The organism is Spiroplasma endosymbiont of Villa modesta (genome assembly GCF_964030925.1).
GTDB lineage: Bacteria > Bacillota_I > Bacilli_A > Mycoplasmatales > VBWQ01 > Spiroplasma_E.
Window position 1 is genome coordinate 1,557,128 of sequence record NZ_OZ034992.1, and the last position, 57,671, is coordinate 1,614,798.

General features: G+C 23.5%; 65 protein-coding genes and 1 pseudogene (2 of these 66 running past the window's edge). 12 read left to right on the top strand and 54 right to left on the bottom strand.

Annotation, left to right across the window (positions count from 1 at the left end; all coding sequences use genetic code 4):
- The 5 genes from AAHM89_RS09960 to AAHM89_RS09980 form a co-directional block, all read right to left on the bottom strand.
- Window positions 1–795 carry the 5' portion of a hypothetical protein gene (locus tag AAHM89_RS09960; RefSeq protein ID WP_342266244.1) on the bottom strand. Its footprint begins 66 nt before the window's first position, so 795 of the gene's 861 nt are visible here — the first part of the coding sequence; it begins with the start codon at window positions 793–795; its stop codon lies off the left edge, out of view.
- A 103-nt stretch (window positions 796–898) separates the two neighbouring features.
- Window positions 899–1,024, bottom strand: a complete 126-nt coding sequence (locus tag AAHM89_RS09965; RefSeq protein WP_342266245.1) for a hypothetical protein — start codon at window positions 1,022–1,024, stop codon at window positions 899–901.
- On the bottom strand, window positions 1,014–1,217 hold the full coding sequence (locus AAHM89_RS09970; protein ID WP_339049248.1) for a hypothetical protein: 204 nt from the start codon (window positions 1,215–1,217) through the stop codon (window positions 1,014–1,016). The genes AAHM89_RS09965 and AAHM89_RS09970 overlap by 11 nt, the downstream gene beginning before the upstream one ends.
- A gap of 55 nt (window positions 1,218–1,272) precedes the next feature.
- On the bottom strand, window positions 1,273–1,428 hold the full coding sequence (locus AAHM89_RS09975; protein WP_342266246.1) for a hypothetical protein: 156 nt from the start codon (window positions 1,426–1,428) through the stop codon (window positions 1,273–1,275).
- 328 nt (window positions 1,429–1,756) lie between these two features.
- Window positions 1,757–2,182: a hypothetical protein gene (locus AAHM89_RS09980; RefSeq protein WP_342266247.1), complete on the bottom strand. Its 426-nt coding sequence runs from the start codon at window positions 2,180–2,182 to the stop codon at window positions 1,757–1,759.
- A 309-nt stretch (window positions 2,183–2,491) separates the two neighbouring features.
- Between AAHM89_RS09980 and AAHM89_RS09985 the strand changes: the two genes are divergently transcribed.
- Window positions 2,492–3,469: an IS3 family transposase gene (locus AAHM89_RS09985; protein WP_342265776.1), complete on the top strand. Its 978-nt coding sequence runs from the start codon at window positions 2,492–2,494 to the stop codon at window positions 3,467–3,469.
- A 27-nt stretch (window positions 3,470–3,496) separates the two neighbouring features.
- Here AAHM89_RS09985 and AAHM89_RS09990 read toward each other — a convergent pair whose 3' ends face one another.
- Window positions 3,497–3,796, bottom strand: coding sequence for a hypothetical protein (locus AAHM89_RS09990; RefSeq protein WP_342266248.1), 300 nt, complete (start codon window positions 3,794–3,796; stop codon window positions 3,497–3,499).
- Window positions 3,797–4,164: 368 nt separating this feature from the next.
- On the opposite strand from AAHM89_RS09990, the gene AAHM89_RS09995 reads away from it, so the two are divergent.
- Window positions 4,165–4,740: a hypothetical protein gene (locus AAHM89_RS09995; RefSeq protein WP_342266249.1), complete on the top strand. Its 576-nt coding sequence runs from the start codon at window positions 4,165–4,167 to the stop codon at window positions 4,738–4,740.
- Here the strand turns inward: AAHM89_RS09995 and AAHM89_RS10000 are convergent.
- The 8 genes from AAHM89_RS10000 to AAHM89_RS10035 all read right to left on the bottom strand — a co-directional run bounded on the left by AAHM89_RS10000 (window position 4,733) and on the right by AAHM89_RS10035 (window position 9,746).
- Window positions 4,733–5,350, bottom strand: a complete 618-nt coding sequence (locus AAHM89_RS10000; protein ID WP_342266250.1) for a ribonuclease HII — start codon at window positions 5,348–5,350, stop codon at window positions 4,733–4,735. The genes AAHM89_RS09995 and AAHM89_RS10000 overlap by 8 nt on opposite strands.
- A complete protein-coding gene (gene ylqF, locus AAHM89_RS10005) occupies window positions 5,340–6,242 on the bottom strand; it encodes a ribosome biogenesis GTPase YlqF (protein WP_342266251.1) in 903 nt (300 codons plus the stop codon). Before ylqF ends, AAHM89_RS10000 begins: the two co-directional genes overlap by 11 nt.
- Window positions 6,243–6,327: 85 nt before the next feature.
- The gene (gene rplS / locus AAHM89_RS10010; RefSeq protein ID WP_252319419.1) at window positions 6,328–6,693 is read right to left on the bottom strand and encodes a 50S ribosomal protein L19; all 366 of its coding nucleotides are present in this window, start codon (window positions 6,691–6,693) and stop codon (window positions 6,328–6,330) included.
- A gap of 3 nt (window positions 6,694–6,696) precedes the next feature.
- Entirely contained in the window at window positions 6,697–7,458 is a 762-nt protein-coding gene (gene trmD, locus AAHM89_RS10015) for a tRNA (guanosine(37)-N1)-methyltransferase TrmD (protein WP_342266252.1), read from the bottom strand.
- Complete coding sequence (rimM, locus tag AAHM89_RS10020) at window positions 7,451–7,966, bottom strand: ribosome maturation factor RimM (RefSeq protein ID WP_342266253.1); 516 nt, start codon at window positions 7,964–7,966, stop codon at window positions 7,451–7,453. The genes trmD and rimM overlap by 8 nt, the downstream gene beginning before the upstream one ends.
- Before the next feature lies 1 nt (window position 7,967).
- On the bottom strand, window positions 7,968–8,207 hold the full coding sequence (locus AAHM89_RS10025) for a KH domain-containing protein (protein ID WP_342266254.1): 240 nt from the start codon (window positions 8,205–8,207) through the stop codon (window positions 7,968–7,970).
- A 31-nt stretch (window positions 8,208–8,238) separates the two neighbouring features.
- Window positions 8,239–8,613, bottom strand: coding sequence for a 30S ribosomal protein S16 (gene rpsP / locus AAHM89_RS10030; protein ID WP_308699597.1), 375 nt, complete (start codon window positions 8,611–8,613; stop codon window positions 8,239–8,241).
- 260 nt (window positions 8,614–8,873) lie between these two features.
- Window positions 8,874–9,746: a hypothetical protein gene (locus tag AAHM89_RS10035; RefSeq protein ID WP_342266255.1), complete on the bottom strand. Its 873-nt coding sequence runs from the start codon at window positions 9,744–9,746 to the stop codon at window positions 8,874–8,876.
- A gap of 774 nt (window positions 9,747–10,520) precedes the next feature.
- Here AAHM89_RS10035 and AAHM89_RS10040 point away from each other — a divergent pair.
- Window positions 10,521–11,498, top strand: coding sequence for a hypothetical protein (locus AAHM89_RS10040; RefSeq protein WP_252320580.1), 978 nt, complete (start codon window positions 10,521–10,523; stop codon window positions 11,496–11,498).
- 230 nt (window positions 11,499–11,728) lie between these two features.
- On the opposite strand, the gene AAHM89_RS10045 is transcribed toward AAHM89_RS10040, so the two are convergent.
- From AAHM89_RS10045 to AAHM89_RS10055, 3 genes are read right to left on the bottom strand one after another with little or no spacing between them, the layout of a single operon-like run.
- Window positions 11,729–12,136: a transposase family protein gene (locus tag AAHM89_RS10045; protein ID WP_342265941.1), complete on the bottom strand. Its 408-nt coding sequence runs from the start codon at window positions 12,134–12,136 to the stop codon at window positions 11,729–11,731.
- Window positions 12,137–12,159: 23 nt separating this feature from the next.
- The gene (locus tag AAHM89_RS10050; protein ID WP_342266256.1) at window positions 12,160–12,375 is read right to left on the bottom strand and encodes a hypothetical protein; all 216 of its coding nucleotides are present in this window, start codon (window positions 12,373–12,375) and stop codon (window positions 12,160–12,162) included.
- A complete protein-coding gene (locus AAHM89_RS10055; protein ID WP_342266257.1) occupies window positions 12,365–12,601 on the bottom strand; it encodes a hypothetical protein in 237 nt (78 codons plus the stop codon). Before AAHM89_RS10055 ends, AAHM89_RS10050 begins: the two co-directional genes overlap by 11 nt.
- A gap of 257 nt (window positions 12,602–12,858) precedes the next feature.
- On the opposite strand from AAHM89_RS10055, the gene AAHM89_RS10060 reads away from it, so the two are divergent.
- Window positions 12,859–13,203: a hypothetical protein gene (locus AAHM89_RS10060; RefSeq protein WP_252320582.1), complete on the top strand. Its 345-nt coding sequence runs from the start codon at window positions 12,859–12,861 to the stop codon at window positions 13,201–13,203.
- Window positions 13,204–13,269: 66 nt separating this feature from the next.
- On the opposite strand, the gene lpdA is transcribed toward AAHM89_RS10060, so the two are convergent.
- The 4 genes from lpdA to AAHM89_RS10080 are packed head-to-tail and all read right to left on the bottom strand — an operon-like array spanning window position 13,270 to window position 18,321.
- The gene (gene lpdA, locus AAHM89_RS10065; RefSeq protein WP_342266258.1) at window positions 13,270–14,766 is read right to left on the bottom strand and encodes a dihydrolipoyl dehydrogenase; all 1,497 of its coding nucleotides are present in this window, start codon (window positions 14,764–14,766) and stop codon (window positions 13,270–13,272) included.
- A gap of 16 nt (window positions 14,767–14,782) precedes the next feature.
- Complete coding sequence (locus tag AAHM89_RS10070; RefSeq protein WP_342266259.1) at window positions 14,783–16,090, bottom strand: dihydrolipoamide acetyltransferase family protein; 1,308 nt, start codon at window positions 16,088–16,090, stop codon at window positions 14,783–14,785.
- Between the two features lie 30 nt (window positions 16,091–16,120).
- Window positions 16,121–17,161 carry an alpha-ketoacid dehydrogenase subunit beta gene (locus tag AAHM89_RS10075; RefSeq protein WP_286642632.1) on the bottom strand — a complete coding sequence of 347 codons (1,041 nt, stop codon included), beginning with the start codon at window positions 17,159–17,161 and terminating at the stop codon, window positions 16,121–16,123.
- A gap of 2 nt (window positions 17,162–17,163) precedes the next feature.
- Entirely contained in the window at window positions 17,164–18,321 is a 1,158-nt protein-coding gene (locus tag AAHM89_RS10080; protein WP_252320590.1) for a thiamine pyrophosphate-dependent enzyme, read from the bottom strand.
- A 590-nt stretch (window positions 18,322–18,911) separates the two neighbouring features.
- Here AAHM89_RS10080 and AAHM89_RS10085 point away from each other — a divergent pair.
- Window positions 18,912–19,136 (top strand): hypothetical protein, encoded by a 225-nt coding sequence (locus tag AAHM89_RS10085; protein WP_342266260.1) that lies wholly within the window; start codon window positions 18,912–18,914, stop codon window positions 19,134–19,136.
- Here the strand turns inward: AAHM89_RS10085 and AAHM89_RS10090 are convergent.
- A complete protein-coding gene (locus tag AAHM89_RS10090) occupies window positions 19,133–20,110 on the bottom strand; it encodes an IS3 family transposase (RefSeq protein WP_342265776.1) in 978 nt (325 codons plus the stop codon). The two genes, AAHM89_RS10085 and AAHM89_RS10090, sit on opposite strands and share 4 nt — an antisense overlap.
- 111 nt (window positions 20,111–20,221) lie before the next feature.
- Here AAHM89_RS10090 and AAHM89_RS10095 point away from each other — a divergent pair, with 111 nt between their 5' ends.
- The gene (locus AAHM89_RS10095; RefSeq protein WP_342266261.1) at window positions 20,222–20,962 is read left to right on the top strand and encodes a hypothetical protein; all 741 of its coding nucleotides are present in this window, start codon (window positions 20,222–20,224) and stop codon (window positions 20,960–20,962) included.
- Here the strand turns inward: AAHM89_RS10095 and AAHM89_RS10100 are convergent, their stop codons facing one another.
- Window positions 20,963–21,145 (bottom strand): hypothetical protein, encoded by a 183-nt coding sequence (locus tag AAHM89_RS10100; RefSeq protein WP_342266262.1) that lies wholly within the window; start codon window positions 21,143–21,145, stop codon window positions 20,963–20,965.
- Between the two features lie 171 nt (window positions 21,146–21,316).
- Window positions 21,317–22,216, bottom strand: coding sequence for an NUDIX hydrolase (locus tag AAHM89_RS10105; RefSeq protein WP_342266263.1), 900 nt, complete (start codon window positions 22,214–22,216; stop codon window positions 21,317–21,319).
- Window positions 22,217–22,503: 287 nt separating this feature from the next.
- Here AAHM89_RS10105 and AAHM89_RS10110 point away from each other — a divergent pair, with 287 nt between their 5' ends.
- Both AAHM89_RS10110 and AAHM89_RS12820 read left to right on the top strand, forming a co-directional pair.
- Entirely contained in the window at window positions 22,504–23,634 is a 1,131-nt protein-coding gene (locus AAHM89_RS10110; RefSeq protein ID WP_342266264.1) for an Mbov_0401 family ICE element transposase-like protein, read from the top strand.
- A 251-nt stretch (window positions 23,635–23,885) separates the two neighbouring features.
- Window positions 23,886–24,575 (top strand): annotated as a pseudogene (locus AAHM89_RS12820) (ISNCY family transposase); the annotation flags it as partial.
- Window positions 24,576–24,700: 125 nt separating this feature from the next.
- Here the strand turns inward: AAHM89_RS12820 and AAHM89_RS10120 are convergent.
- The 5 genes from AAHM89_RS10120 to AAHM89_RS10140 form a co-directional block, all read right to left on the bottom strand.
- A complete protein-coding gene (locus tag AAHM89_RS10120) occupies window positions 24,701–26,188 on the bottom strand; it encodes a hypothetical protein (RefSeq protein WP_342266266.1) in 1,488 nt (495 codons plus the stop codon).
- Window positions 26,189–26,383: 195 nt separating this feature from the next.
- Window positions 26,384–26,644, bottom strand: coding sequence for a hypothetical protein (locus AAHM89_RS10125; RefSeq protein ID WP_342266267.1), 261 nt, complete (start codon window positions 26,642–26,644; stop codon window positions 26,384–26,386).
- A complete protein-coding gene (locus AAHM89_RS10130) occupies window positions 26,637–26,759 on the bottom strand; it encodes a hypothetical protein (RefSeq protein ID WP_342266268.1) in 123 nt (40 codons plus the stop codon). Before AAHM89_RS10130 ends, AAHM89_RS10125 begins: the two co-directional genes overlap by 8 nt.
- Before the next feature lie 18 nt (window positions 26,760–26,777).
- Window positions 26,778–26,951: a hypothetical protein gene (locus AAHM89_RS10135; RefSeq protein WP_342266269.1), complete on the bottom strand. Its 174-nt coding sequence runs from the start codon at window positions 26,949–26,951 to the stop codon at window positions 26,778–26,780.
- A 14-nt stretch (window positions 26,952–26,965) separates the two neighbouring features.
- Entirely contained in the window at window positions 26,966–27,175 is a 210-nt protein-coding gene (locus tag AAHM89_RS10140) for a hypothetical protein (protein ID WP_342266270.1), read from the bottom strand.
- A gap of 370 nt (window positions 27,176–27,545) precedes the next feature.
- On the opposite strand from AAHM89_RS10140, the gene AAHM89_RS10145 reads away from it, so the two are divergent.
- Window positions 27,546–28,451: an Mbov_0401 family ICE element transposase-like protein gene (locus tag AAHM89_RS10145; RefSeq protein WP_342266271.1), complete on the top strand. Its 906-nt coding sequence runs from the start codon at window positions 27,546–27,548 to the stop codon at window positions 28,449–28,451.
- Window positions 28,452–28,643: 192 nt separating this feature from the next.
- Here AAHM89_RS10145 and AAHM89_RS10150 read toward each other — a convergent pair whose 3' ends face one another.
- The 10 genes from AAHM89_RS10150 to rpsB all read right to left on the bottom strand — a co-directional run bounded on the left by AAHM89_RS10150 (window position 28,644) and on the right by rpsB (window position 38,306).
- The gene (locus AAHM89_RS10150; RefSeq protein WP_342266272.1) at window positions 28,644–29,636 is read right to left on the bottom strand and encodes a lipoate--protein ligase; all 993 of its coding nucleotides are present in this window, start codon (window positions 29,634–29,636) and stop codon (window positions 28,644–28,646) included.
- A gap of 7 nt (window positions 29,637–29,643) precedes the next feature.
- Window positions 29,644–30,780: an alpha/beta hydrolase gene (locus AAHM89_RS10155; RefSeq protein WP_342266273.1), complete on the bottom strand. Its 1,137-nt coding sequence runs from the start codon at window positions 30,778–30,780 to the stop codon at window positions 29,644–29,646.
- A 39-nt stretch (window positions 30,781–30,819) separates the two neighbouring features.
- Complete coding sequence (locus AAHM89_RS10160) at window positions 30,820–32,322, bottom strand: FAD-dependent oxidoreductase (RefSeq protein ID WP_342266274.1); 1,503 nt, start codon at window positions 32,320–32,322, stop codon at window positions 30,820–30,822.
- Window positions 32,323–32,459: 137 nt separating this feature from the next.
- Complete coding sequence (locus tag AAHM89_RS10165; protein WP_174481599.1) at window positions 32,460–32,675, bottom strand: hypothetical protein; 216 nt, start codon at window positions 32,673–32,675, stop codon at window positions 32,460–32,462.
- Window positions 32,676–32,953: 278 nt separating this feature from the next.
- Window positions 32,954–34,207: an acetate kinase gene (locus tag AAHM89_RS10170; protein ID WP_252319743.1), complete on the bottom strand. Its 1,254-nt coding sequence runs from the start codon at window positions 34,205–34,207 to the stop codon at window positions 32,954–32,956.
- An 18-nt stretch (window positions 34,208–34,225) separates the two neighbouring features.
- Complete coding sequence (gene pta, locus AAHM89_RS10175) at window positions 34,226–35,218, bottom strand: phosphate acetyltransferase (protein ID WP_342266275.1); 993 nt, start codon at window positions 35,216–35,218, stop codon at window positions 34,226–34,228.
- A 23-nt stretch (window positions 35,219–35,241) separates the two neighbouring features.
- Window positions 35,242–35,970 carry a UMP kinase gene (gene pyrH, locus AAHM89_RS10180; protein WP_174481596.1) on the bottom strand — a complete coding sequence of 243 codons (729 nt, stop codon included), beginning with the start codon at window positions 35,968–35,970 and terminating at the stop codon, window positions 35,242–35,244.
- A 63-nt stretch (window positions 35,971–36,033) separates the two neighbouring features.
- Window positions 36,034–36,615, bottom strand: a complete 582-nt coding sequence (locus tag AAHM89_RS10185) for a hypothetical protein (RefSeq protein ID WP_252319747.1) — start codon at window positions 36,613–36,615, stop codon at window positions 36,034–36,036.
- A 20-nt stretch (window positions 36,616–36,635) separates the two neighbouring features.
- Complete coding sequence (gene tsf, locus AAHM89_RS10190) at window positions 36,636–37,514, bottom strand: translation elongation factor Ts (RefSeq protein ID WP_252319749.1); 879 nt, start codon at window positions 37,512–37,514, stop codon at window positions 36,636–36,638.
- A 15-nt stretch (window positions 37,515–37,529) separates the two neighbouring features.
- Window positions 37,530–38,306, bottom strand: a complete 777-nt coding sequence (rpsB, locus tag AAHM89_RS10195) for a 30S ribosomal protein S2 (protein ID WP_338987051.1) — start codon at window positions 38,304–38,306, stop codon at window positions 37,530–37,532.
- A 404-nt stretch (window positions 38,307–38,710) separates the two neighbouring features.
- Between rpsB and AAHM89_RS10200 the strand changes: the two genes are divergently transcribed.
- Entirely contained in the window at window positions 38,711–39,199 is a 489-nt protein-coding gene (locus AAHM89_RS10200; protein WP_342266276.1) for a hypothetical protein, read from the top strand.
- A 71-nt stretch (window positions 39,200–39,270) separates the two neighbouring features.
- On the opposite strand, the gene AAHM89_RS10205 is transcribed toward AAHM89_RS10200, so the two are convergent.
- Window positions 39,271–40,134 (bottom strand): hypothetical protein, encoded by an 864-nt coding sequence (locus AAHM89_RS10205; RefSeq protein WP_342266277.1) that lies wholly within the window; start codon window positions 40,132–40,134, stop codon window positions 39,271–39,273.
- A 600-nt stretch (window positions 40,135–40,734) separates the two neighbouring features.
- Complete coding sequence (locus AAHM89_RS10210) at window positions 40,735–41,277, bottom strand: hypothetical protein (protein ID WP_342266278.1); 543 nt, start codon at window positions 41,275–41,277, stop codon at window positions 40,735–40,737.
- 102 nt (window positions 41,278–41,379) lie between these two features.
- Between AAHM89_RS10210 and AAHM89_RS10215 the strand changes: the two genes are divergently transcribed.
- On the top strand, window positions 41,380–41,841 hold the full coding sequence (locus tag AAHM89_RS10215; RefSeq protein WP_342266279.1) for a hypothetical protein: 462 nt from the start codon (window positions 41,380–41,382) through the stop codon (window positions 41,839–41,841).
- Window positions 41,842–41,848: 7 nt separating this feature from the next.
- On the opposite strand, the gene AAHM89_RS10220 is transcribed toward AAHM89_RS10215, so the two are convergent.
- From AAHM89_RS10220 to AAHM89_RS10245, 6 genes are all read right to left on the bottom strand, one after another.
- The gene (locus AAHM89_RS10220) at window positions 41,849–44,476 is read right to left on the bottom strand and encodes a valine--tRNA ligase (protein ID WP_342266280.1); all 2,628 of its coding nucleotides are present in this window, start codon (window positions 44,474–44,476) and stop codon (window positions 41,849–41,851) included.
- A 275-nt stretch (window positions 44,477–44,751) separates the two neighbouring features.
- Window positions 44,752–45,615 carry a GNAT family N-acetyltransferase gene (locus AAHM89_RS10225; protein WP_342266281.1) on the bottom strand — a complete coding sequence of 288 codons (864 nt, stop codon included), beginning with the start codon at window positions 45,613–45,615 and terminating at the stop codon, window positions 44,752–44,754.
- Window positions 45,616–45,936: 321 nt separating this feature from the next.
- Window positions 45,937–46,089, bottom strand: a complete 153-nt coding sequence (locus tag AAHM89_RS10230; RefSeq protein WP_342266282.1) for a hypothetical protein — start codon at window positions 46,087–46,089, stop codon at window positions 45,937–45,939.
- A 68-nt stretch (window positions 46,090–46,157) separates the two neighbouring features.
- Window positions 46,158–46,706: an ABC transporter permease gene (locus tag AAHM89_RS10235; protein WP_342266283.1), complete on the bottom strand. Its 549-nt coding sequence runs from the start codon at window positions 46,704–46,706 to the stop codon at window positions 46,158–46,160.
- Window positions 46,707–46,833: 127 nt separating this feature from the next.
- A complete protein-coding gene (locus AAHM89_RS10240; protein ID WP_342266284.1) occupies window positions 46,834–47,436 on the bottom strand; it encodes an ABC transporter ATP-binding protein in 603 nt (200 codons plus the stop codon).
- A 138-nt stretch (window positions 47,437–47,574) separates the two neighbouring features.
- Window positions 47,575–48,705 carry a hypothetical protein gene (locus AAHM89_RS10245; protein WP_342266285.1) on the bottom strand — a complete coding sequence of 377 codons (1,131 nt, stop codon included), beginning with the start codon at window positions 48,703–48,705 and terminating at the stop codon, window positions 47,575–47,577.
- A 135-nt stretch (window positions 48,706–48,840) separates the two neighbouring features.
- Here AAHM89_RS10245 and AAHM89_RS10250 point away from each other — a divergent pair, with 135 nt between their 5' ends.
- Window positions 48,841–49,818 (top strand): IS3 family transposase, encoded by a 978-nt coding sequence (locus tag AAHM89_RS10250; protein ID WP_342265776.1) that lies wholly within the window; start codon window positions 48,841–48,843, stop codon window positions 49,816–49,818.
- Here AAHM89_RS10250 and AAHM89_RS10255 read toward each other — a convergent pair.
- From AAHM89_RS10255 to AAHM89_RS10285, 7 genes are all read right to left on the bottom strand, one after another.
- Window positions 49,815–50,159: a hypothetical protein gene (locus AAHM89_RS10255; RefSeq protein WP_342266286.1), complete on the bottom strand. Its 345-nt coding sequence runs from the start codon at window positions 50,157–50,159 to the stop codon at window positions 49,815–49,817. The two genes, AAHM89_RS10250 and AAHM89_RS10255, sit on opposite strands and share 4 nt — an antisense overlap.
- Window positions 50,160–50,413: 254 nt before the next feature.
- Window positions 50,414–50,956, bottom strand: a complete 543-nt coding sequence (locus AAHM89_RS10260) for a hypothetical protein (protein WP_342266287.1) — start codon at window positions 50,954–50,956, stop codon at window positions 50,414–50,416.
- Window positions 50,957–50,968: 12 nt separating this feature from the next.
- Entirely contained in the window at window positions 50,969–51,484 is a 516-nt protein-coding gene (locus tag AAHM89_RS10265; RefSeq protein WP_338959046.1) for a hypothetical protein, read from the bottom strand.
- A 458-nt stretch (window positions 51,485–51,942) separates the two neighbouring features.
- Complete coding sequence (locus tag AAHM89_RS10270; protein ID WP_342266288.1) at window positions 51,943–53,364, bottom strand: MATE family efflux transporter; 1,422 nt, start codon at window positions 53,362–53,364, stop codon at window positions 51,943–51,945.
- 76 nt (window positions 53,365–53,440) lie between these two features.
- A complete protein-coding gene (gene pheT, locus AAHM89_RS10275) occupies window positions 53,441–55,846 on the bottom strand; it encodes a phenylalanine--tRNA ligase subunit beta (RefSeq protein WP_342266289.1) in 2,406 nt (801 codons plus the stop codon).
- A 24-nt stretch (window positions 55,847–55,870) separates the two neighbouring features.
- Complete coding sequence (gene pheS / locus AAHM89_RS10280) at window positions 55,871–56,935, bottom strand: phenylalanine--tRNA ligase subunit alpha (protein ID WP_252320310.1); 1,065 nt, start codon at window positions 56,933–56,935, stop codon at window positions 55,871–55,873.
- A gap of 64 nt (window positions 56,936–56,999) precedes the next feature.
- Window positions 57,000–57,671, bottom strand: partial view of an RNA methyltransferase gene (locus AAHM89_RS10285; protein ID WP_338959038.1) — the 3' portion only. It continues 108 nt past the right edge of the window; the window shows 672 of its 780 coding nt (coding positions 109–780); its start codon lies off the right edge, out of view; it ends in the stop codon at window positions 57,000–57,002.

Consider the following 57,671-nt stretch of genomic DNA (forward strand, 5'->3'; position numbering starts at 1 on the left):
AATCTCAGACATACTATCATCATTTAAATCAACATCAACCATATCATCATCTATACTTTGATAATCATTAACACTACCATTAATTAATCTTGCTCTTTCATCAGTAAATACTTCTTGTAACTCTGTATTATTATGTGTATTTCCTAATGGCAACAATAAAGTATTTATAATCTCACTTGCTCCGGCAATAATCGTAGGAATAGCAAAATAATTATTAAAATTATTATTAATTCCCATAGCAACACCACTACTAATCAAACAACCACCAGTACCCATATTTGCTATTTTACGTATAGTTTCAAATCTATTAGGTATTAACTCAGTTAAACCACTAATAACATTCGCTATACCAAAACTATTTAAAGATATATAAGTATCTCAATCTACAAAAGGATTATCAACTACTGGCTTAGGTGTTGGTATTGTAGTAGGAATTGGTGGCTCAGTAGGACATGGTGGTCAAAAACAAGGTTCATCTCTTAATAAAGAAACTGATTTATCTACATACTGAACAAACTTAGCATAATTTATTAAACCAATTGTTCCTAAACCTAAAAATATCTTTTTATAACTATTAATAACTTTATTTCTAGTAGTAAGTCTTTGATTAATATTCCACATATCAATTCCTAACTTTTTACTAAATAATAATGAATTAATAGAACCTAATATTGGGTCTTTTAAATATTGACCATAATAAGCACTAACTCCTACCATAGCACTTAATGGACTTAATCCAGTTCTTAAAATTTTAGTTAAAGTATAATTACTAGTTTGTTCTAAATCATTAGGCATAAATAAAACTCCTTACTTTATATACTAATAAGGAGCTTATTTATGAAATATAATCTAATCCATTGGGGCTTAATGAAAAATATATAATCCATATATAAGCCCCTTATTTAATTTTTACTTTTTTTCTTTTATTCTCTTTTCTTATTCGTTCCATTTCATTAGCAACTCTGTAACACATTTCACAACCAAATACTCTTTCATAAGTTCAATCACTACACTTATGTCTCATAATTTAACTTACTTTCTTGTTGTCTCATTGATTTATTTAAAGCAATATCTAATATACAATTTGGACAATAATATTTTCTAGTATATAAGTTTTGTAAAACTCTTTTAGGACAAATAACTTGGTCACAAAGTTTACACATATAAATCGCTAAATGAAATGCTTGTTCACATGAACAATTATCATTTTTAGCCATAATTTAATTAACTCCTAACATAAATAATTATTTAAATTACCCTTTTAATAAATAACTATTTTCAATTAGAAAGTTTTTTAATATTACCGCTTAAATCAAGTTCAAGAGAATAAAAATTACCAACTTTTAAATCAACAGTAGATAAACAATTATTAAAATCACTAGCAAATTCCGGATTATATCATTTATCACGTGTTTGACCAGTTGGCAAGCTTGTTTGTTTATTTCTACAAACTTCAAAACATCAAACTTTAATGTTTGACCTTTATTATTTTTATCGGGAATAACACGCCCTTTTTCAATATTAACTAACTGTACTTTAAACATAAAAAAATACTTAACCTCCTGAATTCATTAAATTAAAAATTTAATAAGTTAAGCATAGTAGGGTAACCTATACTTACAAATTAAGTATAACACAAAAAATAAAAATCAAATAAAAAAAAGCACTAATAAGAATTCAGGTAATTATTAGTGCCATTAACCATTATATATACATATATACATACATACAAGTAAAATTATAGAAAAATAATAAATTATTGTTTAAGTACATTAGTAACTAAAAAATCTGCTTGATTAAAACCTATTTCAATTTTTATACCTCTAATAGATTGTTTATTTACCATATAAATTTTTGAAAAATTATTATAAATAACAGTTGATAATTTTTCATAATCCGCTTCTTTAAATAACAAATCTTTTTCTTTATAAAAAGTTTTAAATAAATTATTAAATTGTTTAATTGCTTTCAAAGGTAAATTTTGTAAATAAATATCTTCAATCTTTAAAAAAGTATTATGATTAATATAATCATAAAATTTAATATCATATATTTTATCACCAATATAATCTTTGCCGTCAATATTTATAGTATTTACTTTAGAATTATTTAATTGAAATAAATTTACTCCCGAGACAGTTACCATTGTTGTAGTTGTTAAAATGGTTAGTAATGGTTTCATATTTATATTTATCTCCTTAATAAATTTTAATTCTCATTAACCCTAATAAAATTATAATATACAACACAAAATAAATAAAATAATATTTTAATGTAAAACTCTTTTCTTAAAATCTATTTTTTCAACTTTATTACCAAAAACTCTATCAGCCCAAGTCAAAACATCTTTATCTCTTTGAATTAAATGCCACTTACCACTTAGCCACTTAGCCCTTTTTACTAGACCATTAATTTAAAAAACCTGAATGTATTCTAAAAACAATTGTGTTATATAATTAACACTAATTTTAACCTGAAAGGATTTTTATTAATGGATAAAATTAAACAAATAGCATTAGTAATTAACAAATTAAATATCAAAGAAAAAATTAAAATTATTGATGATTGTAAAAATCAATATTCAATTAGAAACCTATGTCAATATCTTCAATTAAACAGATCAACATATTACTTTTTAAAAAATAAACAAAAACCTATTAAAAAAGAAGAAAATCATATTATTAAATGCAATCATAAATATCAAAAAATATGCCAACTTTTAATCGAATTTCATTCTACAAGAAAAGGCAGAATTTATGGATATTTAAGAATTTTTTCAGCTTTTAAAGAGTGATTAAAACAAGAAAAAAATATCATTTTAAATATAGAATTATCAATAAAACAAATGCGAAAAATTATGAAAGAACACAATATTCAAGGATTAAAACAAACTAAAAATAACTATCCTAAAAACAAAAAAAATCCAAATAAGTGAATACCTACAATGGATAAAGTAAACAAAGATTATAAAAGTACAACCTCTTCAAATCAAATTTGATCAATGGACACTAAACAAATAAATACTAAAGAAGGATGATTATATCTTTTTGTAATTATTGATTTTTATTCAAATAATGTTGTTAGTTATAATATTGCTCCTAATAAATCATATCAGGATTTAATTCTTCCTGCTCTTGAAAAAATCAACAAACAATTTTCTTGAAATCAAGTAAAAAATGTTATTTTACATTCAGATAACGCCAACGAATTTTATTGTCAGGATATCACAAAATGAGCAGAGGATAAACAAATAATTTTAAGCAAAAAACAACCTTATGATATTGGTGGTAATGTATTATCTGAAAACTGATTTTCTCATTTATCTCAAGAATGACTACCTAAAGGATCAAATCAATATTTATCCATCAATGAAGCTATAAATGATGTAAATCAATATGTTATGTTTTATAATTATGAAAGAATACATTCTAAATTTCTAAAACCACCAATTTTACAAATTAAAATTTAGAATTTTATATCAAAAATGGTCCAGTAATTAAGGGCCAACCACCATAAAAAATAAACCAATATCTTTTTTTGCTTTTTTAACATCTTGCATATTATCTTTATAAGTTAAAGTAACAAAACTTAACATTTTACTATTATAAAAATTATGTAATGTTTTTTGAATTAAATTAGTTTTAGTACGAACAGTACTATTTCTTAATTTTTGTTTATTACCAACATAACATTTACCTTTTTTATTTCCAATATTAGTCAAAAATGAAATAGGTAATACTATATTTTTAACATAACAAGCATAAAAAACTTTTTTAATATAAAAATCTTGTTGCATATATAAAATTCCTGAATTCTAGGTTTAAAAACCAATTTTATACATTTTAATAACAAACAAATCTTAACATAAAAAATTATAAAAACAAACAATAAAAGAAAAACGTTACTTAATTTAATATACTTTAATTATAACAGAACTAGAAAATTTAATAAACATATAAGTTTATTTCAAAAAAATTAAATTAAAAATCTCAATAAGATTTGTTCATAATTATTAAGAAAAGCAATAATAAAAAATAAATAGTATTATTTCATATTTTTAGATATAATTATTCTAATTTAATAAATGTATATACCTAATATAGCTATTTTTCTATATTAGGATTTTTATTAAATTAAATATCCAAATAAAAAAGGAAAAATAAAATGTTAAAAAAAATATATAAAGAAATATTTTCAACTATGTTAGTAATTGATAATAAAGATAATAAGTTTTGTTTTAAAATAAATATAATTAAAACTTCTAATAAAATTAGACAAAAATACAATATTAAAAAAGAAATAATCAATGATTTATTATTACCATATAAAAATGTTACTAGTTATTCTACTGAATTATTTCCACTACACTATTTATTAGAAAATATTAGCAAAGACATTATTAACAATAATGCCTTTCAAAAAATATTAAATAAAAATATAATAAATAAAATAGAAAAAATCTATAAAAAATATCAAGATTTTGACCATGATTTTCAAAAAAGATTCTTTTATTTAGAAGTTGCCTATAATATTAAAACACCTACAAGCCAATTAGAAAAGAATTTACAAAAACTTGGACTTCAATCATTTAAAAATATTTTAATAAATCAAGGAACTAAACCAATTAAAGAAATTTTTAATATTCAAAATAATAAATTATTAGCAACAGATATAAATAAATTAGATAATAACTTATTACCAGTAAATAATTGTAATAATAAAAGTTTCTCTATTATATAATTCCGCTATATTTTTTAACGGGCGCACAACTAATACGATGAATATCACAAATACCATAATTTTGTAATGCTATCTGATGATTTTTTGTATAATACCCTTTATGATTTTTAAACCCATAATTAGGATATTGAGTATCATAATCAATCATAATTTTATCTCTTACTACTTTAGCAATAATCGAAGCGCTAGCAATATTAAGTGATTTTTGATCACCTTTAACTATTGCTTCAACTTTTCCTAGAAAATTAGGAAATTGCGGTTTTTCAAAATCAACTAAACACACATCAGGTACTATTTTTAATTTATTAAATGCTTCTATCATTGCTAAAATACTAGTCTGCTTAGGATTATGAATATTAACAAATTGATGACTTTTAATACTAACAGTTGCTGTTAGTGCATTATCAATTATAATTTGATACATTGCTATTCGTTGTTTTGCTGATAATTGTTTTGAATCTTTAATTAAAGGATGATTAAAGTTTGGTTTAAGAATAACGCTTGCAACAACAATTGGTCCTGCAATAGCTCCCCTTCCCACTTCATCAAAACCAGCAATTAATGTTCCTGATGAATAATTATCAATTTCGTATCGTAAACTACTTTTCATGTTTTAAAATCTTAGGTGGTATTTCAAATGAAATTAATCCTAGTTTCCCTACTTGTAAATCATTAATAAATAAATTCATGGCACGATGAGTATTATCTTCATCATTAGCCAATTTTAAATGATATTTTTGTGCTAATTTCTTAAAATAAAGAAATAATGTTTCATCATTAATATTTTTAATTTCAAAATTAATATTATAATATTTTACTAATCTTTCATAATAATTCTCAAGTAAAAATGTTAAAGCAAAATTAGCCATTTCTTCTAAAAATAAATGTTTAACAGGAATTGCTTTAATTAAAGCTAAAATCATTACTACTTTTTGATCATTCATTTTTGGTGGTAAAATACCAGGACTATCTAACAAATCAATCGTTGGATTTAATTTAATTCATTGTTGACCTCTAGTAACACCAGGTATATTAGCAGTTTGTGTTACTTTACGTTGCAATAAATTATTGATAAATGTTGATTTACCCGTATTTGGTAATCCCATAATTAATACCTTAATTTTTGGATTAACAATACCTTTTGCCAATTCTTTTTCCATTTGTTGTTCCATTAATTTAGTAATTAAATTTAACAACTGCGGTTTCATTTTTGTAGTTAATGATTTTGCCAATAAAACAGAAAAACCTTGATTTTCAAAAAAAGTAACTCATTCTTTAGTAAAATTATCATCTGCTAAATCAACTTTGTTAAGAACAATAATTCTTATTTTTTTCTCTAATAAACGATCTAATAAAGTACTTTTTGTTGCTAATGGTGCTCGTGCATCTAAAACTTCAATTGCAACATCAATAATTGGTAACTTAGTTTCAATTGCTTTAATGGCTTTCATCATATGACCAGGGAATCAATGAATTTGATTATGGGTACTTTCATTAGGCATTTTTTTAACTCCTTTAATACATTTTATTATTATTTTATATCAATTTAGAAAACCACCATTGATTTTAATAACGGTGGTTTAATTATTATTTAACGGGTTTTACTGTTTTAATTTCTTTAATTCTAGCAGCTTTACCGCTTAATTTACGTAAGTAGAAAATACGTGCTCTTCTTACTTTACCCTTACGAATAACATTAATTTTATCAATTAATGGTGAATGTAAAGCAAATGTTTTTTCGACACCTTTACCACCAACAGTTTTACGAACAATAACATTTTGCGTAATTCCTGAACCTTTGCGAGCAATAACTACTCCTTCAAACATTTGAATACGTTCTTTTTTTTCTTCTTTAATTTTAGAAAAAACTTGGATTGTATCTCCAGATTTAAAATTAGGAAGATTATGATTTAGTTGACTTTCGCTAACTAATTTAATAATTGCATTTTGCATGTTTTATTTCTCCTTTCGTTTATTTTTTTTAAGTGAAGATTTATATTCTTCAATTATTATTTTATCTTTTGCAGATAATTGATATTTTTTAAATAAATCAATTCTTTTTTTATAAGTATTAATTAATGCTTGTTGATGACGATATTCTGCTATCTTTTCATGGTGACCACCAATTAGAACTTCTGGAACTTTCATACCTAGTACTTCTTCTGGTCTTGTATATGTTGGATAATCCAATAATGAGTTATTAAAAGAATCATTAAGATGAGATTGATGTTGAATAACATTAGGAATTAACCTAGTAATACAATCAATAATAACCATTGCTGGTAATTCACCACCAGTTAATACATAATCACCAATTGAAATCTCTTCATCAATATAAGACATAATGCGTTCATCAATACCTTCGTAATGACCACAAACTAAAATATAATTAATATTTTTTTGACTATATTTATAAGCTAATTGTTGATTTCATTGTTGACCTTGTGGACTAAGTAAAATTGTTTTAGCCTCAGGATATTTAAGTTTTACGCTATTAATAGCATTAATTACTGGCATTGCTTGTAAAACCATACCATTGCCACCACCATAAGGAGCATCATCAACTTGTTGGTGTTTATTATTAGCAAAACTTCTAATATCAATAATATCAATGCTAATTTGTTTTTTAGTAATAGCTCGTTTGATGATTGATGTTTGCATAAAATCATTAAAAGCATTGGGAAATAAAGTTATAATTGTGAATTGGTTTTTAGTCATTATTAATTAATCCTTCAATAATATTAAAATAAACTTTTTGTTCTTCTTTATTAATTTTATTAATAAATACTTTATTATTAGGAATAAAAAAGGTTTTTTTATTAGTCATTTTTATTTCTCATAAACCTTGATGATTATTATCTAAGAAAGCAATAACTTTTCCTAAAAAAGCATTATTATTAGCATCAAATGCTTCATAATTTAGAATATCTTCATAAAATCAAGGTAAGTTGTCATTAATTATTTCTTCAGTATTAATAACTAAATTTTTATTTTTCATACCTTCTACTAACTCAATAGTATTATAATTTTCAAATGTTAATAATAAAAACTGCTTATGATTTCTTACTCTTGAAATAATTAAAGATGTTAGTTGTTTAGTTTCTTCTAAATAAACTGTTGTTTTTTCTTTTCATGAAAATTTATTACCATAATAATTACATAAAACCTTAACTTCACCAATAAGACCATGAGTATTAACAATAGTACCTAATTCTAAATATTTCATCTTAAAACTCATTAATTACTAATTTAATAGTATTGTTTTCTAAATATGCTTTGCTTTCAATAATTGTTGATAATGCACGAATAGTACTTCCTTTTTTACCAATCAATACTGATATTAATGATTTTGGTACCATTAATATTAAATCATAGTGATTTTTTTCTACTAATTCGCGAATCTCAACTTTACAAATTTTATCAAGTAAAATTGGTTCAATTAAACGTTCTAACAATGTTACATACATATTAATTAATCACTTGTAGCATATTTTAATATTAAGTAGCGGGTGCTTCTTCTTTTTTAATAGAATCAGTAGTAGCAGTTTTTTTATTTTTTACAGTAACTTTTTTTGTTATTTTTTTAGGTTTGCTACTTTTTCTCTCTTGTCTTAAATTATGAAATTTAGTCATAATTCCTTCTGCTGATAATAAACTACGAACAGTTTCTGTTGGTTGAGCACCATTTGATAAAAATTTTAATGCTTTTACTTCATCGATAGTTACTTGTTTTTCTTTGCTTGTTGGATTATAAGTACCTAATTTATCAATATATCTACCATTAAGTTTTGTTCTTGCATCAATCGCAACAATTCTGTAACTAGGTTGCACTGATTTACTTTTTCCTGTTGGTATTAAGCGTAATTTAACCATAAATTACCTCCTTCTATTAATTTGTGGCAAATAAACCTTTTTAATAATATCTTATTCACATAATGATGTCAAGTTAAAATACTTAACAGATAAAAAGATTTTAAAATAATAATTTCTTTATTTTTACTAAGTTACATATTTTTTCTAAATAAATAAGTTTTTCTATTAAAAACACTTACTGATGTAAGTATTTAAATAATTTATTTATTAATATTTAATTATTAAAATTAACAATTATTTTAATAACTATATTTATCTATTTACATTTTTGGCAAAATTGGTTTACTAAAAATACTGGTTGATTGACAACTTACATCATCATCATTAATAAATGGATTTAATTTTTCTGGATAAGAAGATTCTTCACTATCGCTACTTGCATTTGAATCAAAACCACTATCTTGTGAACAAAATGAACTTCTTTTTTTACTTAGTACTTCAATTGCTTCCTCTGCAATTTCACATTCAGGTTCATTATTAGTTTTTTCACTGAGCATTTTTTTAAATTCTTCTTCTAAAATGTCAACTTCTGCAAGAACACTAGTTATTTCAAACATATTTTTCTTTAGTTTTTCAATCAAAATAGTAGTTTTTTCTTGTTTTAGTTTTTCATTTTCTAATTTTTTCACTTTTATCAATTCTTCATTATTAATTTTATAATTTTCTAATTCTTCTTGTTGAACTGTTATTTTTTTATTTCAATCTCAAAAACCAAAAGTAATAATTTTTAAAAAATTATTTTTTCATTTAGTAATTTTTTTATTATTTAAACTTGCAATAATAATACTATATTTATTATTGACTACTAAATAATTATCAATAGTCTGTTGATTTTGATCTAAAATTTTGGCAATTTGTTCTATTTCATATTTATAATTTTCCTGATATTTTTTCTTAGTTTTTATTATTTCTTCTTTTAAAAAAATAAAAAAATTGTTATATTTTTGTTCTTCTTCTATAGTTATATTAAATAATGAAAAAATATTGTCTAATTTTTCAATTAATTCATTATATATTTCTATATTTTCTCTTATTTCATGATAATAATATTGTTGCATCAAATCTATACTATTAATATTATTTGTATTTAAACTTTTTATAAACTTATTTATATTAACTAAATCATTTGCCATTCTTCTTTACCTCTTATTTTTTTTATTAATAAACCCATTTACTTAAAAAAAGCAATGGGTTAAAAACTTATATTAAACTTAATAATTATATTGTACATATTATTTTTTGTTTTACAAAATTTATTTATTTTTCATAAAATTAGTTTTTTTACTCTTATTAAAGTCAAAATACTATAATTTTAATAATCTATTTTATAATTAATTTATAGTAAAAAATGCTTTTAATTAATAATTATCGCTAATACTAAAGTTTTTTATTACAATTAATAATAATTTCCAAAAAGAAGAAGTTTCAAATATTATGTGTTAGAATAAGAATACAAGATTCACACTATCACATCTTGTCCCATAAGTGTTTAACTAAGTTTTTGATTATAAAATTAATATTTAAAAAATTAGAAAAAATATAAAAGTTTATAAAAAACTTGCATAACAAATTATACTTATTTAAAAATTATTAGACTCCCTTGTATAAAGAATTTGAGATAAAATATGAGCATTACTTCAATTTTAAAGTATATGTTGATGTTATATAAATATAATAATAGTAACCTACTTTAAAATCATTAAATAATTTTAAAAATAACATTTTAGAATTTAAAGTTAATAATATTTTTTAACTTGTTTAAAAAATTATTAAAATTGGTAATTTTTACTAAAATTTAAAAAAGTCATTTATAATGATATGATAGAATATTAAAGAAGATAGTTGACCTTAAAACACTTTTTAATTAAATTATTAAAACTACAAAAAAGAAAGTTAGGTGCCAAATAATGTTAATTAACAAAACAGCTGATGAGTGTATCATTGAAACTGGTGGTGCTTTATTCCAATGTTTCGTTGATACAAATTTAACTGTTGATCAAAAAAAAATGTGTATAAATTGAATTGTTTTATTTTTAAACTATCAAGATGCAGTTATTCTTTGTGATGAAGAAAAAATTAATAGTTTACAAAAAGAACTTTCAGAAACATTCACAACAGATTATTATAAAAATGCTTTAAAAGAATTTAATAATGCAAATCTTATATATAAAAAAACTATACTTACCAATTTTAAAAACGTATGTTTGGAAAATACTTCACAAGATATTATTAATATTATCACTCAATTCCATCAGTCATTTATTAAAACAATAGATGAACATAAAAAATCACTTACCTTTTTGAATTTAAATAAAATATATGAAAATCTTTTATTATTATTTTTTATAATTCACTACCATTTAGGCTATCAATTTAAACAAGAATTAATTCCAATCATTAGAAGTTTCACTAATATGATTAAAATTCCTATTTATATTGAACAAAATGATAGTCATGTTAAAATGTTATTAATGAAAAAAATTTTGCAAGATAATGAACAATTATTTGAAGATCTCGAATTAATTCAATTGAGAAATTTTATTCATAGTTTAGATGATATATTTGCTAATGGTCTTAATATTAGTAGTGCTATTGAAAAATTAATATTAACTAGACCACATAAAATAAAACATTCAATGAATATGTTATTTAAAAAACACGGTATTAAACTACAAGAAATACTTTGAAAAAATAATAAAGAAAGTAATCCTACCATTGGTAATATGATTATGCACTTATTTGCTTATGAAACATATTATGTGCAAAGAAATCACAACTATGAAACATATGAACAACTAGTATTAAATAATGTTTTAACAGATCCTCTTTTTCAAAAAATATTTATTGAATATAAAACAAAAAATCAAATCAATAAGGTTATTTAAAAATAGTGATTACTTTAATTTTTTACTTAGGACATATTCCGTAATTAAATTTAATTAATTGTCAATAAAATTGTTTTAAAACTATTTAGTGTTATTGAATATAGAAATAAATATTTTTTGAAAAAATAGTTTAAAAAATGAGTTTACATTTTAAACAAAAAATTGTTAATAATATTTTTATATTAACTCGATAAAAATTTAAATTTTAAAAAAATATTTTTAATATTTTTTTATTTTAATGATTTTATTTTATTAAAAATTTCACAAAGTAAGTTAAATCTTAAGTACATAAGTCTAAATTTAGATTTTCTACATTTATTTACTAAAATTTTGAATCTTTTCAATCAAGCAAAGACATGTTCAACTTTAATTCTAATTTTAGATACAATCTTATTGTATTTTCTTTCTTGTTTAGTTAATTTTTTATTTTTAGTTCTTTTAATTGGTATTATTGTATTTTTATAAATATTTTGTATACCTTGATATCCTAAATCACCAATAATTATTGTTTTTTCTGAAAATTCAAGATTTGAATTTTTTAATATTTGAAAATCATGCACTTTACCATTATCAGCAAAAATATCAACAATTTTTTTATTAAAAAAATCATATACAATTTGAAATTTTATAGAATACATTCAACTTTTACCAGAAAAATATTCTAACTGTAGTTTTTTTTAGTTGGTCTTCCAATTTCAATCTCAGTTGAATCAATTAAATAAAATTGAAATTCATTTGAATTTTCTTGTTTTTTATCAATTTTTAATTTATATCTTTCTTTTAAAAATTGGTAATCTTTGTGGTTACTAAGTTTATTTTCTACTCAAGTAATATTTCGAAAACAACTTGATGGGCTCATTTTAGATTTAATACTCATTTGAAAAAAAAGTATAATATTCTTTTCAGTATAATAAAGTCATCATTAATCTTTCTTCTACTGAAAGTTTATTTTTTCGACCTTTATTTTTTTCTAATTTTTCTATTTCAATTAATTTTTCTATTTCAATTAATTTTTCTAACATTTCATTAAAATGAAAACGTTTTATACCAAAATATCTGTAAAATTCTTCATTTTTTAATTTTTTTAAATTTTCAAAAATCATTTTTATCAACACTTTTCTAAATTTATTGTTAATAACAAAATTATAAAATAAATTTTAAAATTATTACTTGATTTTTCAAAAAAATAATTACGGAATATGTCTTTAGAAAATTAAAGTAATTTTTTTACACTTTTTTTATTTATAGATCATATATAAATATTTTTAAATATCATTATAAAATTAACTTGTCACTACTATTGGTTTTTTATCCAAAGTGACATAATTAACATTTTTATCTCGAAAGGAACAATAATAAAATGTCAACAAATAAATATGATTTTGATATTGAAAAAGATAAAAATTGAGAACAAGCAGTGAAATGTAAAGAAAATATTTTTATTAAATGCCGAACAGAAAAAAATACTATTATATGCAAATTATTAGAAGATAAAGATAAAACAGAAATGCAACAAAATGAAGTAAAAACATTTCAAACACTATTTAAAAAAAGAACGTCAGAAAATAATAATTTATGTAATGAAAATTTAGAAAATATACAATTTGAACAAATAACTACATGAAATAAATATTTACAAAAAGAAATTAACAGTAATACCACTAATTATTTTTTTGATAAAAAAAGAAGAAGCAATACTTTTTAATCAATATTATATTAATTTTACAATAAAAATGTACCTTTAAATTTTTAGGTACATTTTTATTATTTTCTATTTTTTATTAACTTTGTATCATTCTAATTCTAAATCTTGTGCAACATCCATAACTACTTCTGACATTGTTGGATGTGGATGACAAGAAGAGGCTAATTCAACAATAGTACCTTCCGTTTGCATAATATTAACAATTTCAGCAATTATATCAGTAGCCGTTGAACATAAAATATGAGCACCTAGGATTTCTCCATATTTTTTATCAATAATTATTTTAACAAAACCATCAGTCTCACCATCAGCCAATGCCTTACCATTAATAGTAAATGGTATTTTCTTCATCAAATATTCTTTACCTAAAGATTTACATTCAGTTTCAGTTAAACCAACACTTGCCACTTCAGGGAATGAATAAATACAACTAGGCATTTTATTATAATCTACTTCTTGCTCTTTCAATGGCTGATTATCAGCATCCGTTCTACCTTCTTTAACTAAAATATTATTAAGTGCTGCTAATCCTTGTGTTGACGCAACGTGAGCAAGCATTCTTTGACCATTAGCATCTCCAATTACATATATATTATCAATAACATTATTATTAGCATCTAAAGCTTCCAATTTATTATTTACGGCAAATGCTTGATTAGGTTTAATTTGAATTCCCAAATTAGTAAAACCTTCAGTAATTGGCGTTCTTCCAGTACTTAATAAACAATAGTCGCTAGTTACTGTTAATGGTTTTTTATGTTCTTTATCGGTTGCAGCATAATAAGTTAAAGTTTTATCCTTTAATTCATTAACACTATGACCAGTAATAATATTAACACCATTTTTTTCAAGAATTTTAGTTAAAGTTGTACTAATATCTTCATCTAGTAATGCTAAAATACGATCTAAATATTCAATAATAGTAACTTTAGTACCAAGTGTACTAAATAAACAAGCAAACTCAATTCCAATAACACCACCACCAATAATAGTTAGTGTTTTTGGAACTTCTTTTAAAGAAAGAATTTCAGTCGAAGTTAATAATGTTTGGTTTGTTTTTAAATCTTTTTCACTTAAACCTTGTGGACCATTAGGATTATCAAACATTTTTACTTTTGAACCAGTAGCAATTATCATATATTTAGTAGTATATTTCTTTTCTTTACCGTCTTTAGCTTTCACTAAAATCGTATTTTTATCAATAGCACTTCCAATCCCTAATAATTGTTCAACTTTATTAGATTTCATTAAAAAGCCAACACCACCAGTTAAACCTTTAACAACACCAGCTTTACGATCTTGCATTACTTTTCAATTAATTTCAATATTTTTTTTATCTTTAATAGCAACACCATATTTATCAGCATTTTCAATATAATGAAAAACTTTTGCGCCCTTTAGTAACGTCTTAGTAGGAATACATCCAACATTTAAACAGACTCCACCTCAGTTATCTTTTTCAACAATTGCAGTTTTTAAACCCATCTTTGCTGCTCGAGCCGCTGTTACATAACCACCAGGACCTGCCCCGATAATTATTAAATCAAAATCATAGTTAGACATCTTTTAAATTTTCTCCTTAAGCTAAAATTAATGTTGGATTTTCTAATAACTCTTTAAGTCGAGAAAGGAAATAACCAGCAGGTGCACCATCAATAACACGATGATCAATTGAAAGTGATAATGGAAAGAACTTATGTTCAACAATTTTACCATCAGCAATAATTAGTTTTTTTTGCATCATTCCTAGACCCAAAATTGCTACTTCTGGATAATTAATAACTGGTGTTCCCATTTCAATTCCTGCTGAACCAAAATTAGTAATAGTAAATGATCCACCTTGCATTTCATCACCTTTTAATAGCCCCTTACGAGCTTTATCACCCAATGAATTAACTTGTCTTGCTATTTCAAATAATGAAAGTTGATCAGCATTTTTAATAACAGGAACTACTAAACCCTTTTCAGTATCAGCTGCCATACCAATGTTATAATATTTTTTAACAAGAATTTCATTATTAGCCATGTTCAAAGTTGAATTAAGTAATTTAAATCGTTCTTCTTTTAACGCTTTAGCAACAGCCTTTACAAAGAATGGCATAAATGTTAATTTAGCACTACCATCTGGATCTTTTTCCGCTGGTTCTTTTAAAGTTGCACGTAATTGTACTAAGTTTTCAGCATCAACATTAATCATTAAACTAACATGTGGTGCTGTATAAACTGATAATGACATTTGATTAGCAACAGCCTTACGAATTCCTGATAATGGTAAATGTTCAACATTACCAAAACTTTCGATTTTAGTAGCATTAATACCTTGTGAACTAATAGTTGTAGCAGAAACTGAAGATATTGAATTAATAGGTGTTGTTGATGCAGTAGCACTAGTTGTTGTACCACCATTCTTGGCATTTAATAAATCATCTTTTAAAATTCTACCACGAGGACCAGTTCCTTTAATTGTTCCCATATCAACACCTAAGTCACGAGCCATTCTACGTGCTAATGGTGTTGCTAATACTTTACCCGTTTGTTGAATAGGTTGCACATTTTGTTTTGGTAATTCAACTGGTGATACTGTAGATGTACTAGCACTAGCAACTGATTCAGATTTTGGTGAAGAATTTGTTGATGAAGGACTTTTATTATCACTAATTGTCCCACCAAACTCAACAATAACAGCACCTGACTTAATACTATCTCCTTCTTTAACAAGAATCTTAGAAACTTTACCATCTGCTTCGGCTTTAATACTATCTGAAGCTTTATCTGCTTCGATATCAACAACATTATCACCTTTTTTTACATTATCTCCAACTTTAACATGAATTTGAGTTACAGTAACTTCATCGATTCCATCCATATCTTTAAACTTCAATTCCATCTTTTCACTTTCCTTTCTTTAAACAACTAACTAAACTGGATAATTCATCATTAGTTTAACTTTTTCCATAATTTTATCTGGACTAATTATAAATCATTTTTCACCTTTAGACAGTGGAACAGTAATATCATAACCCGTTAATCTTGTTGGAGGACATTCTAAATATTCAAAACACTTTTCATTAACAACGGTAATAATTTCTGAGGCAACTGAAAATGAACGAACCGCTTCTGAAACAACTAATAATCTTCCTGTTTTTTTAACAGAATTAACAACTGTTTCTTCATCTCATGGTTGTAATGTTTGTAAATCAATTAATTCAATTTTAAAATTTTCTTTTTCTTCTAAAATTTTAACAGCAGCTTCACAATCATAAACTTTTGAACCATAAGTTACAATCGTTAAATCAGGTTTTTCTTCAGCCTTATATTCTTTAAGAACTTTAGCTTTACCAAGAACAGCCACTTCATAAGCATCACTAACTTCTTCTCTAACATCATATGTATAATTATTGCTAGTATAACTATTGAAATAAGTTCCTAAACATTCTAAAACAATAACAGGATCTGGACTTTCAATTGCTGCCAATAATAATTTTTTAGTATCATTAGGTTTTGAAGTCATAACTACTTTTAAACCTGGAATATGACAAAATAAAGCTTCAATTGCTTCTGAATGATGCTCCAAAGCACCATTATTACCATTATTTCAATCATATGAAGGCATACGTACTACCATTGGACAAGTGAATCTACCACGAGAACGATTTCTCATTCGTGCAGCATGACATAACAATTGTTGAAAAGCAGGGAAAGCAAATCCTGAAAATTGCATTTCAATAATTGGATTTAAACCATTAATTGCCATTCCAACGGCACTACCAGCAATAACTGCTTCAGCAATTGGTGCATCAAAACAACGATTAACGCCAAATTTTGCTTGTAAACCTTTAGTTGCTCGAAAAACACCACCAACATTACCGGCATCTTCACCATAAACAACAACATTAGGATTTTTTTTCATTGCTAATTCTAAGGCTAAAGTAATAGCTTGCACATTATTTCTTTTCATAATTATTTTTTCTCTCCTTCATTGAAGAAAGCTTTTGCTTCTGCTTTTTGTTCTATTAATTGTGGTGTTAATTTTTCATATGTATAATCAAATATTTCATCAATTGAAACACTTTCATTTTTTAATGCTCAAGTAATTGCATCATTAACCTTTTTAGTAATTTGTTTATCTAATTCTGCTTGTTTGTTGTCATCTCAAAGTTTAATTGATTTTAAATATTCTCTAATACGATCGATTGGATCTTTTTTTAATCATTCTTGTTCAATTTTATAATCTTCAGCAGAAAAATAATCTTTTTTAATATCAAAAGCAGAATGCGCATTTTGACGATAAGTAACAGCTTCAATTAATGAAGGACCATTACCTTTTTTTGCTCTTTCAATTGCTTCTTGTGTAGCATAATAAACAGCAAAAAAATCATTACCATCAACACGAATATTAGGTACACCAAATGCTGTTCCTTTTTGTGCAAAAGTTGGACTCATTGTTGCTTTAGCAGTTGGTGTATCTAATGATCACTGATTATTTTCAACAAAGAAAACAACAGCTAATTTATGGATAGCAGCAAAATTAATTGCTTCAGAAAACTCACCTTCAGAAGTACCACCATCACCAATCGTAGTAATAACAATTCCTTTATCTTTTTTATATTTTTCAGCAAAAGCAATACCTGTTGCATGTGAATATTGAGTAGCAATTGGAATATTAACTGGTAAAATATTAACACCTTTCGGCATTTGACTTCCCATTTCATTTCCTAATCAATATTGAATTACTTTTTCAACTGGATATCCAGCAGTAATTCATGCTGCATTATTACGATAAGCTGGTACTAATCAATCAATACCTGGTCGTAAGCAACTAGCATAAGCAACTTCAACACCTTCTTGACCTTTTGAAGATAAAAAGTTAATAACTTTTCCGATTACTTTTGGAATTCCATTTACTAATTTAACTTGTCCTTTTTCATCTTTTTCATAGTTTAATTCCATTTGCATTTGTTCTTGTATTCGTGAAAAACACATGTTTTCATATGCTTTTAATAAAACCTTACTATCAAATTTTTTTAAATAATCAACAAAATTAGGATTAATTACTCCTTTTTCATTTAATATTTGAAAAATTTCTTTTTGGGGATTATCAAATTTCTCAACTCACATTTAAATTTTCCTCCTAAATATTTTAGTTAATTGCAGTTACACTTTTAATTATACTAATTTTTAAAATAATGAATGAACATACCTTTTCATTATACTACTAATAATTGTTGGTTCAAGATAATTTGTACTAAAATATTAATTTATCTCCGGTTTTATTAATATACTATTTTTTTTATTTCCTATTATCATGTAAAAATGAAAAATATATTCTAACAATAAACAAAACAGAAAAAATAATTTAAATCATAGGACATATTCCGTAATTAAATTTAATTAATTGTCAATAAAATTGTTTTAAAACTATTTAGTGTTATTGAATATAGAAATAAATATTTTTTGAAAAAATAGTTTAAAAAATGAGTTTACATTTTAAACAAAAAATTGTTAATAATATTTTTATATTAACTCGATAAAAATTTAAATTTTAAAAAAATATTTTTAATATTTTTTTTATTTTAATGGTTTTATTTTATTAAAAATTTCACAAAAGACATATTCCGTAATTAAATTTTTTAAAAGTCAATTAATAATTTTAAAATTTATTTTATAATTTTGTTATTAACAATAAATTTAGAAAAGTGTTGATAAAAATGATTTTTGAAAATTTAAAAAAATTAAAAAATGAAGAATTTTACAGATATTTTGGTATAAAACGTTTTCATTTTAATGAAATGTTAGAAAAATTAATTGAAATAGAAAAATTAGAAAAAAATAAAGGTCGAAAAAATAAACTTTCAGTAGAAGAAAGATTAATGATGACTTTATTATGGTGGTTGGCCCTTAATTACTGGACCATTTTTGATATAAAATTCTAAATTTTAATTTGTAAAATTGGTGGTTTTAGAAATTTAGAATGTATTCTTTCATAATTATAAAACATAACATATTGATTTACATCATTTATAGCTTCATTGATGGATAAATATTGATTTGATCCTTTAGGTAGTCATTCTTGAGATAAATGAGAAAATCAGTTTTCAGATAATACATTACCACCAATATCATAAGGTTGTTTTTTGCTTAAAATTATTTGTTTATCCTCTGCTCATTTTGTGATATCCTGACAATAAAATTCGTTGGCGTTATCTGAATGTAAAATAACATTTTTTACTTGATTTCAAGAAAATTGTTTGTTGATTTTTTCAAGAGCAGGAAGAATTAAATCCTGATATGATTTATTAGGAGCAATATTATAACTAACAACATTATTTGAATAAAAATCAATAATTACAAAAAGATATAATCATCCTTCTTTAGTATTTATTTGTTTAGTGTCCATTGATCAAATTTGATTTGAAGAGGTTGTACTTTTATAATCTTTGTTTACTTTATCCATTGTAGGTATTCACTTATTTGGATTTTTTTTGTTTTTAGGATAGTTATTTTTAGTTTGTTTTAATCCTTGAATATTGTGTTCTTTCATAATTTTTCGCATTTGTTTTATTGATAATTCTATATTTAAAATGATATTTTTTTCTTGTTTTAATCACTCTTTAAAAGCTGAAAAAATTCTTAAATATCCATAAATTCTGCCTTTTCTTGTAGAATGAAATTCGATTAAAAGTTGGCATATTTTTTGATATTTATGATTGCATTTAATAATATGATTTTCTTCTTTTTTAATAGGTTTTTGTTTATTTTTTAAAAAGTAATATGTTGATCTGTTTAATTGAAGATATTGACATAGGTTTCTAATTGAATATTGATTTTTACAATCATCAATAATTTTAATTTTTTCTTTGATATTTAATTTGTTAATTACTAATGCTATTTGTTTAATTTTATCCATTAATAAAAATCCTTTCAGGTTAAAATTAGTGTTAATTATATAACACAATTGTTTTTAGAATACATTCAGGTTTTTTAAATTAATGGTCTAGTAAAAAGGGCTAAGTGGCAAGTGGCAAGTGGCCAATGAGAATTAGATTATCCAAATTATATTGATTTATTACAAGTTAAAATATTTAAACAATTATTTATTATGTTGTCAAAATATATTTATTCATCTTTATCAATAAATAAAGGATTAAATGATGATAATAAGATTTTATTACCTTACTATTTTGAATTAAAATCAAGTCCAATAAAACCTAATAAAAATGATATTTGGCAATTTAAAGATGTAAAGGTAATATTAAAATCTCCATATTTTGATTTTACTGATATTAATAACATTAAATTAAAAAATAATGATATTAGTCAAAATGAATTATTCAAGTTAGATGACAATCAATTTAATTGATTATCAATTACCAATGAATTAGAAAGTAATAATATTCCGTCATTAATTCCTGCTGATTGAACATTAGCTAACGGTGAATATGGAAAATATTTTACAAGAGTAATTATTGAAAAAAACAAAATTGAAAATGCTTTAAATTTATATGGTTCAAATAAATCTCAATTATTTTCAAAATTAGAATTTTATAAAGAAATTTCACAAATTGATAATGATATTGAATTCGAATTACAAATTGAAAATCCGATTAATAACTTAAATCGGATTGAAATTAGTGGTATTTTTGGTGCTGGTAATTATGATTTGATTTTAGTAGTAGATAAACAAGAAGTAAATTTAACTAATATTAATTTATTTGATAAATATAATGAGAATATTTCTTATATAAATATAGAAATTTAATTATCAAAAATATCCATCAGGATAATAATCTTTAACTCATGGTATATCTATTCTTTCAACAGAATCTCCATCATTATAAAATTTGGTTTTTTTAGGAGTATCAGCAAAATAAATTTTAAATTCACTTTTAATATCAACTGATATATTATGAATATCAGACATTCATATTTTTTGAACTCCCATTATAGGTTCCTTATTTGATGCTAAAAAATATTTAAGTCCACTAAGATTATGGGTAAGCACCCCCCATGATTAAACCTATTGTTCCGGTTGTAGCACCAGTTAGTGCTAATGCTAATGTTATTTTACTTAAATTTGTTTTTATTCATGTTTTCATAATAAATTACTCCTTTTTTATAAATGAGGTGCAGTTGAATTTATTTCATAAATTTCTGGAACTGAATAATATTCATCACCTAATTTATTTATTTCTTCAGATTCTTGAAAAATATTTTTATTTTTATGGTAAAATTTATGAGCTTGTAATTTCAAATCTTCATGTAAATTTGATGAATGTGAAATTAACATTTCATCACTTAATCTTTGCAGTTTATCAAATATACTATTGTCTAAATCTTCTTCAAGTTTCAAAAATTCTTGTCGATTTTCTATAGGTAAAAAATCCTTTATTAATTCTGGGTTTTCTTCGTCAATTTCATTAATATGAATTCCAGTTAAAAACTTATGAGATAATATGTCATTTTTAAAATTAAATAGTTGTTTTGCTTTTTCTTTTATTGTTTTTTTTCTAGAAGTTCATTTACCTAAAATTGCTAAACATAAAGAATCATTAGATTTGCAAATTTTTTCATAACTTATAAATTTTGCAATGATGTCTTTTTCTGCTTCTGTTCCATCACCATTACCTTTGTATGTTTTTGTTAAATCCAAATTCAACATTGTTAAATCTATAGAAAAAAAATAGAATATTTTTGTACTTGATTTATTTGCATAATGTTTACCTAAATAATAAATTTTTGATTTATCATTTTTAACATCAATTCCAGTTTCTTCTAACATTTCATTAATTACTGTTTGATAAGGGTCAAGATTTTCAAGACCTCCAGTGATAGTACCATATTCACTAATTTCTTTATCTTTAAATAATGGATTATTTTCTTTAACTAGTAAATAATAATATTCATTGTTTTTAATAACATGAGGTAAAATAGCAACTCCTTGGTTATTGCATCAAGGTTCTTCTACACCATGCATAAACTCAACTTTAATAATTTTTAAATATTCTGGATTCATTAAATTACTCCTTTTTTCCTTGATTTTACGTTTTAATTGTACTATTTTTGATTATTTTTACAAGTATGCTTTTAAATGCAAAATAACGCCTAAATAAAAGGTGTTTATTTTGTGAGACCTATACTATTAATTATATTGAAATTGTTTATTATATTTTAAATATGAAAGTGGTTTTTTTATTGAATTTTAAATTACACTTATATATGTATATAATAAACAAGTAAATTAATATTTTAAATTATTTACAATAAATTTTGATTTTTTTAAAATAGTTAGGAGAAGTAAATTTGAATTTTAATTATAAATGAAATTTTAGAGAACAAAATGCAAAAATTGATAAATTAGTTTTAAAACATATAACAAATAAATGAGAAAAAATAGATTGAAGAATAAAAAATACAAGAGATAAAAAGAAATATAAAATTGTTGATTATCAATATCGAACAAGAAAAATAATGTATGGATTAGTAACTTATAAAAGAAGAATTTATGAATACTTTGATGAAAAATTGCAAAAATGAGTTCGTATTTGTTTAGTTGATGAAATACTAGAACTGCCAAAATATAAAAGAATAGGTGAAGATATTGAACAAACTATTATTGAATATTTTGCTGATGGAAAAAGATACAGAGATATTTGAGATATTATAAAAAAAGCAAATATTAGTCTTAGTTCTATTCATAGAGTTTTTAAAAATTTAGAAGTAATTGAAGCAAATCCAGTAAAAGTAAAATTAGAAAAAAATCAACCTATTTTTGTAGCAATTGATGATGGCCACCGAAAATTTTGAAATTTTAAACGTAAAGGTACAAAACATTCTATGCGATTAATAGTAACATATACAGATAATATTAATCACAAAGTACAAAATAAAAGAGTAAAAGCAATTATTAGACCAACAAAAACAGCAATTGGAGTTAAAAAAACTTCTGAATTTGTTAAAGAACATTGTCAAAAATTTTATGAAAATATTGAGCAAGCAAAAATTATTATTTGTGGTGATAGTGCAGGATGAATTAAAGAAGTTGCTAATTATTTAGGTGCACAGTTTGTTTTAGATAAATTCCATTTAATTAGAACATTATATCTTGGTATAATGGCGGGAAATAAAGGAAAATATTTAAAAGAATATAATTACTGTAAAAATTTAATTAATAATGGTCAATATGAACAATTAATTGATTATTTATATAAAGAATTAGAAAATCATAAAAAATTAAAGAAAAAATATTTTAAAAATAATAAACAAGGTATTGAAAATCAAGGTAAGAAATGAAATATTGGTTGCTTTACTGAAACTAATATTTGACATGTTTTAAAAGAAATGCTTGGTAATAGAACTTATAATATTTCAATTTATATTAAAATGGTTATTTTTAAATGTAATAAGATAAATACAGAGATACAATTATTATAAATTAAAATTTAACTTTTTTTTAAAAATCAAAATAGAATAAAACTTATTAAATACGCTTTAATAAGAATTTTTGTTGTGTATAAATATTAAATTTATTTTTTAATTTTTTAGTAATTTTTAAAAATAAGTATTTTAGTTGCATTTAAGTTAAAAAAATTATATTATTTAAATACAATTTCATAAAAATCCAAATTATTTCTTGTCTAACAAAATAATAAGACTATATAAGATTTAATTTATTCCGGATTTTTGACAATCTCCCTAATGTTTTTTATCAAATTTTAACTCAATACGGTATACCAAAAACATTTTATACTGATAACAGAACAGTTTTTGGATATAAGAAAAAAGTTGATGCAGGAAAAATAAATCCGGAAAATGACACTTATACTCAATTTCAAAAGTGCTGTAATGATTTAGGTGTTGAAATAATTAGAACTTCAATTCCACAAGCTAAAGGTAGAATAGAACGCTTATTTGGAACACTGCAAAGTCGATTAATTAGTGAATTACGACTTAATAAAATTAAAACATTAAATGAAGCTAATCAATTTCTTAAAACATACATAAACGTTTTTAATAAACAGTTTGCCTTTCCTATTGATGATAATAAATCTGCTATGGTTAAAGCTCCCACACAAAAAGAAATAAATATTTATCTTTCAAGATTTTCTAAAAGAAAAACAGATAGTGGTTCAACTATAACATATTATAGTAAAAAATATTTTCCTTATAAAAATAACAAAGTTCAATATATAAAACCTAGAACTGATGTAATTGTACTTAAATCATTTATTAATGACTTATATATTAGTTACAATAATCAAATATATGAACTAAAAGAAATAACGTTAAAACCAATTATCAAATAAAATTTAATAAAAACTAAAAAAGTTTATATACCCAATAAAAAACATCCTTGAAGATATGGATATCAATAATTCCTAATTAAAGTTATATAAGATTTATATTTTTTGAATACTAAACCATATAAATTTTTAAAATGTTTGTCTATGAGCAAATTTGGTGCCTTAAAATTGATTTTAAAGATATAAAATAATTAGAATTATATACCAGCAATAGCACAAGTACCAGAAGTAATTGCTGAAAGTTTAGAACCAACAGTTCCAATTACAGGCATGTAAGAAATTAATTCACCAACTAAATTTACTGTATTAGCACAATTTCAATTTGATTCATTTTCCAAATTAGAAACTCTTGTTTCTAATTCATTAACTGTTTTATTTAAAATTTTAAAATCATTTTTTAATCCTTGCAAATTTTTGCTTAATTCATCAATTTTCATCTTATCATCTATTATTTTTATTATTAAAATTTTTCATCTTGATACATAACCTTGAATATTTATACGTTCTTGTCTTTTTCAATTATATAGCTGTTCAGGAGTAAATGTTTTAGCATTATTTATTGCTTGTGGCAAAGTAGAATTTCAATATCTTATATCTTCTATTCAATCTTGGAATAATACGTTATTTGTTATATTATAGTTTATTTCATTAAGTTTATTTTGTGTTATATAAGTAAAAATTGGTTTTGTTGAACCATAGGAATAACAATCATCAAGTTCTCTAGCATAATTTTTTGCTAATAATTGAAATTTAAAACATTTATCAAAATATGAATAATCTTTTCAATTTATAATTTCGATATTTTCTTTTTTAATAGAAAGATATTTTCTTTTTATTGCAGTTTTAATGCTATCATCTTTTTTTCCAGATCAATATTCATAATTTTTATTAATATTAATTTTTCCTAAATTAATTTCGATATTTTTATTTCAATCTGGAAAATCTCTTTTTAAATTATCAAAACATTTATTTGGATAACCCAATATATCTTCTGTTATTATTCTTACTGATTTAAAATTATAATACTCAAAATTAATTTCTATGCGTTCTTGTTTAGAACTATTTGCATATGTTTTTTCAATTTCCAAAAAATTATCAAAAATAAGTTCACCAAATTTATTTACAGTTGACCAATTAATTTGAAAATTAATTTTAATTTCACCGTTATTGTACATATCTTTTATTTTTTCTTTAAATATTTCACCAAATTTCTTTTTAGGATTATCAAAATTTAAGTCTTTTCAATAATAATAATCATCTATTATTCCTTCAAAAATTATTGGTACAAATGAAACAGTAATTGGAGAAGAAAAAGAAAATGGAACATTTGTAATTTCATTTCCTTTGATTGATGTTATATCAAAAAAATTCTCTCTTTTTAGTCTATTTCTGTGTTTTTCATGACGATGTTTATGAGTATTTGTTTGTAGTTTTATTTGATAAAAAAGGTCAATATTTTGATTTGGTAATTGTTGATTTAAATTATATCGTTGATAATTAGTATTTAAATTTGTAAAGCTAATATCTTGGTTTATTGATTGTAAATTAGTATTGTTGCTAGCTCAATTTTTAATCTTTTCATTATTATCAATTCATTTACCATTAATACCTTGGTTTTTATTTTGAAAAAATGGGACAGTTAGCATTCATAACTTAAATCAATAACTTGGATTAAAATATTTCATATTTATTGTTCTCCTTTGAAAGTAAATATAAAAATATTTACTTTCAAAACAAAGCAATTTTTTATTTTTCTAAATTTTACTACTTTTTTAAAATAAAAAAAGTTTTTGTATAAAATAAGGAACTAAATTTTTAGAGGTTATTTAGAATTTATGTAGTTTATTGAATAGTTTAACTTTCCAAAATAATTTATTTTTTTATAAATATTTTTGGGAAATTTTCACTCAATATTGACATAATAAATTATTAATAATATTTTCTTGATTAATATTTTGTAAATATAATTCATTAAGTTTATGAACTCATTTACCACGAACTGCTGCATTTTTTAATATTTCTGGTGATATATGACTATAGCCAAAACCTAAATAATTATCAATAATTCTAGAAACTGATATTAATTCTTTATCATCTAAAAAATATTGATGAGTTTCTTTTTTAAAAATTAATTTACTCATATTTATTTTTACCTATTAATATTCAAAAACATTTATTACATAATCTATTACCAAAAGAAGATTGTTTTCTACATTTATCACAAGAACCATTCATTCTATATTCTCTATATTCCATAAATATTTTTACCTTTCATTAATGTTTAGAAGCAATAATTATTAATGTTAAAATCATAATAATAATTCCAATTGTTAAAAATATAATTCTACTTTTTCATGATTTTTTATAAAATTCTTTTTGTTCTTCAATTAATTCAATTTGTTCTTTTAATAATTTATTTTGTAATTCTTCATTTTCTTTTTCTTCCATATTTAATATTTCCTTTAATTAAGTTTTTTATTTAATTCCTTATTATTTAAATTTATGTCTAATTCCATTACTAATATTTCATATTTCTCAATAAAAGCATCTTTGATTAAATGATGTTTATAATTTTTATGATAATTATTAGCATGCTCTACAGTTGAAAATGCCTTAAATTTTATTTGATTAGTATAATTAACTTCATATTTTAATAAGTAAACATATTTCATATTTATTTTTCTCCTTTTAATTTTTTATTGTGTTATGATATTGTTAATGAGGTATGTATTTATATATAAAACCCCCTATTTTCTTAAATAATACAAATGTAATTATTAATATAGATTAATGGGGTATTTACTGAGCCATAATAAGGCTATTCAAAATTAATCTATAATTACATTAAGCGATACAGTGTAACATTTTAACTTGCTTAACATTAAATGCTCTTTTATACTGATATAGAAGTATTTACATAAAGTACTCACTATTAGACTTCTACGACAGTTTTATTAAGTTTTAATCTTTTAACAAAAAAAGAACGATAGTTATATCGTTCTTTGTTATTTCTAAATCTATCTATTAAATTAATGCGCCCCATTGTTAGATATATATCTTGGTGTTAAAAAGTATAGTAAATTAGCACCAGATGTTATTAAACAAATTTTAAAATATTTTGCTGATGGTAAAAAGTATCGTGATGTTTGTGATACTTTTATTGAAGATTTAATAAGTACTAGTACGGTTTGTAGAACATATAAAAAGTTTGAATTACCAAAAGCCAATATCCCCGAAATACCATTGCAACCATATCAAAATTTATATGTAAATATTGATGATGGACATAGAAAATTTAAGTTTAATGAAAAACACAATACTAAGAATTGTAAAAAATGTTCTATGAGATTATTAGTATTTTGTACTGGTAAAAAGAAAAATGGAAAATTAATTAATAAAAGAGCAGTATGCAAAATAAGAATATCAAAAACAGAAATTGGTGCAGAAAAAACAGCACAATTAATTAAAAAATATGGTAATTTATTTTTTGAAAATTTTGACAAAGCAAATTTAATAGTTTGTGGAGATAGTGCAAAATGAATTAGAAAAACTGCTACAATTTTAAATGCTAAATTTATTTTAGATAAATTCCATGCTTTTCATGTTTTATTTCTTGGGATAATGGCAGGAAGAAAAAAAGATAAAATTGCTAATTTACACTATCAAAATGCAATAAATTTATTTGCAAAAGGTCAATATTATGAATTAATTGATTTTTTACAGTTATTAACTTTAAAATATAAAAAATTAAAAGTTGGTTATTTTATTAATGCAAAAGATGGTGTATTAAACCAAGCATTAGTTGAGAATATTGGTTGCTTTACTGAAACTAATATTAAACAAATTTTAAAGCATATGATTGGCGATAGAACTTATAACATTGATATGTATACAAAAATGGTTAATTTTAAATGCTATCAAATAAATACAGCCATACAGTTATTATAAATTAAAACTAAAATTTACTTTAATAAGAATTTTTGAGTTATAAAAGTAAGTATTATTATTAACTAATATTTTTCAAGTGTTAAGATTAACATACAATTGCATATTGAAGTCAAAATTATTCTCGTCTAACTTTATAATTTTAAGACAAATTTGAATATTATTGACAACATCGGTACGCTCCCATTTTATTCATTATTTTATGATACTTTTTATGATTTCTTCAGCAAGAAAATTTTCACCAAAAATTTCGTTAATATTAGCATTTTCAATGATATTAGTAATAGTTGCTACATTATATTTTTGTTTTTCTAGTTTTTTTTCTAAACTAGTAGTACCTGCTGACCCTAGGAAATCACCATATATTTTAATATTTTCAATAATTCCTGCCTTAACATTCATTCAAACGTGAATAGTTCCTTTACTAGGAAAAAGTGTTTTATGTTTTAAATCAAAATCTGGAGATTTACCATAAACTCAATCTCAAGTTCGATATTTAGTATTTGCTAATGATTCAATATCAGCAATCATTTTTTCAGAAAATTCCATAATCTTTGTATTTTTTGTACTTTTTAATTGTTCAATAATTAAATTTTGAAATTCTTCAATTGTTATTGGTGGATTTAATAATGGTAAAATATTTGTTACTCGTGCTTGTACTGATTTAATACCTTTTGATTTTAATTTATCCAAATCAGGTTTTAATACTTTTGGTAACATTTGCATATCAACATTAAAAAGAATAGTACCATGATGTAAAATTCGATTTTTATATGTATATTGGGCATTACCCGATATTTTTTTATCATCAACTAAAATATCATTTTTACCACTAAATTGAGCATTTAAACCTAGATTTTGTAAAACATTAACTATTGGTTTTGTAAAAAGACCATAATTACGAGCATTATCTTTATTTTTATCAAGAATAAAAGTAAAATTTAAATTTCCTAAATCTTGATAAACAGCTCCACCACCAGATAATCTTCGTACAACATTAACTTTTTTTGTTCTCACATATTCATTATTAATTTCTTCAATTGTATTTTGGTTTCTACCAACAACAATAGTATTATTATTTTGTCATAATAATAAGATTTCATCAGTTATATAAGGATTAGTAATCAAATATTCTTCGGCTGCTAAATTAAAATATGGGTCTTTGCTATTATTAATATAATAAATCATTATTAACTTAATCTCCTTTATCTTCGATTTTAAAATTTGTTCATTTATTAACAAATTTTAAAGTAGTTTTGCAATATGTATCATAATCGGTAGTGACGGCTCTTATATGTTTAGCAGATGGCATAATTAATAATTCACTTATTGTTTCTTCTTCATAATTTATTTTCTCTTCATACATTTTTTGTGCCATTGTTGCTGGTACAGTTTCATCATCATTACCATGAATAAATAATACAGGAATTGAAGAACAATATTTTAATTTATTAATAGGATCAATACTATTAATATTAAATTTATCTTTTAACCTAAAGAAAAATTTAACACCATAATAAAATCAAAATCAATGAAGGTTAAAGTATTGTTTACCCATAATTTTAATAATATGACTAAAACTATCAAATCCACAATCAGAAATTGCACATTTAACACCAAATTTACCAGTATCAAATCGAGATATTTTTTCCAAAACAGTACTGGCACCCATACTATTACCAATTAAAGTAATATTAGGAGGTTGTTTAAAATCTGTTTCTGCTAAATAATTATTAAGACTTAAAATAACAGCATATAAATCATCTGCTTCTTTATTACCAAAAGTAATTGCATCATGGATATTATTACTACCATGACCTCTTGTATCATAAGTAACAATACTATATCCCTGTTCATAAAAATGTTTAACTAAATATAAAATGCTATAGCGATTTTGTTGTCAACCATGAGTTGCAATTATTCATTTATGATTTTTATTAGATTGATGATTATTAATGAAAAAAGCTGATAACAAGCGATTATCATAAGTAGTTATCGTCATATCTTGTGCTTCCATCATATCCCAATTACTATCATCAATCATTAGTTGTAGAGAATTTTGTAATTCCATATCTCGATTATAAAAACTCAAAGTATTGAGATCAATTTTAGCAAAATTTGGATTAGTACTTCGTCCAATTCGTTGAAAATTTTCCATAACATTTCGCATCATCAAACCAATAAAAAAATTAGTAATTAAAAAAGGAATAATCCATAATGGAAAAGTAAATATCAAAATAATTTTTAATCATCAAGCAATTTTATATTTACTTTCTTTAACTGGTAAAGTCATTCTTGCTCTAAGTTTTAAATATTTTTCATTACTAACCATTATATTTTATTCCTCTCAAAATTAATTTGATAAGGCAATCTATTTTTTCTTACCTTTTAAATATGGATCAGGATATGTAACATCTTCTTTTGTTAAAATTCCTGTTGCTAAAAGTGCTGCCGCAGTAACAAAGTTATAAGGCTTATTAAAGTGTGGTAAGAAATACATATCAATTAATGGAATTTCATCAATAGTAACCTTTTTCAATATTGCTAATGAAAACATTGCAATTGTTTCTGTATGATCATGAGTTGAACCAATTTCAGCCCCAACAATACGACGAGAACTCTTTTCTCATATAATTTTAATTTTTACTTCATGATTTTCACTCATAAAAGGTGGAAACACTGTATCTTGATAAAAATATGCTTCTACATTATTAGATCCTAAAATTGCTTTTGCAGAAACTTCTGATAAACCAGTAGCACATAGTTTTCAACCAAAAACAGCAATTGCATTTGTTCCTTGAACACCAGGAAAGGCGATTCTTGTTTTAGGATCTGTTTTTGCAACATTTAATCCAGCAATTAAACCACTACGTACAGCATTAGTTGCTAAGGCAATATTAACATTTTTATTTCAAGCATTTGAACGAATATTAATACAATCACCAATTGCATAAACATTAGGATCTGAAGTTTGAAAATATTCATTAACTTCAATTGCACCACGGGGATCTAAGCTAAGTTGAACTTTACCATTCTCATCTTTCAAGATAGCAGTATTTGGTAAGAAACCAACAGCCATAATTACTAAATCAGCTTTATATGTTCCTTTATTAGTTTTTACTTCACTCACTTTATCATCTTTAATAATAAATTCTTGTAAAGTTTCTCCTAATTGTAATTTTACTCCTACTTTTTTCATATCTGCTTCAACATCATTTGTAAATTCTTCATCATAATAACGAGGCATAATACGATTTTCAAAATCAATTAAAGTAACTTCTTTTTTATCTTTATAAAAAGCTTCCACTAATTCAATACCAATATAACCTGCACCAATTACTACTACTTTTTTTACTTCTGGTTTACTCAAATCAGAAATAATTTCTTGAGCATGTTGGTATAGTTTTGATAAATGAATGCCATTTGTTAATTTAACACCATTTAAAGTATCTTTAACAACTACGCCATCTTTATGAACAATTAAACCAGGAATTTCTTTACCACCTGGATTTAAGATTGGTCATGAACCAATCCCTAATACTAACTTATCATAACTTTCAGTAAATACTTCATTAGTATCTAAATTTTTAATAGTAACAATTTTAGCTTTACTATCATATTTAATCATTTCATGTTTTTCTTTAATTTTAACACCTAATGCTCTTAACTTTTCAATTGTGGCATAAAATAATCCTTTTGGATCAGTAAATTCTTTACCAACTCAAAGCGCAATTCCACATCCTAAAAATGAAATATTATCATTACGATCATATGCTACTACTTCACTATTTGGATTAGACCTCATAATTGCCTTTAGTGCTGTTGTTCCGGCATGATTAACACCTATAACAACTATCTTTTGTTTTCTTTCCATGCTAAAATCCTCTCTTACTTATTACTTTTTTTTCAATTTCTTTTATTGTGTAATCACAAATACAAATATATATTATTTTATCACTTTTTATTTAATAGTTACAACTCTTTCTTTCGGTAGACAATATACCATTCATTTTAAAAACCTAAAATTGCAATTGGTCAATTTCCATCATGATAATTATCTTTATTACTTTCTTCTTTTCAATCACGACAAGTAACCCTACTACGACTTGATGATGACTTCTTAGTTAATTTATTAATTTCATTTATCATATTTTTATCAAAATTTTTATATTGATTTTCCTCACTAATTTTATGATTATTTTTTTCTTTAATGTATTTAAATTCCATACTTTTTTCTCCTTGAATCTTTAAAGTATTTATTTTTAATTAAAATTTGATAATTATTAAGTATTTTCACTTAATTTAAACATTATATATCAAAATAAAAAACCTTAATATATTTTTTTATTTTTTAAATATTTTTTAATAAATTATATGTATCTTGACAAATCATTAATTCTTCAAAAGTATTTATTTTTAATTAAAATTTGATAATTATTAAGTATTTTCACTTAATTTAAACATTATATATCAAAATAAAAAACCTTAATATATTTTTTTATTTTTTAAATATTTTTTAATAAATTATATGTATCTTGACAAATCATTAATTCTTCATTTGTTCTAATTTTAAAAATAGGAACTTCTGATTGTTTATCACTAATTTCTAAGTAATCATTATACTTATCATTATTTTTATTAGTTACTAATTTTAAAGTAAACACTTTAATTTCCTCAATAACTAATTGACGAATAATTGCAGAATTTTCGCCAATACCTGCAGTAAATACTAATGCATCAATATTACTATCTAAGTCATTACCATATTGAACAATATAATTAGCAATTCTTTGCACAAACATTTTTATTGCTAATTGTGATTGTAAATGATACTTATGGTTTTTATCATTACTACTTGCAAGAACATCACGTAAATCAGAAGAATGTCCACTAATTCCTAATAAACCCGAACTTTTATTTAAATCATTAGTAACGGTTTCAATAGTTGCTTCTGCTTTAACATTACACATATAACCATGAATAGAAGGGTCAATGATACCACTTCTAGAACCCATAATTAAACCATCTAACGGTGTTAATCCCATGCTAGTATTAAAACTTTTACCATTTTTAATAGCACAAATACTAGCACCATTACCTAAATGACAAATAATAGCATTAATCTTATCTTTTGGTTTATTTAAAATATTAGTTAATTTATCTAAAATATAACGATAACTAGTACCATGAAATCCATATCTTCTTACCTCATATGTTTTATATCAATCATATGGAACTGAGTAAAGATACTTTTCTTCAGGAATAGTACTATGAAATGAAGTATCAAATACTGCCACATGTTTAGCATGTGGAACTAATTTTTGAAAAGATGATAATCCTTTTAAAGCTGGTGGATTATGTAATGGTGCTAAAGGAATACATGCTTTGATACCAGCAATGACTTTCTCATCAATAACAATTGAGTTATTAAATTTTTGACCACCGTGAACCATACGATGACCAATTCGTTTAATATCATCAAAATTATTAATGACCTTATACTCAATTAATGCATCAATTACTGTTTGCGCTCCTATAACATGATCAGCAATATCTTTTGTTACTTCATGTTTAATAAAGTTATCACCATTAGCAATTTCAATAATAAAATTACTATTTTTAATAGCTATCCTTTCAACTAAACCTTTACAAAGAATAGTAAAATGAGGTTGTTTATCATTATTAATAGCATTAAAAAGTTGAAATTTAATAGAACTACTTCCGGCATTAATAACTAAAATTTTATTTTGTTCTGACATATTTGTTTTATCTCCTTATTAATTTTTAATTAATGTTTGAATAGCAGTGATCAATGCTGTGTAATAAATGTCATCAATAGTAGCACCACGAGAAAGATCATTAACTGGCTGATTTAAACCCAAAACAATAGGACCAATAGCTTTATAATCACCTAATCTTTGGGCAATTTTATAACCAATATTAGCAGCATCTAAAGTTGGGAAAATAAATGCATTACAATGATTTTTAATTGTTAATTCTGGGAATTTTTTATTTCGCACTTCTTGATCTCAAGCAGCATCAAATTGAATTGGTCCTGCTACTTGCACGTTTTTTAATTTTAATTGTTGAACAAAGTTAGTAGCATTACGTACTTTATCAACACTTTCACCACTACCACTAGTATTAGTAGAATAAGATAACATTGCTAATTTAATTGGATTAAATTCTAAAAGTTCACCAAAGTGAATTGTAGATTTTGCAATATCTGCTAATTGTTCAGCTGTTGGATTTAAATTAATTGAACCATCACTAAATAAAAATATTTCTTCATTTTTATTCATAATAAATGTACTTGAAACAGTTTTAGTACCTGCTTTTGGTCCAATAATTTGCAAAGCTGGACGTAAAATATCAGCAGTAGTAAAAGTAATACCACCAACAAAACCATTAACCTCTTTATTATTTAATAACATCATTCCATAGTAATTACGACTTAATACCAATTTATTAGCCGCTTCTAAAGTTAAACCCTTTGCTTTTCTTAATTCATATAATTGATTAGTAAAATTTGTTACTTGATTTTCTTCAATAGATAATGTTTTAATATTAGAATTTTTAATATTACTAGGAATTTCTTTATCATTATTAAATAATAAAACCGGTGTAATAAAATTTTTAACAGGTGAATTATCATTAATAATTTTTAAAGCTACTGCCTGTACTTTTTCATTATCTCCTTCTGGAAATAAAATTCTGATTGATGTTTTGCTTTTTTGTAAAATAGATAAAATAAAATCTAATAGTTTCATATTATCTTCTCTCCTTTAATTTGTTAATTTTGATTGCTAATAATAGTTGCAATTGCTTTATTTTGTACTGCTTTAATGATATTGTTTTCAACCTTAATATCAAATACCATAATTTTCAAGTTAGCTTCCATGCACATTGTTGAAGCAGTTAAATCCATTACTTTTAATTGTTTATTAGTAATATCTTGATATGATAAATGTGAATAACGAATAGCATTTTTGTTAATGTTTGGATCTTTATCATAAACACCATCAACGCCATTTTTTGCCATTAATAATATATCCGCATTAATTTCAGTAGCACGAAGTGCTGCTGCAGTATCCGTTGTAAAGTATGGTGAACCAGTACCACCAGCAAAAATACAAACATAGCCTTTTTCAAAACTACTAATAGCTTTTTTGTAATAAAAAGGTTCAGCAACTTGATTAATCTCTAATGATGTTTGCACAATAACTTTTACGTTAAGCGCTTTTAACTTTGATTCAATTACCAAAGCATTCATAATAGTCGCTAACATTCCCATATAATCAGCATTAATTCTTTTTAAACCAATCTTTTCTCCTTGTTTAGCACCACGTCAAATATTACCACCGCCAATTACTAAACCAACTTCTACCTTTGCCTTAACTAGGGTTTGAATTTGTTGACAAACATTATCAATACTTTCATTATTATATAATTCATTACTACCATCACCTAAAGCTTCACCACTAATTTTTAATAATATTCGTTTATATTTAAATTGTTCCATTTTTGATCATCCTCCTTAAATTTAATATTATAAAAAGCCACAGATTGCTTTGTGGCTTTTTATTTATTTACTGTTATCACTAGATAATGAATCATTATTTGCGCTTTCAGCGACAGTTTCTAATTCAACGTTAGCAATAACTTTTTGTGCTAAATGATCTTTAACAAAAAGTTGTGCTTGTGGAGTAATAATTGTTAAACGTTTTTTAATTTTTTTAATACCCTGTTCATAAACAATTTTTAAAACATTTTTCTTTTGTTCCAATGCAACAATTTTACTAGTATTAACGCTTTGTCCAAAGAAATAAATATTATGTTCATCAACTGCGATACCAAAATCAAAACTAAAAATATATGCTAATCCTAACATGATAACTAAAAATATATATTCTACTATTAATAAAGTTAAAAAAGCAGGATCAGATTTAATATATTCTGGTTCAAATGTTCAAACTTGCATTCCAATTGGAACAATCGAGATAACTAAACCAATTACACCAACTATTAATGTTGCTACTAATAATTTTAAATTCAAAAATTTAATAGTTGTTTTTGGTTTATTAAAACTATATCATCCTCAACCAAGAATAACTAATAATAATATAAACATTACTAATGCAATATAATATATAATTTGAAAATTCACTTTATTTACCTCCTAAATGTTTATTTGGCAGAACTATCAATTTTTTCACCTAATTGATAACGTATCATAGCTATAATTGTAGCATGATTTTTAGTTAAATACTCTTTAACCTTAATTGTATTATCTTTAATATAAAGTTGATCAACAATAGTTAATTCAGATAATACTTTTTCAAAACGACCTCTTATAATATTTTCAAGAATATTATCAGGACGTTTTTTTGCTTTCAATTTTTCTTCTTCTTTTGTTTTTTCACTAATAATTGATAATTCTTTATCACGAACTGTTGCAGGTATGTGATCAATATCAATGTATTTAGCATCTGCTGATACTAATTGCATAGCAACATTATTTGGAATATCACTTTCCTTATCAACACCTTTGATAATAACTAAACCACTATATTTACCACCACCATGGACATATGAACCAAAAACTTCATCACTATTTTTACTTAAATATTGAAAACGATTTAAAACAATATTTTCACCTAATTTAGCGATAGCAAATCTTATCTCATCATTTAAACTTTCACTACTTCCATCAGCTTTTAACATTAAAGCTTCTTCAATAGTTTTAGGTTGATGTTTTAAAATTGTTTCTAAAATCTTAGTAAATAAATCATTAAAATCTTCTAAATCAGCAACTTGTTCAGTTTGACAATTTAATTCACCAATAATTGCATTATTACCACTAATAACAACTTTAGTAACCCCTTCAGTAGCTTTATTAATACTTTTTTTCTCTGCTTTTGCTAAACCTTTAATTTTTAATAGGGAAAGTGCTGCTTCAAAAATATTATTTTTTTCCATCAAAGCTTCTTTACAATCAGTAATTGGTAAATCGGTTGTATCTCTTAATTTTTTCAATAATTTAACATCTACTTTAACTTCTGACATATAAACTATTCTCCTTTATTCTTTATTTTTTTCAATTACATTTTCAGTTTTATTTTCATCAAGACTAATAGTTTCTTCTACTACTATTTCTTTTTTATCAATAACTGGTTTTACACTTTGTCCTTCATTAATAGCTTCAGCAATTTTCTTTGTAATTAAAGTAATTGATTTTGTAGCATCATCATTACCAGGAATAATATAATCAATATTATCTGGATTTGAATTACTATCACAAATCGCAATAATTTTGATACCAAGTTTAACTGCTTCTTCGACAGCAATTTTATTAGTAATAGTATCAGTAACAAAAATAGCTTCTGGTAATTTATACATATTTCTAATACCACCAAGGTTACGTTCTAAACGTGCTTTTTCTTTAATTACTAACATTTGCTCTTTTTTTGTTAAAAGTTTAATTTCTCCACTTTTTTCTTTATTTTCAATATCAATTAACTTTTTAATACTTGATTTAATAGTTTTAAAATTAGTTAAATTACCACCTAATCAACGTTCTGTTACATAAGGTGAATTACAACTAATTGCAAGTTCTTGCACAGCTTCTTTGGCTTGTTTTTTTGTACCTACAAATAAAACTTTTCCACCATTTTCACTAGTTTCTTTAACAAAGTGACAAGCTTCATCTAATTTACGCATTGATTTTTGTAAATCAATAATATGAATACCATTTCTTTGACCAAAAATATATTTACGCATCTTTGGATCTCATCTTTTAGTTTGGTGACCAAACTGAACTCCCGCTTCAAGGAGTTGTTCACGTGTTACAACTGACATATTGTCTCCTTCTAATTTGTTTTTCTTCCATTTATTTCTAACATTGGCCACTTTTTAATTAAAAAGCACTAGGCAATGAATTCACAAATGTGTTGCTTATTTTCATTAAATTAAGCCTGTATATTGTAGCATATTTTTTATATTTTAAACAAATTATTTTTAAACATAAAAATAGAATTGTATTTTAATAAACTATATTATAAAAATATTTTTTAGTTTTCTTAAAAAAATAATACCAATAAAAACACACAATATATTATAAAAATAAAAAGTAAATTACACATATAAAATATTCATTTATGATATAAAATACTAAAAACTTAATATTAAGTTTTTTTAAACTAATTACTTTAATTTTAAAAGTAAATAGTTTTTTTATATTTAAAAGGGAAGATGAAAGAAAAATGTTTAAATCTAAAACTCAAGAAAGACAACAACTTAAATATCATTTGCAAAATCAACAAAATAGATTAAAAGAAACTGTACTAGAAGAACAAACAATATGTGGAGTTACAGAATCATTTGTGAAACTTACTGAACAACAATTAAAAAAGCACAACTATGCTAATAGAAATGAGATAACTAATTTAGAAATAGATCAAAGATTAAGAAATAGATTTGCCATAGAAACAAAGACTAAAGGAACAACAAATGCTGGCATTTGTTCTAGTGATATTTTATATGATAAAGAAATAAAAGCAAGTAAAAGTAAAATAGCACAAAACATAAGAACTGTTTATTATGCTCCACCTTCTACACATTCAATGTGAAGCCCTAAAAAACAAGTTAGACAATGAAATGAAGAAATGAAAAATAAAAGTAATCAAGATGCTGGAAGTTCTCATTGAGATAGAAAACAAAATAGTAATCCTTTTAGTTCTCCATTTAAATAAAATTAAATATAACTATATAAAAAGAAGAGTGAAATTTCACTCTTCTTTGTTATATTTATTAATTTTAATAATTAAGATATAAATAAAGTCTCTTCAGTAGCAAATTGAATATCACCAATTGATATTTTTACTTTTATGGTATTTCCTTTAACAAAATTTCCTGTACCTTCTGCAGCTTCACTAACTTTAATTTTTAAAGCACCTTGTTTAATAAGGTCAGCAATACTTTTTACTGTTTTACCTTCAAGTTCAGTAGTTTTAAAATATTGTGTTAAATCTGTATCAACTGGAAATTTTGATTTTGGTTCCCCAGCTACAAATCCAGGAATAGATTCAAAATTAGCATTTGATATTGTAGTTGGTAAAATTGATGTAACTAATCCTTGATCTGATTGACCCAAAATATCTAATGAGAAATTATCACCTAATGATTTATCATTTTTTTGAAAATTAAAAATTAGTGTTCCACCAGTAACTACATAATCAGCATTACCTGCCTTCTTAGAAATTGCAGGTGAATATGATTGAACATTGATACTAATTTCATTTGTTTTTTTAACCTCAAATATTCTGTTTTCACCTTCACCGGTTTTTGCTTCAATTTTTAAAACATTAACTAAAAAATTCGCAGCATCATTTGACTTAGCTTTTTGCTCACCAGTATTACCTTTTAATAAAGCTGTCGCAGTAATTGCTAATTGTTCAGATTTTCATGATGCTAATTTACTAGTTGCATTAATATCAATACTTAATTTAACTAGTGAATTAGCATTTGTATCTAAAAAACCAAAATCTTTTTTAACTTGAACATCCATTTCTTTAGTTGGTGTAGGATTTGGATTTGCTCCTCCTCCACAAGCCACAACTGAACTTGCTGCAACAGTACTTAAACTAACTGCTCCTAATAATTTTAACAACGTTTTTATATTTCTCATAATTGTTCCTCCTCAAAAATTTTTTTCCAAAAATAAAAATTATTTTCTGTTATTATTGTATTTATATAATTAAAAAAAATACTTCTAAGAGTTTTTCCAAAAACAACTTTTACTTTATTTTCATTAACTACTATTTGTTTATTAACATTATTAGCATTTAAAAATAATTTAAAATCAAAGTCATAAAAATTATTAATAGTTTTTAAATCTTTAGTTTGACCTTTAAAAAAAGTGTATCATCTAATTGGGCATTAATAGTATACTGCATATTATTAATATAATAATGTGATAATAAATAATATTTTTTTCATCCTTCTTGTACTATCAAATAATTTGGATGGGTTTCTACTACTTTCAAATTAACATTTTCAATATTTATATGTTCATCTTTTTTAAAGTTAATGTTAACTAAGGAAGTAAAAGTAAATACTAATAATAAAAAGAAATACTTATAAAATGATTGCTTTTTAAAAAAAATAAAATACAAAATAATTATTATTATTAATAATAAAACTAAACCACTAAATATCGTAAAACTTGATAAAAAGAAAACTAAAAATATTAGAAATAAAACTAATAAAGCATGATAAGTAAACATCATTAAAAACTAATAAATTTATGCATCAATTGTATATATTTTCTTTTTGTAGTTATTAATAATTTTTCTAAATTCTCTAACAACTGTTTTGCATTTAAATTTTTTTTATTAAATAATAATACTTTTTTGGCATCTTGACTATTTAAACCTAAATTAATTAAAGGCTCTAAAGTAATAGTATAACGGGAATAATATTTAATAGCATTATTTCTTGGTGATAATATTAATTTATAATTTTCACTAATATTTTGATTTAGATTTAATGCTAAAATGTCAAAATAAACATTAGAAATATTTAAAGTATTAATTAAATTAATAATACTTATTTTTGAATTAAGAATTTTAACATAATATTTATTTCGTATACATAAATCTTCTCTAATTGGTAAATGTTCTTTAATTTCAACAGTAATAGTAATAATTTTTGTATCATTTTTTTCCTTACTAACTATTTCATTTTCATTAAAATTTTTAATCAACTTTAATACAACTAATCCATTACTTGCAAGAAAAAGAATTGTCAATGTTATAATTAATAATCTCATTTAATTTCACCTCAATAATTATTAAAAATGAGATAAGCAATTTCCTTTTTTTATTTTTTTTAATATAATAAAATAAAAAAGATAATGCAAAGGCTGATAATAATGACAAAAATAAAAACTGACGGTAAGAAATGAGAAAATAATTTTATAAAAATAATTAAAAATAAAACATTTATTAAATGATGCAAATATAATTCTATTATATTAATATTAGGAACTTCATTAATACTAAATATTATTTATATCCCAAAATTCTTAAATGGTACTACTAATATTGAAATTACAGCTATCAACGGCAAGGAAACTATTCTTGAAAAAACTAATTATATTACTACTTTTAATACACTTGGTAATTTACTAAGTGCTTGTTCTAATGATTTTACTGTTGAAAAAAGTCAAATTGGAAGATTTTTGGTTGCTGTAAAAGGTAAAAAAGGTACTCAAGAAGATAAAAAATTTTGATACATTGAACACTGAAATGGTAAAGAATTTATTGATTTTTCAGTAGTTATCGATGATATTAAATTGGAAAATAATGAAATTTTTCAACTTGAATTAAAATAAAAGTTTTTTATAATTCTTTAATCTTGGCATTGATTAAAATTTTTTGATTTTGATACTTTTCTAATTTCTGCTTTTCTATTTCAACTTTTATTGGTGGTGCCTTTGCTAAAAATTGTTGGTTACTTAAAATATCTTTACTACGTTTTATTTCATTTTCAATATAAACTAAGTCCTCTTTTAATTTTGCTAATTGTTCTTCTTTATTAAATAAATTTGAAACATTAATTTCTATTACTGCTGAATTAATAATTTTAATTATTTTATTATTAACAGACAACGGACTATCACTAATAGTAACAATTTGACTATTAGTTAATTGTAATAAATAAGGATTTAAAGTATTTTTTTCTACTTCAAAAAAAGAATTAGTCGTATTGATATGAATAGTTAACGGTAATTTTAAAGATAAATTAAGTTCTTTACGAATTTCTCGAATATTACCAATAATTTCAATTAATATTTCAACAAATTGTGTTACATCTTTTGTTTTTTTCATAACTTTAACTTTAGGAAACTTATTTGTTAAAATGCTATTTTTATACCCCATTTCTTCATAAATTGCTTCTGTGATAAAGGGAATAAAGGGATGAACCATAATAATAATTTGTTGTAAAACATAATATAATGTTTGTAATGAGTTACTTTGTTGCTCTTGATTTTGTAAATTAACTTTATTTAATTCAATATATCAAGAGCAATATTTATTTCATATAAAATTTGATAGTGCTTTAACTACTAAAACAAATTCATATTTTTCCATATATTGCTCTACATAAATAATCAATTGATTAAGTTCTTGTAAAATTCATTGATCAATAAATGATAATGAATTATTATAGACAATATTTTCATCCAATTGAAACTTATCATCAATATTCATTAGTACATAACGTGCAGCGTTTCATAACTTATTATTGAAATTTCAAGCTGACTCAACTTTAGTAATACTAAATCTTAAATCTTGACCCGGAGCACAATTGCTAACTAAAAAGTAACGTAAAGCATCCGCACCATACTTTTTAATAACTTCCATTGGATCAATTCCATTATTTAATGATTTTGACATTTTTCTACCTTGTTCATCACGAATTAAACCATGAATTAAAACATTAGTAAATGGTTTTTGATTAGTAAATTTTCAACCCATAAACATCATTCGTGCAACTCAAAAAAATAAAATATCATAAGCAGTAACTAATACTGATATTGGATAATATTTTTGCAAATCAACATTTTTTTGTGGTCAACCCAAGGTTACAAAAGGTCATAAACCGCTAGAAAATCATGTATCTAATACGTCTGATTCTTGAATATAATCGTTAATTGGTGATGGTGGGTTAGTATCAACATAAATTTTCTTAGTTTTTTTATGATATCAAACTGGAAGCGAATGACCTCATCACAATTGACGAGAAATACATCAATCTTGAATATTATTTAATCACTGCAAAAGTTGTTGTTCAAATAATATTGGATGAAAATCAATCTTTGTTTTCTTATTTTTTTGTTTATCAATAATCATTTCAACTAATGGTTTCATTTTTATGAATCATTGTTGTGATAAATATGGTTCAATAATAGCGTTACTTCTTTCTGAATAACCAACTTGATGAAGATGGTCTTCAACCTTTACAACTAAATTTTCTTTTCTTAATTGTTCAACTAATTGTTTACGACATACCATTCGATCTTGATTAATATATGATTGTGCTAATTCATTCATAGTTCCATCAATATTCATACAAATAGGCATTGCTAAATTGTGACGTAATGCAATTTCATAGTCATTAGCATCATGTGCTGGTGTGCATTTCATAGCACCTGTTCCAAAATTCATATCAACATAATCATCAGCAATGACTTTAATTAACATTTTATTAGCCGGATTAACAACCATTTTACCAATAAATTGTAAATAACGTTTATCTTTACTATTTACAACTATACACTGATCAGCAAACATTGTTTCTGGTCTGGTAGTAGCAATAGTAATAAATTCACTACTATTTTCTATAAAATATTTTAAATAATACATTTTTCCTTTTGTTTCATGATAATTTACTTCAATATTAGAAATAGCGGTTTTTAATTCTGGATCTCAATTTACTATCTTTTTTCCTCGATAAACTAAACCTTCTTTATATAACTTTACAAATACTTCATTAACTGCTTGCTTAACATTTTCATCTAAAGTAAATACTTCATGCGAATAATCTAATACTAAACCAAGTTTTGCTCACTGTTTTCTTATGTTTTGTGCATATTCTGTTTTTCATTTTCATGCTTGTTGTAAAAATTTATCTTTACCTAATTCTTGCAAATTAAGTTTTTGTTCTTCTTTAATACGTTGTGCAACTTTAACTTGCGTGGCAATGCCAGCATGATCCATACCAGGTATAAATAAAGTATTAAATCCTTGTAAACGTTTATAACGAATTAATAAATCTTGGATAGTACTATCTCAAGCATGACCTAAATGTAAAAGTCCGGTTACATTAGGTGGTGGTAAGATAATAGAAAATGTAGGATTAATAGAACTAACATTTACCTTAAATAATCCAGATTTTACTCATTGTTCATAACGATCCTTTTCAATTTCAATATGATTATATTTTTTGTTTAAATTTCTATTCATTTGTTATACTCCTTTTTAAAATAAAAAAACATTCCACAAATAGGAACGTTTTTTAACGCGGTACCATCCTAATTCATTTACAAAGTAAATGCACTTAATTATTATTTAAATTACTAATAATATAAGTTACCTTCAAATTAAACTTGCTTAGTTTACAGCAACCACTAAGTCTCTAAATTACCATTTAATTTTACTCTTTTATATTTTAAATTAATTATGTATTTTATTTTACATTGTTAATTTTAAAAAACAAGACATTTGAGAAAAGAAAAAATCTAAATATTAAAATTATCTTTTTTAAAAACAGGAGTTGATGTTTTCATAGACTGCATGCAGTCTAATTTATTTTTTATATTTTGATCAAAATCACACAATAAAGGAGTATCATCTTTTTTTATTGTCTTTTTTTGATATGCTTGTTTTTCTAATAATTTTATTTTTCTTTGTTCTGGTGTTAAGTTATTTCATCATTTTTTTGCCTCATTTTTAACAACATCTACTTGTTTGGGGGTTAAAGTATTTCATCATTGTTTTGGATTTTTGATTATTTGTTCTCTTTGTTGATTAAATCAATCAATAACTTTTTGATAATCTTCCTTGAAAATTGATTCTTCATGTATTAAAACTTCATCTAAAATACTAGATAATATTTCACTATCCTCTAATATCTTTTGTTCATCATTTATAGCTTTTGATTTTGACTTATCAAAATCAATAAAAATTTCTTTTATTTTAATATTTTTTCACTTTTCAATTTCATCTCTTTTATTAAAAATTGCATGAGGTATATTAATTTCATAATCATAAAAAAAAGTTTTTTTATTTCATGCATAAGTGAATCCTAATTTTTCATAAAATTCACCGACAGTAACATTAGTTGGATCTGATAATAAAATAAGGCTTTCGATATTATTGCTATGACATATCTCAAAAATTTTGTAAATAAGTAAACTACCATATTGTTGCTTACGATATTTTTCTTCAATAAATATACTTTCTAAAATAGCTTCTTTTTTTTCTAAATCAATAATAAGTATTGCGTCACCGATTTTATTATTAAATTCATCAATTAATAATAAACTTTTTATACTTGGATTATTTAAATTATTCGTAATAATAACTTCTCTGCCGTTTGCCATATTTTAACTTCTTTCTAATAAACTCAATATAAAACTTGACTTTAAACGCAATAAACCCAATATATAATATTTTTTTTAATTAAATTAATTTAATAAAAACAAAAAAACTAGTATAGATAAAACTATCTATACTAGTAATTAACAGTTATTAAATTAATTTAATAATATCATAAAATATCTTTGTTTTTAAAAAAAATAAACAAATTGTATGTAAATTAAAATATATTACATAACTCTTACAGTAGATTTAAGTTTGCTAGTTGTTGATTGAAATAAAAATAGTTACCAAAATGGTAACTATTTTTATTATTATAGATTAATTTATTTACGTCGATATTTATAAGCCATAATTGCTCCAAATATTAATGCTCCAATTCAAAGTAAACTAACTAAAATCGGTATTCAGTAATTATCAAAAAGTGCTGCATTGATTAAATCATTTGGAGTACCATAATTATTTCATCCTCTATTCATAATAGAAACAGGATAAGAAAAAGGAATAATTTTAGCAATAATAACTAAAACTGGTTGTCCTTTAATGGCTACATACGCGGAATATATTGACTCGATAAAAATGATGTTGACAAATATAATAATAAAGCAAAAGCATTAGCAATTTTAAAGTCAGAAGCAAGAATACCAACCATTATTCCTACTGCTGAACACATAATTGATGAAAGCAGAATTGCTAGTAATATATAACCTCAATTAATTAGTTCTCAATTAATCTGATTATGATATAAAGCTGCACCAATTCCTAATGTTCAAAAACTACCAATAAAAATTAAAATAACATGAAATATTAAAATACTACTAATAAATTGTCATGGTTTTAATGGTGTTGCACCAATTCTTTTAATAATTATTGATTGTTTAAAATCAGAATATGTCATTGATAAAGTAACAATTCCTAATACTGGTGAAGCTGACATCACTAACCCCGGTAATACTGTTTGTGCAGCATTTGGGTTACTGGGTGTTAATACAGCAACTAAAATTGTTAACATAATAATAGGGAAAATAAAACCAAAGAAAATACTATGGAAAGATTTCTTAAAATAACCAAATAATAATTGAAACATTGCTAGCATTATTTTTTTTCCTTTCTCGTAGTTATTTCTAATGGTGTTTCTGTTTTTTCTAAATAATATTTTAATAATGAACCATATTTTTTAGTAACTTCAACAACAGTAGTATCATCAATAATTTGACCAACCTTTAAAAAATAATACGTTTACATAAAGCTTGGATTTCATCTAAGTTATGACTAACTAAAATTAAAGTAATGTTATTCAAACTAATTTGTTCTTGTAAAAAATTAATAATATCAATTCTTGTTTTAACATCTAAACCAGTTGAAATCTCATCACCAATATAAATTTTTGGTTGATGAAATAATGATAAAAATAAATTAACTCTTTGTCTTTGACCACCCGATAAACTATTTACTTTACGTTTGTATAATTCTTTTAATTGAAACTTATCTAACATACTATTAAAAATTTCGGGTTTTATTTTATCTAAATAAATCTTATGATAAAAATTTATTAATTCTTTAACTGTTATAAAGTTAGGATAAACTTGATCTTGAAAATTTATTCCAACAACATATGGAATATCTTTTTTATTAAAGTTATATTCAATTTCTCCTGTACTTGCATTTTTAGTATTACTAATAATCTCACATAATGTAGTTTTACCAGCACCATTAGCACCAAAAATAGCAACAGAACTACCACTCTCAATTTCTAAATTAATAGGTCCGAGTACAACATTACCATTATACGACTTTGTAATATTTTTAACCTTAATTACTTTCATAATTGCTTCCTTTCATATTATTTTAAACTTTATAAATAAGTATAGCATTAAAAAAATCTAATTTTATATCATAAGAACCAACATTTTTTTTAATTAAAATTTTTTTAATATATTTAATTTTAAGTAACATTTTAAATGTTACTTAAAATTTTTATTTGAATACAAAATTCCTTCAGTTCCTGCAGCATATAAAGTATTTTCTGAATTAATTGTTAAGGCAAGAATATGTTCATTATCATTATCTATTCCTAACATATTGCAAAAAATAGATGATTTTTTTACTTTTTTATATATTTGATTTGAATCAACACCAGCGAACAAAACACCATCTCTATCAATAATTAATCGTTTAATTTCATGACCTGTATTTAAAATTTTAGAATACATACTTCCACTATTAATTTGATAAATATTACCATTATCAGAACCAGCAAAAATAGTTCCAATAGTATCTACGACTAAACTTTTTATTGACCCAGCATCATTTTGTTCTTTAATTAATTGAAAATCATTTACACCATTACTTTTATAATTTTTACCATGATTATTAGCTCCAGCAAAAACAGAACCATCTTCACCTATTGCTAAACTATTAATATAATCATGTGTTCCTAACATATGATTAACGTTACTATTTTTATCAATGCTATACACACCATCATCATTCCCAACATAAACAATGCCGGTTTTTTTATTAATCGCTAAAGCTCATATTCAATTTGTTGAATCTGGCAATAAAATTTTTTCAAATTTATGTATTTCATCACTTTTATAAACAGAACCAGAATCAGTTCCAACATAAACATTATCTTCATTATCAATTACTATATTTCTGGCAGTTTTACCGGCATCTAATCCTTCTATTAAAGTTTCTACTCCTGTAGTACTAAGTTTATAAACTCTATCTTCTTGTGTTCAAAAAATATTACTTTGTGAATCAACACCCAAAGCATAAATTTTTTCATTTGCTATTTTTTTATTTAATAAAACAGATGAATCAGATAAATTATGAAATGTAATAGAATCTAATTTTATATCATAAGAACTACCGTTAGCACAAAACTGAGAAGAATTATGACCTGCATATTGACAATAAATATTATTATCATCGTGCCATATACATAAATATATATGAATTCGATTTTGAGCCATAAAAATTCAAAAATTATTTTCAAACTTAAAATTAAAAGTATCATTATTTAATACTACAGGATCATTAAATGGAGGAGCAATATACTCAGGAATAGATTTATTAATTTTATTAGTCATTAAACTTAGATGCCACTTAGCCACTTGCCACTTAGCCCTTTTTACTAGACCATTAATTTAAAAAACCTGAATGTATTCTAAAAACAATTGTGTTATATAATTAACACTAATTTTAACCTGAAAGGATTTTTATTAATGGATAAAATTAAACAAATAGCATTAGTAATTAACAAATTAAATATCAAAGAAAAAATTAAAATTATTGATGATTGTAAAAATCAATATTCAATTAGAAACCTATGTCAATATCTTCAATTAAACAGATCAACATATTACTTTTTAAAAAATAAACAAAAACCTATTAAAAAAGAAGAAAATCATATTATTAAATGCAATCATAAATATCAAAAAATATGCCAACTTTTAATCGAATTTCATTCTACAAGAAAAGGCAGAATTTATGGATATTTAAGAATTTTTTCAGCTTTTAAAGAGTGATTAAAACAAGAAAAAAATATCATTTTAAATATAGAATTATCAATAAAACAAATGCGAAAAATTATGAAAGAACACAATATTCAAGGATTAAAACAAACTAAAAATAACTATCCTAAAAACAAAAAAAATCCAAATAAGTGAATACCTACAATGGATAAAGTAAACAAAGATTATAAAAGTACAACCTCTTCAAATCAAATTTGATCAATGGACACTAAACAAATAAATACTAAAGAAGGATGATTATATCTTTTTGTAATTATTGATTTTTATTCAAATAATGTTGTTAGTTATAATATTGCTCCTAATAAATCATATCAGGATTTAATTCTTCCTGCTCTTGAAAAAATCAACAAACAATTTTCTTGAAATCAAGTAAAAAATGTTATTTTACATTCAGATAACGCCAACGAATTTTATTGTCAGGATATCACAAAATGAGCAGAGGATAAACAAATAATTTTAAGCAAAAAACAACCTTATGATATTGGTGGTAATGTATTATCTGAAAACTGATTTTCTCATTTATCTCAAGAATGACTACCTAAAGGATCAAATCAATATTTATCCATCAATGAAGCTATAAATGATGTAAATCAATATGTTATGTTTTATAATTATGAAAGAATACATTCTAAATTTCTAAAACCACCAATTTTACAAATTAAAATTTAGAATTTTATATCAAAAATGGTCCAGTAATTAAGGGCCAACCACCTAACAGGACCATTAGAATTAGTTAATTTAATATAAGAATTATTAAATGAAAGGCTAGGTCATAATAGACAAAACTCTTCTCATCTTTTTGCATATTTTGTTCAATTAATTAAAGTGTAGTTTTCTGATTTAAAATCTTCTCAACTATTAGTTCCATCAAATGATTGAAAATTAAATATATTAATATTTTTACTTAAATTCGTATTATTAAATTTATGATAATAAATTTCAATTACATTATTATCTTTATCAAAAATATAATTAATTGAATAATCTCTTGCATCATTAGAAAAGGGCAATTCATTAATTAGTTTATAAACTTTTTCTTTATCAACAATTAAATTAATAATCTCATTAGTTAAACTTTTATTAAAACTATTTTTAATACTAATTTTACTAATAAAATCCTTTCCTAAACTATCAGCTACACCTTTAGTAATTTTATTTTCGTGTACTGCTTTAACTATATAATATAAACCTAATGTTTCATTTATATTATTACTGTGTTCAACTTTATCAGCACCTACTTGATTTGAAATATCAATATGACTATTTAATCCTCCAAATTGAATATATTGTCAATCATTATTATCACCTTCAAAATAATTATTATCATAAATACTTTCATTAGATATATTTTTTTATCTTTAGTTTTTGTCACTTTTTTATAGTTAATCATTTCTTGTTTTGTATTTTCAATATTTAACTTATCCTTTTCTAAAATAAGTGTAGAATCATAATTTAAATTACCATCATTATCAACAAAAAAAACTTCTCTAGCATTAATATCATTGCTCAACTTATAATTAGCATGATTTGTATCATAACTGTAAAATTTTTGATCTAAATTTGATTGATTAGTAATTCAATTACTATTTGTTAAATAATTATATTGATTATTAAATAAATGAGTTAAGAGCTCATTTGTTGATTCTTTTTTTGGTAGTAAGGAATTTTTTTTAACAACATTATTATCCATTTTATTACTATCATTATTAATAATGTTACTATTAATAATGTTACTATTAATAATGTTACTTGTGAAAAGTAATGATGCTAAAGTACTTATTGTAAATATACTTAATATTTTTTTCATAGTTTTGCCCTCCTAAGAAATAGAACAACAAAATGGTTTAACATTTGATTTAACTTCATCATAAATTGGATCGGTATTTATTTTTTCATAAATAGGTTGTTCTTCTACTTTTTTTGTAATATTTGATGGTTTAATTTCATTAGTTTCTTCGGTCGTTACTTTCATATTATTTTCACTTGTTTTATTTCTTGGTGGTAATTGTGGAGGAACATTATTACCAACTGAACTCAATGAAGTTGTTTCATCTTTTACATTTTCATAAATAAATTTTTCAAAAATAGTTTTTTCTTTTATTTCTTCATAAATATGATCATCTTGATTAAAATATAAAGGATTATCAATTGAACTATTTTGATAATTTAAAAACATTTTAATAGTCTTAAATAAAAAAATATTGTCTTCTTTTAGTTTTTTCATCTCTTCTTCTATATCAAGAATTTCTTTTCTTAATTTTTGTAATTCTTTATTTTTCTTTTTAAAGTACTTTTTAAGATACTTATTATAAAATTTTCTTATAAACTTTAACATTTTCTTTCTCCTTTTTATAAAAAAATAAAAAAATTTTAAAACAATCATGCTTTTTTTATTTTTTTATTATTTCTTAATTTCTTTTTTAATTCCAAAATGATTTTATTAGTTCTGGTGTTATTACTATTTTTATATATTTACTTAAACTTATTTTTAAAATTCTTTCAAAAAATAAAAATTTCTTATAATAAAGGTATGTCAAAATTTTTAATGTCCGTATTTATTTAGTTATTTAAAATTTAATTATTATAAAAGTTTAATTATAACTAAAAATAAAAAAATCATTACTTCTACCATCCTCTAAAATCACACCAGTAACTATAATAATTGTATATTAAATACAATAAAAATAAAACGATAAATATGAATTTATTTGCTAAAATATAATAGAATTTTTTTAACATTTTTTAAACAAAATTTATTAAAATAAAATCTATTATTAAAAAGGGATTTTTATATTATCCATGTGGTTCAAATGTCGGATGAGTTACATTTTCTACTTTAGAATTAATAATATTTTTATTTCAAGGAATTACTTTATAAAATACATAAGCACAAATAAAATCAGCTGATTTACTTAAACACGAAATCATAATTACCATTTTAATACTTAAGTCAGTTCACTGCAATAAAGCAAAAGTAATAAAAATATCAATAAATCAAATTAAAAATAGATCAGCAATACTAATAATTAAAGTATAGCCACCAGCATAAAGAAAACTAAATAATGGTTGCATCATATTAATGAAAAAATAAGTTATTGCTGAAAAAGCCATATATCAAACTGCAAGTTTCATAGCATTATTAGATAAATTTGGAAATAATACTTTTGGAACTCAAAAAGCACTACCCAAAATAATTAAAGCAATAACAGTTGAAATAGCAAAACTCAATTTTAATATCTTGTTAGCATTTTCTTTAGCCAGTACTAGTTCTCCTGAACCTAACTTGCTACCAACAGCATATCCAACTAAAGCATTATATCCCCTAAAAGTAGAATAAAAAATAGCAACAACACTACCAACAATTTGCACAGCGGCAACAACTTCAGTATCACCAAAATGAGAATATAAAGCCGTTAACATTACTACTGAAACACCAAATAATACTTGACTAGCAAATAAAGGAATAAAAGTAATAATATATTTTTTATGTAAATCTTTTGTAAATTTAAAAATATTTCAATTAGGAGCATAAATTGGTTTTTTATAAATTAAATAACCTAACAATATAAAACATTCTACTGCTCTTGAAATAATTAAACTTATTGCTAATCCTTCAATACCTAATTGTGGTCCCCCACTATATGGTAATGATAAAATACAAACTAAAAATGTATTTAAGAGTAATGAGCAAATAGAAGTTATCAATGGTGTTTTAACATTACCACATGTATTCATAGTAATTGACATAATAAAAGCAAAACCTAACAATGGGTAATTTCAAGCAATTAATTTACTATATTCTTCAGCAATACCAATAGCATTTTGATGAGAATTATCTTCAGCACCAAGAATTACTCCCATAATTTGTTTGCTAAATAATTCTAATATTACAACAAAAAATATTGAAAAAATTAAAGTATAAAATAATTTTATATTAGTAGTTTCTTGAATTTTCTTCTTATCTTTAATACCTAAATATTGAGCAGTAAAAATATTACCGGTAGCAACGATAGCAAAAAAGATATATCAAACCATATCATAAATATTACTTGATGATGCAACTCCAGCAATAGCATCATCATTTCCAAATTGACCAACCACAAAATTATTCATTAAGTTTATTAATGTTTCAATTAAAGATTGTGCACAAATTGGAATCATAAATAATAATGCCATTTTATAAAAGTTTAAATTATCTTTGTTTAATGTTTTCATATTATCTCACCCAATTTAAAAATTTAATATAATAAAAAAATATATTAATGTTATTATTTAATATTTTGTTATATTTTTAACGAATAATTGCTTGAAATTTTTTCTTTAATATTTCTTGAATAATACTTATTTGTCCACTTACTTTTGTTTCATCTAATTGTTCTTCTTGACTATTAAATTTCAAATTAAAAGTTAATGAGTGTTGATGTTGTGATTTTAATTTTTCATCATTATAAAAATCTACCAAAGATATTTGTTCTAAAAAATCAATATTTGCAAATATTATAGCATTTTTTACATCAGAAAATTGAATATCGCTATTAACAATAATTGATATATCACGACTTAAAGCATTAAATTTTGATCAAAGCTTAAATTTAGAAACTACTTTTTGTTGTTCTTCTATGATTTTAACTAACTTACTACAATTAATTTCTGCTAAGAATATTTTTTCAACATTCATTATTTTTTCAGTTTGTGGATGCAGTGCGCCAATAGTAGCAATATGTTCTTGCTCATAAAAAATATCTGCGCTTAAATACGGATGCATTAAAGAATTATTATTTGTTTTATAAACAATAGAGTTAAATAAATTTGGCATAACTTTTGCTAAAAAACCATCTAAAAAACCTTTAATAAAATAATACGTACTATTAGTAACTTTATTAGTATTAATTTTTGGTCAAAAATTATCCATAATCATAAAAGCTAAATGATGATTATCATCAGTTTCATCACCTGTATAAATAGTTTCATCAGTAAAAATTTTTAATTGTGTTTCTTTACGTGCATAATTATATTGACAAATTCTTAATAAACTATCTGTCAAACTAAAACGCATAACTTCTCTTGTTAATGTCAAAGGTGCTTCTAATTTTACAGGTATTTTATATTTAAAAAAATTAAAATCATTTAATCTCTGCATACTTGTTAAGCTATATGTTTTTACTTGATTAAAACCATAACTTGTTAAATGTTGTCTTCACTTCATCATTAAATTTTCCATTGCCATTGGTGACTTAAATGATACATTAAATTGTGGTTTAATAACTGGTAATTTATCATATCCAAATACTCTTGCAACTTCTTCACTAAAATCATTAGCATTATTTAAATCACTACGATGATTAGGAACTGTTACTTTTAAAATTTCTTGATTTTTTGCATCAATTTCAATTTGACAACCAATAATAGTCAAATAATTAATTATTTCATTAACCCCAAAATTTGTACCTAAAATTTTATTAATAAAATTAAAATTAAAATTGATCACTTTTGTTTTAACTTGATAAGGAACATCATTACTAAAACCAGTAATTTCATATTTAACTTGTAATTGTCCTAAAATAAACAAATAACGTTGTAAAGCAATTAAATAATAATCAGGAACAACTGGTCTTGTTAAACGTTCTAATAATGTATTAATAAGAGCACCATGTCGCTTTGCTTGTTTACTCATTAAGGTAACATCAGGATTAATTGAAAATATAAAAACTTCTTTGGAACTTGGTTTAACTTCATATTCAATATTATGACTAACTCCTAAAACACTAAAAGCCAAATATTTATCGTGTAATAAAATATCACCCTCTTTAATTTGCAAATTACCTTCTGGGTATGATTTAGGTGAAATATTTAAAGATGGTTTTTTTAAAACATCGGCACTAAAAGTAATTAAGGGTTGACCCAATTCTAACATTACTAAATGAATAATATCTTCTGATAAAGTTTTGGGTACAATATTTGCAAGTTGTAGTGTTCTTCTAATTCAAATTGGTGTTATTACAGATTTATCATCAAATTCAATCTTTAATGTTGCTAAAGCTTGAATTTTACCATTAAGAACACTAACTTGATTTTTATTATCAAATTTTCCTATACTACTAACTTCCATGTTTTTTAAAGGAATTTTAAAATAACCGCTTAATTCTCTAGCAATACTATAAATCCCCAAACAATCACTACGATTTACTGTTAAATCAATAAAAAAAATTGTATCATCTAAATTTAAATATTGTAATGGATTAATATTACCAACCATTGCATCATCTGGTAAATGAATAATACCACTTAATTCTGCTTTATTCTGAACAATACCGCTTAATCCTAATTCTGTTAATGAACAAAGCATTCCTGAAGAAACAACGTCTTGAATTGTTCTTTCAACAATAGTAAGACCATTACCTAAAGTACTTCCTATCCTTGCTACAACAACTTTAATACCAATAACTACATTTGCTGCACCACAAACTATAGTTAACATTTCAGTGCCTACTGTTACTTCACAAATATTTAATTTATTTGATTTAGGATGTTTAGTAATTTTAGTAATTTGACCAACAACTAAGTTTGTATTACTGAACATTAAATTTTTTACTTGATCAACCTCAAAACCTAAACTATTTAAAGCATCAACGATTTCATAATCTTTAATGCTATTAATATTCAATCACTGCGAAATGATTTTACGTGAAACTATCATTTTATTTTATACTCCTTTTAATTTTTAAAATTGTTTTAAGAATCGAAAATCATTATTATAAAATAATCTGATATCGTCAATGCCATATTTAATCATAGTAATTCTTTCAATGCCTACACCAAAGGCAAAACCTGCTGTTGTTTCATCTAAACCAGCAGCAATAAAAACATTTGGATGAATCATACCAGCACCTAAAACTTCAATTCAACCAGTATACTTACATAATGAACAACCTTCTGTATTACATTTTGGGCAACTTACATCTACTTCAACTGAAGGCTCCGTAAATGGGAAATAACTAGGACGTAATCTTGTTTTAGTTTCCATGCCAAAAAATTGCTGACAAAAATAATTTAATGTTCATTTTAAATTTGCAAAAGTAATATTAGATCCAACTAAAAACCCATCAACTTGCATAAATTGGTGAGAATGAGTAACATCATCATCATCTTTTCGATAAACATTTCCTAAACTAATAATAGCCGTGGTTTCTTTTGAATTTTTATCTTGCTCGCTAAGAATGCGTGCAGTCATATTTGTAGCGTGTGTTCTTAATAATCAACGATTAAGTTTGTCATTATTATTTTCAAGATAAAAAGTATCTTGCATATCTCTTGCTGGATGATCAAATGGTAAATTTAAGCGATTAAAATTATATTCTTCATTTTCTACTTCATTACCACTAATGATTTGATAACCCAAATTTTTAAAAATTTCAGATATTTCGGTAACAGTTTTTAATAAAGGATTGGTGTGACCAATATTAAAATCAATACCCGGTAGTGTTAAATCAATTTCTGAAGATTTAAGACGCTCATTAATGTTATCTTTCTCAATTTCATTAAATTTTTTTATTATATATTCATTAATTTCTTTTTTTAATTTATTAGCTGCTTGACCAATTTCAATTCTAAAATTATGAGGAAACTTTTCTAAAGATTTTAATATATTATTAATATCCGAATTTTTACCTAAATATTGTGATTTTAAAACTTGCAATTTATGTAAATCAGCAACTTCATCAATATTATTAAATGCTTGCTGTCTAATAATTTCTAATCTTTTTTTTAAATCGTTAACCGCTAACATTCTATTCCTCCATTAATTTATTAATATGTATAATTAAATTTTTATAATTCAAAATAAGTATAATTTATTTTAATATATTACTAGTAAATAAGCAATACGTTACTATTGCTACACTTGTTGCTAAATTTAATGATTCAACATTAAAAGAAGTTGGAATAAAAATATTACTATTAATTTTATCTTTATACTTTTTATTAATACCTTGTCCTTCATTGCCAAATAAAAAAGCATTCTTTTGCTTAAAGGTAATTTCAGATAAATTAGTACTATTATCTTCATGTAGAAATGTACCATAAATCATATAATTTGCATTTTTTACTTTTAATAAAAATTGATCAAAATTTTCATAATACACATTAGTATAAAAAATAGCTCCTTGACTTGCACTAATTACTTTGTGATTATATAAATCAACGCTTTCATTTGATAAATATACTTCAGAAATATTAAAAGCAGTAACACTGCGTAAAATATTTCCTAAATTACCTGGATCTTGAATTGTATCAATTAGAATAATATGAGAAGAATAAAAATAATTTAAAGGTTTAACAATATTACAAACGCCAATTATTGGTTGTGGTGTTTTTTGTTGTGAAATTTTTTTAATAATCATACTATTTACAACAATAACTTCAATATTATTACAAGTTTTTAATAAATTTGCATATTTGTCTAAATACTTCTCATCAACATATACTGCAAGTAATCTTTTTTTTAATAATGCAATACTAATTAA